This window comes from uncultured Maribacter sp. (assembly GCF_947500405.1).
Taxonomy (GTDB): Bacteria; Bacteroidota; Bacteroidia; order Flavobacteriales; family Flavobacteriaceae; genus Maribacter_B.
In genome coordinates, this window is record NZ_CANMRY010000010.1 from 115,344 (window position 1) to 173,014 (window position 57,671).

Annotated in this window: 54 protein-coding genes and 1 other RNA gene (2 of these 55 cut by a window edge); 40 read left to right on the forward strand and 15 right to left on the reverse strand. The window is 30.3% G+C overall.

What is annotated here, in order from left to right; genetic code table 11:
• From Q0945_RS13675 to Q0945_RS13685, 3 genes are all read right to left on the reverse strand, one after another.
• On the reverse strand, positions 1-318 hold the start of the coding sequence (locus tag Q0945_RS13675) for a molybdopterin cofactor-binding domain-containing protein (protein WP_299435525.1). 1,899 nt of this gene lie to the left of the window's left edge; only the first 318 of its 2,217 coding nucleotides appear in the window; it begins with the start codon at positions 316-318; its stop codon lies beyond the left edge, outside the window.
• A 16-nt stretch (positions 319-334) separates the two neighbouring features.
• Positions 335-796, reverse strand: a complete 462-nt coding sequence (locus Q0945_RS13680) for a (2Fe-2S)-binding protein (protein ID WP_299435527.1) — start codon at positions 794-796, stop codon at positions 335-337.
• 121 nt (positions 797-917) lie between these two features.
• Positions 918-1,724 carry a DUF6503 family protein gene (locus Q0945_RS13685; protein WP_299435529.1) on the reverse strand — a complete coding sequence of 269 codons (807 nt, stop codon included), beginning with the start codon at positions 1,722-1,724 and terminating at the stop codon, positions 918-920.
• Between the two features lie 70 nt (positions 1,725-1,794).
• On the opposite strand from Q0945_RS13685, the gene Q0945_RS13690 reads away from it, so the two are divergent.
• The 30 genes from Q0945_RS13690 to Q0945_RS13835 all read left to right on the forward strand — a co-directional run bounded on the left by Q0945_RS13690 (position 1,795) and on the right by Q0945_RS13835 (position 38,721).
• Positions 1,795-2,595: an RNA methyltransferase gene (locus Q0945_RS13690; RefSeq protein ID WP_299435531.1), complete on the forward strand. Its 801-nt coding sequence runs from the start codon at positions 1,795-1,797 to the stop codon at positions 2,593-2,595.
• Positions 2,596-2,612: 17 nt separating this feature from the next.
• A complete protein-coding gene (locus Q0945_RS13695) occupies positions 2,613-3,845 on the forward strand; it encodes a M48 family metallopeptidase (protein ID WP_299435533.1) in 1,233 nt (410 codons plus the stop codon).
• Positions 3,846-3,889: 44 nt separating this feature from the next.
• Complete coding sequence (locus Q0945_RS13700) at positions 3,890-6,094, forward strand: RelA/SpoT family protein (RefSeq protein ID WP_299435535.1); 2,205 nt, start codon at positions 3,890-3,892, stop codon at positions 6,092-6,094.
• Between the two features lie 53 nt (positions 6,095-6,147).
• A complete protein-coding gene (locus tag Q0945_RS13705; protein ID WP_299435537.1) occupies positions 6,148-6,603 on the forward strand; it encodes a transcriptional repressor in 456 nt (151 codons plus the stop codon).
• A gap of 12 nt (positions 6,604-6,615) precedes the next feature.
• Positions 6,616-7,887 carry an adenylosuccinate synthase gene (locus tag Q0945_RS13710; RefSeq protein WP_299435539.1) on the forward strand — a complete coding sequence of 424 codons (1,272 nt, stop codon included), beginning with the start codon at positions 6,616-6,618 and terminating at the stop codon, positions 7,885-7,887.
• A 136-nt stretch (positions 7,888-8,023) separates the two neighbouring features.
• Entirely contained in the window at positions 8,024-9,679 is a 1,656-nt protein-coding gene (locus Q0945_RS13715) for an OstA-like protein (protein WP_299435633.1), read from the forward strand.
• Between the two features lie 45 nt (positions 9,680-9,724).
• Positions 9,725-10,906 (forward strand): aspartate aminotransferase family protein, encoded by a 1,182-nt coding sequence (locus tag Q0945_RS13720; protein WP_299435541.1) that lies wholly within the window; start codon positions 9,725-9,727, stop codon positions 10,904-10,906.
• A 97-nt stretch (positions 10,907-11,003) separates the two neighbouring features.
• Complete coding sequence (locus Q0945_RS13725; protein WP_299435543.1) at positions 11,004-12,401, forward strand: tetratricopeptide repeat protein; 1,398 nt, start codon at positions 11,004-11,006, stop codon at positions 12,399-12,401.
• Positions 12,402-12,414: 13 nt separating this feature from the next.
• Positions 12,415-13,335: a DUF368 domain-containing protein gene (locus Q0945_RS13730; RefSeq protein ID WP_299435545.1), complete on the forward strand. Its 921-nt coding sequence runs from the start codon at positions 12,415-12,417 to the stop codon at positions 13,333-13,335.
• Between the two features lie 112 nt (positions 13,336-13,447).
• Entirely contained in the window at positions 13,448-14,467 is a 1,020-nt protein-coding gene (locus Q0945_RS13735; protein ID WP_299435547.1) for a DUF368 domain-containing protein, read from the forward strand.
• Positions 14,439-15,191, forward strand: coding sequence for a shikimate dehydrogenase (locus Q0945_RS13740; protein ID WP_299435549.1), 753 nt, complete (start codon positions 14,439-14,441; stop codon positions 15,189-15,191). The genes Q0945_RS13735 and Q0945_RS13740 overlap by 29 nt, the downstream gene beginning before the upstream one ends.
• Before the next feature lie 277 nt (positions 15,192-15,468).
• On the forward strand, positions 15,469-17,463 hold the full coding sequence (locus tag Q0945_RS13745; protein WP_299435551.1) for a DUF349 domain-containing protein: 1,995 nt from the start codon (positions 15,469-15,471) through the stop codon (positions 17,461-17,463).
• Between the two features lie 437 nt (positions 17,464-17,900).
• Positions 17,901-19,256 carry an exopolysaccharide biosynthesis polyprenyl glycosylphosphotransferase gene (locus tag Q0945_RS13750; RefSeq protein ID WP_299435553.1) on the forward strand — a complete coding sequence of 452 codons (1,356 nt, stop codon included), beginning with the start codon at positions 17,901-17,903 and terminating at the stop codon, positions 19,254-19,256.
• 147 nt (positions 19,257-19,403) lie between these two features.
• Entirely contained in the window at positions 19,404-20,198 is a 795-nt protein-coding gene (locus Q0945_RS13755; RefSeq protein ID WP_299435555.1) for a polysaccharide biosynthesis/export family protein, read from the forward strand.
• Positions 20,199-20,207: 9 nt separating this feature from the next.
• A complete protein-coding gene (locus tag Q0945_RS13760) occupies positions 20,208-22,631 on the forward strand; it encodes a polysaccharide biosynthesis tyrosine autokinase (protein WP_299435557.1) in 2,424 nt (807 codons plus the stop codon).
• Positions 22,632-22,639: 8 nt separating this feature from the next.
• On the forward strand, positions 22,640-22,801 hold the full coding sequence (locus tag Q0945_RS13765; RefSeq protein WP_299435559.1) for a hypothetical protein: 162 nt from the start codon (positions 22,640-22,642) through the stop codon (positions 22,799-22,801).
• Entirely contained in the window at positions 22,798-23,475 is a 678-nt protein-coding gene (locus tag Q0945_RS13770) for a hypothetical protein (protein ID WP_299435561.1), read from the forward strand. The genes Q0945_RS13765 and Q0945_RS13770 overlap by 4 nt, the downstream gene beginning before the upstream one ends.
• Before the next feature lie 50 nt (positions 23,476-23,525).
• On the forward strand, positions 23,526-24,920 hold the full coding sequence (locus Q0945_RS13775; protein ID WP_299435563.1) for an MATE family efflux transporter: 1,395 nt from the start codon (positions 23,526-23,528) through the stop codon (positions 24,918-24,920).
• Between the two features lie 24 nt (positions 24,921-24,944).
• On the forward strand, positions 24,945-26,129 hold the full coding sequence (locus Q0945_RS13780; RefSeq protein ID WP_299435565.1) for a glycosyltransferase: 1,185 nt from the start codon (positions 24,945-24,947) through the stop codon (positions 26,127-26,129).
• A gap of 3 nt (positions 26,130-26,132) precedes the next feature.
• Complete coding sequence (locus tag Q0945_RS13785; RefSeq protein ID WP_299435567.1) at positions 26,133-27,353, forward strand: glycosyltransferase; 1,221 nt, start codon at positions 26,133-26,135, stop codon at positions 27,351-27,353.
• Positions 27,354-27,645: 292 nt separating this feature from the next.
• A complete protein-coding gene (locus Q0945_RS13790) occupies positions 27,646-28,629 on the forward strand; it encodes a hypothetical protein (protein ID WP_299435569.1) in 984 nt (327 codons plus the stop codon).
• A 48-nt stretch (positions 28,630-28,677) separates the two neighbouring features.
• Positions 28,678-29,994: a glycosyltransferase gene (locus Q0945_RS13795; protein WP_299435571.1), complete on the forward strand. Its 1,317-nt coding sequence runs from the start codon at positions 28,678-28,680 to the stop codon at positions 29,992-29,994.
• 119 nt (positions 29,995-30,113) lie between these two features.
• Positions 30,114-31,892, forward strand: a complete 1,779-nt coding sequence (locus Q0945_RS13800; RefSeq protein WP_299435573.1) for a hypothetical protein — start codon at positions 30,114-30,116, stop codon at positions 31,890-31,892.
• Positions 31,893-31,900: 8 nt separating this feature from the next.
• Positions 31,901-32,824, forward strand: coding sequence for a glycosyltransferase family 2 protein (locus tag Q0945_RS13805; RefSeq protein ID WP_299435575.1), 924 nt, complete (start codon positions 31,901-31,903; stop codon positions 32,822-32,824).
• A 41-nt stretch (positions 32,825-32,865) separates the two neighbouring features.
• Entirely contained in the window at positions 32,866-33,777 is a 912-nt protein-coding gene (locus Q0945_RS13810; protein WP_299435577.1) for a glycosyltransferase, read from the forward strand.
• Complete coding sequence (locus tag Q0945_RS13815; protein ID WP_299435579.1) at positions 33,774-34,868, forward strand: glycosyltransferase; 1,095 nt, start codon at positions 33,774-33,776, stop codon at positions 34,866-34,868. The genes Q0945_RS13810 and Q0945_RS13815 overlap by 4 nt, the downstream gene beginning before the upstream one ends.
• Before the next feature lie 22 nt (positions 34,869-34,890).
• The gene (locus Q0945_RS13820; RefSeq protein ID WP_299435581.1) at positions 34,891-36,456 is read left to right on the forward strand and encodes a hypothetical protein; all 1,566 of its coding nucleotides are present in this window, start codon (positions 34,891-34,893) and stop codon (positions 36,454-36,456) included.
• 23 nt (positions 36,457-36,479) lie between these two features.
• Positions 36,480-37,397: a glycosyltransferase gene (locus tag Q0945_RS13825; protein WP_299435583.1), complete on the forward strand. Its 918-nt coding sequence runs from the start codon at positions 36,480-36,482 to the stop codon at positions 37,395-37,397.
• The gene (locus Q0945_RS13830) at positions 37,394-37,993 is read left to right on the forward strand and encodes a DapH/DapD/GlmU-related protein (protein WP_299435585.1); all 600 of its coding nucleotides are present in this window, start codon (positions 37,394-37,396) and stop codon (positions 37,991-37,993) included. The genes Q0945_RS13825 and Q0945_RS13830 overlap by 4 nt, the downstream gene beginning before the upstream one ends.
• Positions 37,990-38,721, forward strand: coding sequence for a WecB/TagA/CpsF family glycosyltransferase (locus tag Q0945_RS13835; RefSeq protein WP_299435587.1), 732 nt, complete (start codon positions 37,990-37,992; stop codon positions 38,719-38,721). The genes Q0945_RS13830 and Q0945_RS13835 overlap by 4 nt, the downstream gene beginning before the upstream one ends.
• Before the next feature lie 10 nt (positions 38,722-38,731).
• Here the strand turns inward: Q0945_RS13835 and Q0945_RS13840 are convergent, their stop codons facing one another.
• The 7 genes from Q0945_RS13840 to Q0945_RS13865 all read right to left on the reverse strand — a co-directional run bounded on the left by Q0945_RS13840 (position 38,732) and on the right by Q0945_RS13865 (position 43,228).
• Entirely contained in the window at positions 38,732-39,757 is a 1,026-nt protein-coding gene (locus tag Q0945_RS13840; protein ID WP_299435589.1) for an NAD-dependent epimerase/dehydratase family protein, read from the reverse strand.
• Between the two features lie 248 nt (positions 39,758-40,005).
• Positions 40,006-40,170 carry a CBS domain-containing protein gene (locus tag Q0945_RS16155; RefSeq protein ID WP_366136476.1) on the reverse strand — a complete coding sequence of 55 codons (165 nt, stop codon included), beginning with the start codon at positions 40,168-40,170 and terminating at the stop codon, positions 40,006-40,008.
• Positions 40,171-40,266: 96 nt separating this feature from the next.
• Positions 40,267-40,428 (reverse strand): hypothetical protein, encoded by a 162-nt coding sequence (locus tag Q0945_RS16160; RefSeq protein WP_366136478.1) that lies wholly within the window; start codon positions 40,426-40,428, stop codon positions 40,267-40,269.
• 415 nt (positions 40,429-40,843) lie between these two features.
• Complete coding sequence (gene rny, locus Q0945_RS13850) at positions 40,844-42,412, reverse strand: ribonuclease Y (protein WP_299435591.1); 1,569 nt, start codon at positions 42,410-42,412, stop codon at positions 40,844-40,846.
• Between the two features lie 49 nt (positions 42,413-42,461).
• A non-coding RNA gene (gene ssrS, locus Q0945_RS13855) (6S RNA) lies at positions 42,462-42,571 on the reverse strand.
• A gap of 53 nt (positions 42,572-42,624) precedes the next feature.
• The gene (locus tag Q0945_RS13860) at positions 42,625-42,921 is read right to left on the reverse strand and encodes a cell division protein ZapA (protein WP_298488596.1); all 297 of its coding nucleotides are present in this window, start codon (positions 42,919-42,921) and stop codon (positions 42,625-42,627) included.
• 16 nt (positions 42,922-42,937) lie between these two features.
• The gene (locus Q0945_RS13865) at positions 42,938-43,228 is read right to left on the reverse strand and encodes a hypothetical protein (protein ID WP_299435594.1); all 291 of its coding nucleotides are present in this window, start codon (positions 43,226-43,228) and stop codon (positions 42,938-42,940) included.
• Between the two features lie 196 nt (positions 43,229-43,424).
• On the opposite strand from Q0945_RS13865, the gene Q0945_RS13870 reads away from it, so the two are divergent.
• The 3 genes from Q0945_RS13870 to Q0945_RS13880 are packed head-to-tail and all read left to right on the forward strand — an operon-like array spanning position 43,425 to position 48,238.
• Positions 43,425-45,122 (forward strand): M23 family metallopeptidase, encoded by a 1,698-nt coding sequence (locus Q0945_RS13870; protein WP_299435596.1) that lies wholly within the window; start codon positions 43,425-43,427, stop codon positions 45,120-45,122.
• A gap of 6 nt (positions 45,123-45,128) precedes the next feature.
• Positions 45,129-47,582 (forward strand): TonB-dependent receptor, encoded by a 2,454-nt coding sequence (locus Q0945_RS13875; protein ID WP_299435598.1) that lies wholly within the window; start codon positions 45,129-45,131, stop codon positions 47,580-47,582.
• Between the two features lie 8 nt (positions 47,583-47,590).
• On the forward strand, positions 47,591-48,238 hold the full coding sequence (locus tag Q0945_RS13880) for a hypothetical protein (protein WP_299435600.1): 648 nt from the start codon (positions 47,591-47,593) through the stop codon (positions 48,236-48,238).
• 5 nt (positions 48,239-48,243) lie between these two features.
• Here Q0945_RS13880 and Q0945_RS13885 read toward each other — a convergent pair whose 3' ends face one another.
• Positions 48,244-49,392, reverse strand: coding sequence for a cysteine desulfurase family protein (locus Q0945_RS13885; RefSeq protein WP_299435602.1), 1,149 nt, complete (start codon positions 49,390-49,392; stop codon positions 48,244-48,246).
• A 167-nt stretch (positions 49,393-49,559) separates the two neighbouring features.
• Here Q0945_RS13885 and Q0945_RS13890 point away from each other — a divergent pair, with 167 nt between their 5' ends.
• Positions 49,560-50,075 (forward strand): hypothetical protein, encoded by a 516-nt coding sequence (locus tag Q0945_RS13890; RefSeq protein WP_299435604.1) that lies wholly within the window; start codon positions 49,560-49,562, stop codon positions 50,073-50,075.
• On the opposite strand, the gene Q0945_RS13895 is transcribed toward Q0945_RS13890, so the two are convergent.
• Positions 50,072-50,614: a Smr/MutS family protein gene (locus Q0945_RS13895; RefSeq protein WP_299435606.1), complete on the reverse strand. Its 543-nt coding sequence runs from the start codon at positions 50,612-50,614 to the stop codon at positions 50,072-50,074. The genes Q0945_RS13890 and Q0945_RS13895 overlap by 4 nt on opposite strands.
• Positions 50,615-50,719: 105 nt before the next feature.
• On the opposite strand from Q0945_RS13895, the gene Q0945_RS13900 reads away from it, so the two are divergent.
• Entirely contained in the window at positions 50,720-50,980 is a 261-nt protein-coding gene (locus Q0945_RS13900; protein ID WP_299435635.1) for a DUF2752 domain-containing protein, read from the forward strand.
• 13 nt (positions 50,981-50,993) lie between these two features.
• Positions 50,994-51,329, forward strand: coding sequence for a CCC motif membrane protein (locus Q0945_RS13905; protein WP_299435608.1), 336 nt, complete (start codon positions 50,994-50,996; stop codon positions 51,327-51,329).
• Positions 51,330-51,409: 80 nt separating this feature from the next.
• Here the strand turns inward: Q0945_RS13905 and rocD are convergent, their stop codons facing one another.
• Positions 51,410-52,654 (reverse strand): ornithine--oxo-acid transaminase, encoded by a 1,245-nt coding sequence (gene rocD, locus Q0945_RS13910; protein WP_299435610.1) that lies wholly within the window; start codon positions 52,652-52,654, stop codon positions 51,410-51,412.
• A gap of 222 nt (positions 52,655-52,876) precedes the next feature.
• Between rocD and Q0945_RS13915 the strand changes: the two genes are divergently transcribed.
• From Q0945_RS13915 to Q0945_RS13930, 4 genes are all read left to right on the forward strand, one after another.
• Complete coding sequence (locus Q0945_RS13915) at positions 52,877-54,049, forward strand: mechanosensitive ion channel (protein WP_299435613.1); 1,173 nt, start codon at positions 52,877-52,879, stop codon at positions 54,047-54,049.
• A gap of 258 nt (positions 54,050-54,307) precedes the next feature.
• A complete protein-coding gene (rlmD, locus tag Q0945_RS13920) occupies positions 54,308-55,717 on the forward strand; it encodes a 23S rRNA (uracil(1939)-C(5))-methyltransferase RlmD (protein WP_299435615.1) in 1,410 nt (469 codons plus the stop codon).
• Between the two features lie 4 nt (positions 55,718-55,721).
• Positions 55,722-56,240, forward strand: coding sequence for a DUF6452 family protein (locus tag Q0945_RS13925; RefSeq protein ID WP_299435617.1), 519 nt, complete (start codon positions 55,722-55,724; stop codon positions 56,238-56,240).
• Positions 56,221-57,021 (forward strand): DUF6048 family protein, encoded by an 801-nt coding sequence (locus tag Q0945_RS13930; RefSeq protein WP_299435619.1) that lies wholly within the window; start codon positions 56,221-56,223, stop codon positions 57,019-57,021. The genes Q0945_RS13925 and Q0945_RS13930 overlap by 20 nt, the downstream gene beginning before the upstream one ends.
• Before the next feature lies 1 nt (position 57,022).
• On the opposite strand, the gene Q0945_RS13935 is transcribed toward Q0945_RS13930, so the two are convergent.
• Together Q0945_RS13935 and Q0945_RS13940 are read right to left on the reverse strand one after the other, a co-directional pair.
• Positions 57,023-57,253, reverse strand: a complete 231-nt coding sequence (locus Q0945_RS13935) for a hypothetical protein (protein ID WP_299435621.1) — start codon at positions 57,251-57,253, stop codon at positions 57,023-57,025.
• Positions 57,254-57,256: 3 nt separating this feature from the next.
• Positions 57,257-57,671: the final stretch of a THUMP domain-containing protein gene (locus tag Q0945_RS13940; RefSeq protein ID WP_299435623.1), read on the reverse strand. It continues 752 nt past the right edge of the window; the window shows 415 of its 1,167 coding nt (coding positions 753-1,167); the start codon falls outside the window, past its right edge; the stop codon is at positions 57,257-57,259.

Below are 57,671 nucleotides of genomic sequence, written 5' to 3' on the forward strand. Positions count from 1 at the left end.
TGTATCTAAAATACCTTGCTCTACAACTACATCTTTCCATGCTACATTTAATTCTTCTGCAATAATCATAGGCATAGATGTTTTTACGCCTTGCCCAATTTCAGGATTAGGAGAAAAAATAGTTACCATACCATTTTCCGCAATCTTAATAAATGCATTAAAATCTGTAAAGCTTAATTTTGTTATATCTATTGGCAGCTCTGCTTTTTGTTTACATGCAGTAAAAAGGTTAAAACCAATTAATAATCCGCCACTTGCTAAAGAGGAAGCCTTTAAAAAACCCCTTCTACTAAAATTAGACTTATTTTCTATTACCATTTTTTAGCTATTAAGGTTACCCCATTTTTTCTGAAGCAATTACTACTGCTTTTTGTATACGATTATAAGCAGAACAACGGCATATATTACCATTCATTGCTACTTTAATTTCTTCCTCTGTAGGTTTAGAATTAGTTTCTAAAAAAGCCGAAGCAGTCATAATTTGACCTGCTTGGCAATAGCCACATTGAGGCACATCTACTTCTTTCCAAGCTTGTTGCACTGGATGCGAACCGTTTTCTGAAAGCCCTTCTATTGTTGTTATTTCTTTATCTTTTAAAGCAGAAATGGGCATTAAACAACTCCTTGTTGCCACACCATCTACATGTACGGTACAAGCGCCACACTGCCCTATTCCACAACCAAATTTAGTCCCTACTAAATCTAAATGGTCTCTAAGCGCCCATAATAAAGGGGTATCAAATTCCGCATCTACCAATTGTTTTTTTTTGTTAACTTTTAAATTGTATGTTGGCATAATTAGTAAAGATTGAATTATAAAAAATAACCTTATATAAGGTACTCTAAAATTATTATAAAAAATAATACTTAAATAGTATAAATTCACTTTTAACTTTTAATTATACTAACACATAGTCTTATTTTGCATTTATAAGCTTAGCATTGTTTGGCATCTTAAAATAACCTTCTTTTATTGAATTTGAATTTAGTGCTGCATTTTTAAATTCTAAAACATGATCCGGTTCTATTAAATTTCTACCTTCATATGTATACCATGAAATAGATTTTGGAAGCACTACATTATTAATAGTTTGCCAGTTGTTATAATGAATCCACTTTACGTTTTCAGAAACCTCACCACTTCTATACGTTACCGTATAGCCTAACCACTCCATTTTATACGTTTCTGGATTATAATGTATATAGTAATTGTCTTTAGAAGAGGTTCCTACACCTGAATTAAAGTTTATTTTTATCCCAGGATAAGATACTCCCTTGAATTCTAAATCTTGTGTCTCACTATATACAATTCCATTATCCGCCAAAACAAATGGCATTGCATAAAAATAAAAGTACAAATTATGAAAAAAGACAGGGTCTCCTTTAAAAAGGTGCTTCTCATTTAACATCCATATATTTTTTCCACCAAAACCAATAGAATACTCAGGCGCATCTACCCGATCTTTCCTAGATTTTAAATCAATAGAATGTTTTTCCGTATATCCTTCTTTAGCAATTTCAAAAGTGAGCAAACTATATTCTTTCCAAGCATTTAATCCCCCATGAGCATTAAGAACTTTCTTAAAAACATCTGGATAATCATTTGGATTAGAAGTTTCTATTGTTTCTTTCTCTGGTTTTACTGTTTCTTCTTTTTTAGTATTCTCTTTACATGAAAAAAGCAAAACAGATAAACATATTCCTATAATTGATTTTTTAATCATATTTTCTATAATTTTTTGATTTTTAGCATTGTCACTATATTAAAGTTTGAATTACACTATTTTTGTAATAATGAGCAAAATTAAACATTTAAGTAGCCTTCAAAATTCTTTAATTAAGAAAGTATTGCTACTCAAAGATAAATCTAGAGAACGTAAAAAAGCAGCACTTTTTGTAGTAGAAGGTCAAAGAGAACTAGAACTAGCCTTAAAAGGAGGCTATCTTATTTCTACTTTATTTTTTGAGCCTTCTTTATTTTCAGAAAGTGTATTAGAAAAATACAATGCTGCCAAAGAGGTAATTTCTGTAAGTAAAGAAGTGTATCAAAAAATAGCCTATAGAGGTACAACCGAAGGTATAGTTGCTCTTGTTGAAAGTAAAAATAATACTTTAGAAAATTTAAAATTTAAAAACAAAACTCCTTTAATTCTTATTGCAGAAGCCCCTGAAAAACCAGGAAATATTGGTGCTTTATTACGCACAGCAGATGCTGCAAATTTAGATGCTGTTTTAATTGCAAACCCTAAAACAGATTTGTACAACCCTAACATTATACGCTCTAGCGTAGGTTGTGTTTTTACGGTACCTGTTGTCATGGCTAACACCAGTGAAATTATCTCTTTTTTAAATACCAAAAACATAGCTATTTACTGTGCGGCATTAACTGCATCTACAAACTACACAAGTATAGATTATACAAATGCAACTGCAATTGTAGTAGGCACAGAAGCTACAGGCTTAACAGATAATTGGTTAAATGCTTCTAAAAAAAATATAATTATACCTATGGAAGGTGAAATAGACTCTATGAATGTATCCGTATCTGCTTCTATAATACTTTTTGAAGCAAAAAGACAACGCCAATCTTCTTAATAGCAGAAATTTATACAATGAATAGTACTACTTTATATTATGTAATAATTGGAATTTTAATTTTTCAATTTATTCTTGAAACAATTTTGGATTATTTGAATGCAAAAAAATATAACGATCCTATACCAGAAGAACTGCAAGATGTTTTTGATGCCAAAGCATACAAAAAGTCGCAAGAATATAAAAAAACGAACTATCGTTTTGGGCTACTAACCTCTACATTTTCTTTAGTATTAACATTAGGATTTTTACTATTTGGAGGATTTAACTTTGTAGACCAATTAGTACACACCATTTCCAATAATTCTATTTTACAAGCCCTTTTATTTTTTAGCATTATATTAATAGGTAGTGATATTATTACGACTCCTTTTTCATATTATCAAACCTTTACGATTGAAGAAAAATTTGGGTTTAATAAATCTACACCTGCTCTTTTTTTTATAGATAAAATAAAAAGCTGGGCAATGATGGGTGTTGTTGGCGGCAGCATTCTAGCTTTAATATTATGGTTTTTTCAATGGGCAAGCACTAATTTCTGGATATATGCTTGGGCACTAATTGCTGTATTTACACTATTCATGAATCTTTTTTACAGTAAACTTATAGTTCCTTTATTTAACAAACAAAATCCTTTAGAGGAAGGAACATTAAAAAACAAAATTGAAATGTATGCACAAAAAGTGGGTTTTGCTTTAAACAACATTTATATTATAGATGGCTCCAAACGCTCCACAAAAGCTAATGCTTACTTTTCTGGATTTGGAAAAGAAAAACGAGTAACACTTTATGATACATTAGTAAATGATTTAGAAGAAAATGAAATTGTAGCTGTTCTAGCTCATGAAGTTGGGCATTACAAAAGAAAGCATATAATTTTTAATTTAATTTCTTCTATAGCACTTACTGGTTTTATGCTTTTTATTCTTTCACTATTTGTTAATAATCCAGAAGTTTCCTTGGCAATTGGAGTTTTAAAACCAAGTTTTCATGCTGCATTAATAAGTTTTGGCATACTATATAGTCCTATTTCTGAACTAACAGGATTAGTAATGAATAGTATATCTAGAAAATTTGAATACCAAGCAGATGATTATGCTAAAAACACTTACGCAGCAGCTCCACTAATTAGTAGTTTAAAAAAACTTTCAGAAAATAGCTTAAGCAATCTTACCCCACATCCAGCATATGTTTTTATGCACTACTCCCATCCACCATTAATTAAAAGAATACGTAATTTAAAGGAATAGTTTTTGTTGTATACCAATAAAGAATGTATTAATTTTAATGTAGTATGACGGATGTAGAAATAGAAAAAGAGAATAAACAAATTGCAAAGCAATACAAAGAGTTGCTTCGTATTAGCTACCAAACATTATCTGATGATGACAAAAAGTTAATACGTTCTGCTTTTGAAATTGCTGTAGATGCCCATAAAGACCAACGTAGAAAATCTGGCGAAGCTTATATTTTTCATCCCATCGCGGTTGCAAAAATTGTAGCATCAGAAATTGGTTTAGATGCTGTTTCTATAGCATCTGCCCTATTGCATGATGTGGTTGAAGACACGGAATATACTCTAGATGATATTGACCGCATGTTTGGAGAAACCGTTGCACGTATCGTAGATGGTCTTACAAAAATAGCACATCTAAAAAAAGACATGAATATCTCCCAACAAGCGGAGAACTTCAGAAAAATGTTATTAACCCTTAATGATGATGTAAGAGTCATTATTATTAAAATTGCAGACCGTTACCACAACATGCTTACCATGGATTCCATGCCAGAGCATAAGCAAGTTAAAATAGCATCAGAAACCCTCTATATTTATGCGCCATTAGCACATAGAATTGGCCTGTACAACATTAAAACAGAACTAGAAGACTTAAGTCTTAAATACACAGAGCCTAATGTGTATAGAGATATAAAAAGTGAAATAGAAGACTCTAAAGAAGATAACCTAGCATATATTGATGCTTTCTCTGATGTAATTGACACCTCTTTAAAGAAAGAAGGACTAAACTACATTATAAAAGGGCGAATGAAATCTATCTTTTCTATTCGCAAGAAAATGAAGGTTCAGAATGTTGTCTTTGATGAAATATATGACAAGTTTGCAATTCGAATTATTTATAAATCGGATCGAGCAAATGAAAAGTTTTTAGCATGGAAAATATACTCCATAGTAACAGACCACTTTACTCCTAACCCAGTACGTTTAAGAGACTGGATTTCTTCACCAAAATCTACAGGTTACGAGGCTCTTCACATAACAGTAATGGGGCCAAAAAGACGTTGGGTTGAAGTACAAATTAGAAGTGAGCGTATGCATGAAATTGCAGAAAAAGGATATGCCGCACACTTTAAATATAAACATGGAGACCAAAAAGAACAAGGGATAGAGGTTTGGTTAAATCGTTTACAAGAAGCTTTAGAAAATGCAAACACAAATGCTGTAGATTTTGTTGAAGAATTTAAACTAAACCTATACTCTAAAGAAATATTTGTTTTTACCCCAAAAGGAGAACTAAAATCTTTGCCTAAAGGAGCAACTCCTTTAGATTTTGCATTTAGCATACACACCCAAGTTGGTATGCGAACTCGTGGAGCAAAAGTAAATGGAAAACTTATACCATTAAATACTACTCTCAATAGTGGAGACCAAGTAGAAATTATTACTTCAGAGCAAGCAAAACCTAATCAAAACTGGTTAGATTATGCTACAACGGCAAGAGCAAGAGCCAAAATTAAATCTTCCTTAAGAGAAGAGAAAAAAGCTATGGCTCTGGAAGGCAAGGAAATTTTGCGTAGAAAATTAAAGTCGCAAAAAATTACCCTTAATGAAGATACTATTAACAAAATGGTTACTTTTTTTAAGCTAAAAACTAGTTTGGATTTGTTTTATAGAATTGGTATTGGCGCTATAGACAACCAAATGCTTAAAGACTTTGCTTCTTCTTACAGCAATGCCTTCATAAGTTTCTTTAAAAATAAGATTAGAAGAAATCCTGTTCCAGAAAATGTAGACAAAGAAGAAATTACAAGTAAATATGATGTATTAGTATTTGGAAAGGAAGAAGAAAAATTAGACTACACCTTATCACAATGCTGTAACCCAATTCCTGGAGACCCAGTTTTTGGTTTCGTTAGCGTATCTGATGGGATAAAAGTTCATAAAAAAAACTGTCCAAATGCTATTTCGCTTCAGTCAAATTATGCTTATAGAATTATTACAGCGAAATGGATAGATTCTTCTCAAGAAGAGTTTAAATCCGATATTATGCTTACGGGTATAGATAACCTGGGACTTGTTAGTCAAATCACAGAAATGATATCTAAAAACATGCACGTAAATATTAAACATATAAGTTTTAGTACAGATGGAGGCACATTTAAAGGAAAAATAACGGTAGTTGTAAAAAATATTGCAATCCTTAAAAAATTAATAGGAAACCTAAAACAAATTAACGGCATTCATAAAGTAACAAGACTATAGAAGAATGTATCAAAATTTAGCTGTACATTTGTACATTAATGCTGTAAAAAAGTATGGCCCAGAATAAGAATCAAGACATTGTAAAAAACGTTTTCACCACTTTCTTAGAAGAAAATGGGCATAGAAAAACACCTGAGCGTTACGCTATTCTTCAAGAAATATACGAAAGTGATGATCATTTTGATATAGAATCTCTCTATATTAATATGAAAAACAAAAACTATCGTGTAAGTAGAGCAACACTATACAACACTATAGAGCTTCTTATGGATTGCAAATTGGTTCGTAAACACCAATTTGGAAAAAATCAGGCACAATACGAAAAATCTTATTTTGACAGACAGCATGACCATGTTATTTTAACAGACACTGGTGAGGTTATGGAGTTTTGTGATCCTCGTATTCAATCTATAAAAAAAACAATAGAAGAGGTTTTTGATATTAAAATTAACAACCACTCCTTATACTTTTACGGAACAAAAAATAAAACAAATAATAAAACCAATTAACTAGTTACTTAAATGGCAGTAGATTTATTGTTAGGGCTTCAATGGGGAGACGAAGGAAAAGGAAAAATCGTTGATGTACTAACCAAGGACTATGATATCATAGCAAGATTCCAAGGAGGACCAAACGCAGGACACACTTTAGAATTTGATGGAATTAAACACGTTTTACACACTATCCCCTCTGGAATATTTCACAAAACAGCCATGAATGTTGTTGGTAATGGTGTTGTTATAGACCCTGTTATTTTTAAAAAAGAATTAGATGCTCTAGGGAAGTTTAATATAGATTTTAAATCTAAACTATTAATTTCTAGAAAAGCACACTTAATTTTACCTACACATAGGTTATTAGATGCCGCATCGGAAGCTTCTAAAGGAAAAGCAAAAATTGGTTCTACATTAAAAGGTATTGGTCCAACATATATGGACAAAACCGGTAGAAACGGAATGCGTATTGGAGATTTAGAGTTATCTGACTGGAAAGAAAAATACCGCTCATTAGCAGACAAACACGAAGCTATGATTAGTTTTTACAATGTAGACATACAATATGATTTACCAGAGTTAGAAACTGCATTTTTTGAAGCTGTTGAAGAATTAAAACAACTTACCTTTATTGATAGTGAAGAGTATTTATACCAAGCACAAAAAGAAGGTAAAAAAATACTAGCAGAAGGTGCGCAAGGCTCCTTATTAGATATAGATTTTGGAACCTACCCTTTTGTAACTTCTTCTAATACTACTGCAGCAGGTGCCTGTACTGGCTTAGGTGTTGCTCCAAACCAAATTGGCGGTGTTTTTGGAATTTTTAAAGCATACACTACTCGTGTAGGTAGCGGTCCTTTCCCTACAGAATTATTTGATGCAGATGGCGAAACAATGGGAAGAGTTGGTAATGAATTTGGTGCTACTACAGGAAGACCAAGACGTTGCGGATGGTTAGATTTAGTTGCCTTAAAATATGCAGTACGAGTAAATGGTGTTACCGAATTAATGATGATGAAAGGAGATGTGCTTAGTGGTTTCCCTAAATTAAAAGTATGTACAGCATACCAATATAAAGGAGAAACTATTACGCATTTACCGTACAATATAGAACCAGAAAACGTTACCCCAATTTACACAGAAATGGATGGATGGGATAAAGATTTAACAAAAATGAGAAGCCCAGAAGAGTTTCCAGAAGCGTTAAATAACTATATAAATTATTTAGAAAAAGAATTGGAAGTACCAATTAAAATAGTTTCTGTAGGCCCAGACAGAACACAGACTATTTTAAGATAAATTACAAAGCCACTTTTTAGAGTGGCTTTTTTTATACTTTACTTTATTAAATGTATACTAAAGGTATTAACACTCTTTTAAAAAATCCTATTTTTGAAAAAAAATTGAATTGCAAAAAATATACTACACAATACTACTGCTACTAATTTCTTCTATACTATGGTCCCAAAATACCAATACGGAAGAAAACAACCAAATTAATATTGTTTATGGTGCTAATTTTACTAAAAATGAAGCAAAATATCCTGGAGCTTCTATTTTTAGTAAAGATGAAAAACAAGTGCAATTTGAGCACCAAGGAGCAGATTTATGGTGCGATATTGCTATTTTTTATCAGCATGAAAATAGATTAAAAGCAATAGGCAACATACGTTTACAGCAAGGAGACTCTGTAAAAATGACCAGTGGAAAAATTGAGTACGATGGCAATATAAAACTTGCAAAAGCTTATGAAAGTGTTGTATTAGAAAATACAGATATGACACTAAAAACGGATACGCTACGCTTAGACCGTGAAAAACAAGAAGCTTTTTACCAAGACTTTGGTACCGTTGTAGATTCTGCAAATACACTAACCAGTGAAATTGGAAAGTATTTTATGGAAGCCAAAAAATATCAGTTTTTAGATAGTGTTCATGTACAAAACCCAGAATATACTTTAGATTCTGAGCAATTAGATTACTACACTACCTCTAAAAACGCGTACATGTATGGCCCATCTACCATTATAGGCAAATCGTATAAAATTTACTGCGAGAGAGGTTTTTATGACACCAAGGTAGAAAGTGGTTATGGTATAAAAAATACAAGGATAGATTATAATGACCGTATTATTGAAGGAGATAGTGTTTACTTTAATAAAGCTAAAGAATTTGCATCTGCCACCAATAATATAGTAGTAACAGACACTATAAATGATGGCTTAATAAGAGCACATTATGCCGAAGTTTATAAAGCAAAAGACTCGCTATTTGCAACAAAAAGAGCAGTATCTATTAGTGTCATGGAAAAAGATTCTTTATACATGCATGGAGATACTTTAATGATCACTGGCAAACCCGAAGAACGTATTTTAAGGGCCTTTAGAAACGCTAAATTTTATAAAAAAGATTTAAGTGGCAAGTGCGATTCTATACATTCTGAACAAAAAACCGGAATTACACAATTAATTAGAAATCCTATTTTATGGAATGGTGAAAACCAAATGACAGGAGATAGTATTCACCTAATATCTAATCTAAAAACAGAAAAGCTAGATTCTTTAAAAGTATTAAACAATGCTTTTATTATTTCACAAGATACTATCGGGAAATCTGGATTTAACCAAGCTAAAGGAAAAGATTTATTTGGTCAGTTTGAAGAAAATGAACTAAAAATAATTGATTTAATTAAAAATACCGAAGTCATATATTACATGTATAATGATGACGATGAACTTATTGGAATTAACAAAACAATTTGTAGTGAAATACGAATTACAATGGCCAATAACGATGTAGAAGATTTAGTTTTTAAAACAAACCCAGATGGCACTATTTTCCCGGAAACCGAACTACCCGAAAATAGCAGAAAACTAAAAGGATTTATCTGGAGAGGAGAAGAAAGAATACTAACAAAAGAGGACATCTTTGATGAAGATGACAATAATATAGAACTTGTAACTATCCGTGGTATAAGCAACCCTATAGATATTGATGCCGAAGAAGAAGAACGCAGCAAAAATGAAGGAGACCCAATAAACAATCCAAATAAAGACGCCAGAAAACCAAAGGAAACTAAGGTGAAAAAATAATATTTACCCTATATTCTTTTAACAAAACATGCAATATGTATTTTTATGAAAGATGATTTTTTAAAATACCAAGCACAAACCTCTCCTCACCCACTAGCCTTACAAGTATCTCATGCTAAAGGATCCTATATATACGATTCTAAAAATAATGCACACTTAGATTTTGTTGCTGGTGTTTCGGCTTGTACACTAGGTCATTGCCATCCTGCGGTGGTAGATGCTATACAAAAACAAGCAGAAAGCTATATGCATGTTATGGTGTACGGAGAATACATTCAAGAACCAGCAGTTAAATACACCAAAGAACTAGCTTCTATTTTACCCGATTCTTTAAACGCAACGTATCTGGTAAATTCTGGTACCGAAGCAGTAGAAGGCGCCCTTAAATTAGCCAGAAAATTTACTGGTCGCTCCCAAATAATTGCTGCAAAAAGAGCGTACCATGGCAATACTATGGGAAGTTTAAGTTTAATGGGGTTAGAAGAACGTAAAGCTCCTTTTAGACCTCTTATTCCCGACGTTGCCTATATTTCTTTTAATTCTTTTCCTGAAATAGAAAAAATTACCACCAAAACTGCCGCTGTAATATTAGAAACCATACAAGGTGGCGCAGGATTTATTGTTCCAAAAAAGGAGTACCTAACTAAAGTTAAAAAACGCTGTACAGAAGTTGGAGCACTTTTAATATTAGATGAAATTCAACCAGGTTTTGGAAGAACAGGAAAATGGTTTTCTTTTGAACACTATAATTGCACTCCAGACATCTTAGTTATTGGAAAAGGAATGGCATCTGGAATGCCTGTTGGTGCTTTTATAGCCTCTAAAAAAGTAATGGATTCCTTAAAAGACAAGCCTAAATTAGGCCACATTACTACATTTGGAGGAAACCCCGTTATTGCTGCAGCTAGTTTGGCTACTTTAGTAGAACTTAAAAAAACAAACCTCATACATCAAACCACAGAAAAGGAAATTTTATTTAAAAAATTACTAATACACCCGCTCATAAAAGAAGTAAGAGGAAAAGGCTTAATGCTTGCTATACTCTTAGAATCTGGAGATTTAGCCACAAAAATAATACTAGAAGCAGCTAAAGAAAAACTAATACTTTTTTGGTTATTATTTGAACCAAAAGCAATTAGAATTTCTCCTCCTTTAACTATTTCAACAGCAGAAATAGAAAAAGGATGTACTATAATTCTTACCATTCTAGACAAGCATTTACAATAATTTGTTAACTAATTTGTTAATAATATAGCTGCAACAAGGAAGATAAAGTAACAGCAATAGCGTACTTTTAATTCTATAGACTAACTAAAATGTTCCTATGGCATTAGAATCTAACGAAAGGCCAAACAGGCCTATAGCGAAGTTTGAATCCATGTTAAAGACGGATGATGTATATTTCTTTGACTCAGAAGATTTTGAAGATATTATTCATCATTACCTAAACAATGGAAAAATCTCTTTAGCTAAAAAAGCCATTAAAATAAGTTTAAAACAACACCCAGACTCTATAGAGCTAAAACTCTTAGACGTGGAAGTTATGGTGTTTGAAAATAATTTTGAAGCAGCAGAACAGCTTTTAGATAAACTTCAGCTATTAGATAGTAGTAACGAAGAAATTTATATTCAAAGAGCAAATATTTTCTCTAAAAAAGATAATCATCAAGGTGCAATACAGCTTTTAAATAAAGCACTAGAATTATCTGATAACACTTTTGATATTCACTCCCTTTTAGGAATGGAATACCTTTTTATGGATGATTTCAAAAAAGCTAGGGAAAATTTCATGAAATGCGTCTCTTTTGATGAGCAAGATTATTCTTCGCTTTACAATGTTATTTACTGTTTTGAATTTTTAGAAGATTATGAAGGTGCCATTCTTTACTTAAATGATTATTTAGACAGAAACCCATATTGTGAAGTTGCTTGGCATCAATTAGGAAAACAATATTATGCAGAAAAAATGTATAAAGAAGCTCTTGCTGCTTTTGATTTTGCTATAATATCTGATGACAATTTTATTGGGGCTTATTTTGAAAAAGGAAAAGTTTTAGAAAAACTTGGTAAATACAAAGAAGCTATAGAAAATTACGAAACTACTATAAAAATAGAGGATCCAACATCTCATGCTTTTTTGCGCATTGGAAAATGTTACGAAAAACTAGAAGATTATGACACGGCTAAGTATTATTACTACCAAACCGTTCATGAAGACCCCCTTTTAGATAAAGGCTGGTTAGCAATAACCCGTTTTTATATGAATAGAAAAAATTATAACAAAGCGCTATATTATATTAACAAAGCCCTAAATATAGACGGAGAAAGCCCTATTTATTGGAAAAAATGTGCAAAAATAAATACAGAATTAAAAAATTATGATCAAGCAGATTTTGCATACAAACAAGCTGTAGATTTGGGTAACTATGAATTAGAAACATGGTTAAACTGGTCTACTATTGCTGTTCATAATAACGATATTCCTTCCGCTTTACAAATACTAGCACAAGGAAAACAATTTTATCCAGACAGTCCTGAAATAAATTATAAAATTCCGGGTTTATATTTACTAGAAAAAGATTTAATAAACGCAAGAATTACGCTTATAGATGCTCTAAAGCAAAACTTTAATGCTTTTTCCATTTTTAAAGAACAGTTTCCGCAATACAGCGAAACACAATGGACGCAAGAAATAGTAAATTCTGTGAAGAAAAAAATGTAACTATTACGTACGAATGACAGAAAAAAGAACCCCAATTCAATACCTGTTTATTACACTTAAAGGAATAGCAATGGGAGCTGCAGATGTAGTTCCTGGAGTATCTGGCGGAACAATTGCTTTTATTTCTGGTATTTATGAAGAACTTATAAACTCTATAAACAATATAAGACCATCCCTTTTTACAACTTTAAAAAATGATGGGCTAAAACCCTTTTGGAAGAAAGCAAATGGCAATTTTCTCGCTGCACTATTTTTAGGCATATTTATTAGCCTATTCTCATTAGCAACTATTGTAAGTTGGCTATTAGAAAACGAACCTATTCTATTATGGTCTTTCTTTTTTGGGCTAGTATCAGCAAGTATATTCTTTGTTGGCAAGGAAATAGAAAAGTGGAATGCAACCGCAATTATTGCCCTTATATTTGGTGCCGCCATAGCTTTCTACATTACAACACTCCCTCCAAATGAAAATGTAGAAAGTTTACCATTTCTATTTTTATCAGGAGCTCTTGCAGTTTGCGCTATGATTTTACCAGGAATATCTGGAGCTTTTATACTCGTATTACTAGGGTCTTATAAAACCATACTTGAAGCTGTACATGAACGAAATATAAAAATTGTAATTACAGTAGGGCTAGGTGCTATATTTGGATTACTAAGTTTTGCAAAGCTATTAAAATGGATGTTTGCTAATTACAAAAATATTACGCTAGCACTACTAACAGGATTCATTGTTGGTTCGTTAAATAAAATATGGCCTTGGAAAAAAGTTTTAGAAACCAAAGTTTTTGACGATAAAATAATACCTATAAATGAGCAGAGTATATCTCCTTTTTCTTTTGATGGAGATCCAAAAATTATGTTTGCCATACTACTTGCTATCCTAGGTTTTTCCCTTATTTTTATCATGGAAAAAGTAGCAAACAAAAAATAAACGCTGCTTTAGCAAACTACCTCGGGGCAAGTCCACGAGGCATTAGAAGGAAAATTAGCATTGATTTCGACGCAAGGTCGGAGCATTTAAATCTCGATTATCGAGTAGAAGCATGAGCAGCGTAAGAACTACAAAAGACCAATTACTTTTAATCCTAAAAGGGTTATTTATGGGTGCTGCAAACAAAGTACCTGGAGTATCTGGAGGAATTGTTGCCTTTGTTGGTGGTTTTTATGAAGAATTTATTTATTCTTTACAAAAAATAAATCTAAAAGCTTTTAAATTACTAATTAGTGGTAGATTAAGAAGCTTTGTTCAATACACAAACGGAAGATTTTTAGCGCTTTTAATATTGGGTATGCTAATAAGTTATTTTAGTATTTCTAAAGTATTAGATTACTTTTTAGCTCAAAAAGAACTTTACGTTTGGTCCGCTTTTTTTGGGATGATTCTTGGGTCCATATATTATATAGCCAAAGATTTTAATCATTGGAATAAAAAAACTATTAGCATTGGTTTTATCGGTTTGCTAATTGGCATTTCAATAAGTTTTTTAAACCCAGCCAAAGAAAACGACAACTTAGTATTTATTTTTATTTGTGGAATGATAAGTGTTTCTGGTATGACACTTCCAGGGCTATCTGGCTCCTTTATCTTAATTCTCCTTGGTAATTACGTATTACTCTTAGTAGACTCTGTAAATGCCTTATATGATACTTTTTCAGAAATCGTTACTGGAGATTTAAGTTTTGTAAAAAATCCTAAAAGAATTAATACTTTAAAAATACTAGCTGTTTTTACAACAGGTTCTGCAACCGGTTTGGTTACGTTATCACATGTACTAAGTTATGTTTTAAAAAATTACAAAAACAATACTACAGTGTTAATTATTGGTTTTATAACAGGTTCCTTAGGGGTGGTATGGCCATGGAAAAAAACTATATACAAAACTAGTGCTAGCGGAAACATTCTTCTAGACAGTAATGATAAAAAGATAATTAGTAACTATGAACGGTATTTTCCCAATTTTGAAATTAGCGAAACATGGTGGGCTATACTTTTTATAGTAGTAGGAATATTTATTTTATTAGGAATTGATTGGTATGGAAAAAAAAGAAGAGAAACAATATAAGTTTGGGTTAGTAGGCAAAAATATATCCTACTCCTTCTCAAGAGGATATTTTTCGGGTAAATTCAAGAATATGGGATTACATAATTACTCCTACGGTAATTTTGATATAGAAAACATAGAAGAGTTTTCCAAAATAATACAAAAACCTGAAGCTATACATGGCTTTAACGTAACTATCCCATATAAAGAAGCGGTAATTCCTTTTCTTAATAGCTTAGATGCAGATGCTAAAAAAATTGGGGCCGTAAACACTATAAAAATTACCCCAGAAGGACTAAAAGGCTTTAATACAGACACCTACGGATTTAAACACACCATTCTTCCACATTTAAAAAAACACCATACAAAGGCATTAATATTAGGAACTGGTGGCGCTTCTAAAGCTGTTGCGTTTGTTTTTAAGGAGTTAGGCATTGCATATACTTTTGTCTCCAGAAATTCTGGAGAAAACAAATTATCCTACCAGGAATTAACTAAAACTGTATTGCAAGAGTATACCGTGATTGTAAATTGCACGCCACTTGGCACACATCCTAATATTACAGAAAAACCAGCACTACCCTACAACTATATAACAAAAGAGCACTTACTTTTTGATTTAATATACAATCCAGAAAAAACTGCTTTTTTACTTGCCGGAAAAGCGCAAGGCGCATCTATTTGTAATGGACAAAAAATGTTAGAATTACAGGCTGAAAAGTCGTGGGAAATATGGAATTCTTAGCACCTATTTCCCAAATTAAAAGAATATGAGATTACCTTTTTAATTACAGTTTTTAGTAAACTACCTCGGGGCAAGCCCACGAGGCATTAGTAGAAAAATTAGATTGATTTCGACGCAAGCGTCAGAGCATTTAAATCTCGATTATGGAGTAAACAAGAAAACAGCATCTTTTTATTTAATTCCTTGTAACAAAAAAGAAAGTCTTTTATCTTTTGCTATATGTTTTGTTGTCACTATCTTAACAGTGTACTTTTTTAGAACAAAAAAACACAGTATAATGCAGGAAGAAAAAGACGATAATCTACAAGAAAATGTAGAAGAACAAAATAGCTCAGAAACTACCAACACTACTAGTGAGTTGGAGAAAAGCACTGAAAACTCTACTCCAGAAACAGCTGAAGACGCCAATAGTGAAGAATCTATACATAAAGAAATAGATGAAGAAAACGCTGAAGATGCGGAGGATACAAACAACCAACAAAGGCATGAAATTCCTATTCTAGACTACCATTCTATGAGTATGGAAAATTTAGTTGGGGAACTGCAACGTCTTGTTCGTAATGAAAAAGTACAAGCCATAAAAAAACATGTAGAGGGTATTAAAACAGAATTTGATTTAAAATTTCAAGAATTTTTAGATCACAAAAAAGAAGAATTTATTGCTTCAGGCGGTAATGAAATTGACTTTAGATACAACTCTGTTACTAAAAGACAATTTAATGAAGTTTATGGGGATTACAGAGAAAAGAAAAACACGTATTATAAAAGTCTAGAAAAAAGTTTAAACGAAAACCTTAAGAACAGACTTAACCTTATCGAGAATCTTAAAGGCTTAGTTAATGTAGAAGAAGATATTAATACGACCTACAAAAATTTTAAAGACATTCAAGAACAATGGCGTAACGCAGGACCAATTCCTAGAACAAATTATAATGATGTATGGAAAACATACCAGCATCATATTGAAATCTTTTATGACTTTTTAAATATTAATAGAGAACTTAGAGATTTAGATTTTAAACACAATTTAGAAGAAAAACAAAAAATTGTAGAAAAAGCAGAAGAGTTAGGTAGTGAACCAGATTTAAATAAAGCTTTTAGAGAATTACAAACCTTACACAAAATCTGGAAAGAAGATATTGGACCTGTCGGCAAAGATCATAGAGAAGAAATTTGGGCTCGTTTTAGTGCTGCAACAAAAGTTTTACATAATAGAAGACAAGAATATTATATAGAACAGGACAAAATTTATGAGAAAAACTTAGAGGTAAAAAAAGGAATTATAGAAGAAATTACTGTTTTATCTAAAAATGTATCTCACAATCATAAACAGCTACAACAACAAATTAAAACACTAGAAGCGCTTAGAGAATCTTTTTTTAAAGCTGGTAAAGTTCCCCAAAAAGAAAACGAAAAAACATGGGCTCTTTTTAAAGAAGCAGTAAGGGAATTTAATCGTAACAAAAACAGTTTTTACAAAAACTTAAAGAAAGAACAACAAATAAATCTTGATAAAAAGAGAGCGTTGTTACACTTAGCTATTTCTCTTAAAGATAGTGAAGATTGGGATAGCACTACTCCCAAAATGAAACGCATACAAAGCGATTGGAAAAAAATAGGGCATGTACCAAGAAAATATTCCGACAAAATCTGGAACGAGTTTAAAACCGCTTGCAATTATTATTTTGATAGAGTTCATGCCGTTAAAAACAAGTCTAACAAAGAAGAAGAGGCTAATTATGAATTAAAGAATGCTTTTTTAGAAAAATTAAAAGCATTTACGATTTCTGGAGAAAGAAACGAAGATTTAACTGCTATAAAGGCATTCATTGCTGAATGGAAAAGCTTTGGCAGAGTTCCATTTAACAAGAAGCATATCAACCAAAAATTTAATAAAATACTAGATGCTCTTTTTAATAAATTAGATGTTAGCAGACAGGAATCTGAGCTTTTAAAATATGGCAATAAAATACAACAACTTGCCAACTCTCAAGATAATGAAAGAGCCATTTACAATGAACGCGCTTTTATTCGCAAAAAAATTAAGGAGAGTAAAGATGAAATTAGGCAGCTAGAAAATAATTTACAGTTTTTCTCCAATGCATCCGAAGATAACCCTTTAGTAAAAGAGGTGATTAAGAGTGTGCAAAAACATAAAGATGATTTAGCCACGTGGAGAGAAAAATTGAAAAAATTAAATATTCTAGAAAACAATCTAAATAAAGAAGATTCCAGTGAAACAATAGAACCGGAAGCATCGGAAGAGGAATAGCATATTTTTAATTAGAAAAAGGTTATTAAAAGCTAACCTTTTTCTAATTTCTAAATTACAACTTAAAAACACCAAAACAATTCAACGAAAATAATTACCTCTTATCGTTACCTTACAATACACTTTATCGAAAAATTCTAGAAAACCAAAACTGCATTATTTTATCAAAAAAACCTACAGCTCTGTAATTTACTATAGGTTTGCAATAAATTATAAAGTTTTCATTTTATTAAATTAAACGTCTCTATTTCTTTTTTTTTAAAAATATCAAGAAGAGTATTTATCTTTGACCAAAGAATAAAAAGTTCCCATCTTTTTTATGATTCCTACTACAATAAAATTCTGTTAAGACCATTATATTTCTTAAAAGATAAAACTATGCTTAGGTATAAACGTTTCGTTTATGTAACTAATAAAATAAAGCATTAAATTAAGGAATGAAAAAAATTAAAAGATCACATCTTATAATTCCTATTTCAATTATTATCCATTTATGCATTATAAATGGAACATTACTCCTACTTACTCCTGAAACCTATTTACATGTAAATAACATTCTTTATTACAATTTCTCTTGGCTTATAATTACCTACGGGATAAATTATTACCCAACTGGTCGTAAGGATACTTTTATGACTAACGTCACTAAAATGTTTCAACTTTATTTTATATATGGCTTAGCGTATCTAGCTTTATTTACCATAACAAGAACACCCGTACATTCATTACAACATCAATTATTAGTATTCCTACTTATTTGCTCCTCTTTAACATGGTATAGGATCATATTCTTTTGGGCAAGAAGAAATTACAGAATGATAGGTGGTAACTCTGCCAATGTAGTGGTTTTAGGAAGAGACCCTAATTTAAAGAAAATAAGGCGCATTTTTGACGACCCATATTTAGGGTATCGATATAAAGGATATTTTGATAATGAAAAATCAAAAAGCCCTACGTATTTAGGGAACATTGTAGATAGCTTTGGTTATATCTTAGAAAATGATATTGATGAGATTTATTGTGTAGCTTCTAACTTTAATACAGAAGAATTAAAAAATTTAGTAAATTTTGCGGATAACAACCTTATTAAATTTAAAATTATATTAGACAATAAAGAAGTCTTCTCTAAGGCCATGTCTATAGAAGCGTATCAAAATATTCCGGTACTAAATCTTAGAAAAGTTCCATTAGATACCGAGTACGCACGTATTGCAAAACGAACCTTTGATATTCTTTTTTCTCTTTTAGTAATTATTGGTGTGTTATCTTGGTTAACCCCTATACTTTATGTTTTAATAAAATTAGAATCTAAAGGTCCTTTATATTTTAAACAAAAAAGACACGGTTTTAAACGTAGAATATTTTGGTGTTACAAATACCGATCTATGACTGTTAATAAAGATTCCGATGCTAAAATGGCCACTAAGAATGATGCGAGAGTTACCAAAATAGGAAAATTTATGCGTAAAACCAGTATCGATGAACTACCACAATTTTTTAATGTGCTCAAAGGAGAAATGAGTGTGGTTGGGCCAAGACCACATATGGAAGCACATACAGAAGATTACCAAGGTTCCGTAGACAAATACTTAGTACGGCACTTTGTAAAACCTGGTATTACAGGCTTAGCGCAAACCAAAGGATATCGTGGAGAAATTGGCATGAAATCTGATATATTAAACAGAACAAGGCTAGATATTTTTTATGTAGAAAGATGGTCCCTTATGCTAGACATAAGAATCATTTATGCAACTGTAGCTAATGTATTTATAGGAGAAGAAAAAGCGTATTAAACTTTATAAAACACCTCATAATATGAGCTATAGAAAAAGAAGTTAATCGAGTTTTCTTGTTTAGCTTTGCTTCTTAAACTAATTTTGTTCTAAATATTTTTTTTTAAAATCTTAATTATAAAAAAAACACTAATCCTTATTACAATCATGGAGTATCTTAAAAATAAATTAAAGTTTCAAAAATTATTATGTTACACTTATATTATTGGATTAATGATATCTTGTGGCAATGCAAAAAACGCAATTTATTTTAATAAATCTACTGCACATATAAAATCTAATTCTTATGAAAGTCTAGAGCCTATTCTACAGAAGAATGATTTATTAAGTATTACTGTTAGCAGTATAAACCCGCAAGCTGCTGAAATGTTTAACCTTTCTAATAACTTTAGCACGCAATCGTCTACTACTGCTGGTAATACAACAAGAGTTTCTGGTTACTTAGTAGATCAAGATGGTGCCATACGTTTTCCCGTTTTAGGAAAAATAGAAGCCGCTGGTAAAACAAAAAAAGAATTGAGAGAAGAAATAACATCAATTTTAGTTGACAGAAAACTATTAATAGAACCAATAGTAGACATTAGATATTTAAATTATAAAATATCTATCCTTGGTGAAGTTAAAAATCCTTCTGTTATAAATATCCCTAACGAAAAAATCTCTTTATTAGAAGCTTTAGGACTAGCTGGTGACATTACTATCTATGGACGAAGAGATAATATTTCTTTAATTAGAGAGCAGAATGGCATAAAAAGAGTTATAAAAATAGATTTAACTACTAATGAAATTTTTAACTCTCCTTATTACTACCTAAAATCTAATGATATTATATACGTAGAACCTAATTCTGCAAAAATTGCAAGTTCTAGTGAAGTAAAAGGTTGGATCCCTGTAATTCTTAGTGGTATTTCTTTAGCCATAATAGCTATTGTAAGTCTTTAATATTAAAACATGTACGACCAAAATCAACATACTAATTCCGAAGAAAATATTTTTAGAATACTAGCGTCTAAGCTCCTACCTTATTGGCCATTATTTGTCTTTTTAACTATCTTTCTTTTATCAATTTCATGGGTATATTTAAAATTCAAAACCCCAATATACCAAGCCTCTGCTACCTTAATAATAAAAGATAAAAATAAGGGCGTAGATGATGCTAAGTTAGTAGAATCTATAAACCCATTTGAATCTAAAAAGATTGTAGAAAATGAAATAGAAGTAATTAACTCTAGAGCAGTTTTAACTAATGTAGTTAAAGACTTACATCTATATGCACCAGTATACAAAAAAAAATTATTAAAAGATGTTCCTGTTTATGCCCCACCCGTTCAAATACAATTAAAAAATCCAGACATCTTAAACTCAATATCGCAAAAATTAATTAAAAAGTACCCCATAACCTATGACTCTTCAATTAAAAAAGTAATTATTAATGAAAATTCTTACCCCGTAAACCAATGGGTTACATCTTCTTTATTTGGAGAAATAAAGTATGTTTTAAAAGACGACAATACTGCCTCTATAAATGACGAATATTACTACACTTTCATAAACCCTAACCAGCTTGCAATAGATCTTTCTGGAGGTATAGAAGTTAATGCTATTAATCAAGTTTCAACTGTTGTAAGATTAACATACAAAGACCCTAATCCAAAAAAAGCCGAAGAAATTCTAAACCAGGTAATAAAAGCCTACAACCAAAAAGGAGTAGATGACCGTAATCAATTAGCTGCTAATACATTAGAATTCATTGAAGAAAGAATGAATAATGTAGAAAAAGAACTAAATAATTTAGAAATTGAAATACAAGAATTTAGATCGTCAGAAGGGTTGGTTAACATTAGTGAACAAGGTAAATTATATTTAGAAAATGTAGGAGACTATGATAGACAAATAGCCGATATTAATAGACAAATATCAGTCCTGCAAAAAGTGGAAAGATATGTAATCTCTAAAAAAAACAAAGGCGGTTTAGTACCCTCTACGATAGGTATTAATGACCCCGTATTATCGCAATTATTAGAAAAACTATACAATTCGGAATTAGAATATGAAAAATTAAAAAATACAACTGGAGCCAACAACCCAATACTACTATCTATTACAAAAGAAATTAACAAAATTAGACCTAGTATATTAGAAAATATTAGAAGCCACAAAAACAATTTGAACGCCAGTTTAGGAAATTTAAATTTAAATTCAGACAAGTCTAATTCCGAGTTAAAAACACTCCCGGAAAAAGAAAGAGCATTATTAGCAATTACTCGAAAGAAAACTATTAAAAATGAATTATTCGTTTTTTTACAGCAAAAAAGAGAAGAAACGGCTTTATCCTACGCCCCTAATGATGGCGAAACTAAAATTGTAGATTTAGCGCAGTCTAGCCCTTCTCCTGTTAGCCCAAGAAAAACAATAATATACTTCTTAACTCTAGTTGCTTCTTTTAGCATTGGCTTAACCTATATTATTGGTAAAGAAATGCTTAATAGCAATGTTCTTTTTAGATCAGAAATAGAAAATAATACAAATATTCCTGTAATTTCTGAATTGCCCTTTGTAAATTTTGAAAATGGTACAAATACTAAAAAATCTATTGATCAAATTTTTCTCCAAAAAATAATTTTTGTATGCAACAAGTTAGGTTTTGGAAAATTTTTAAACCTAAAAAATCAAAAACAAGTTTTAATACAGCAAGGAGAAGCCGTTCTTCCTGATTATTTTAGACAACTCGGAGTAGAATTAGGACTTTACAGCAAAGAATTTACAAAACAAAAAATTTTAGTAACCTCTAGTATTCCAGGAGAAGGTAAAAGTTTTGTTTGTACAAATTTATCCTATTGTCTTGCGCAATCTGGAAAAAAGGTAATCTTAATAGATATGGATTTTATTAGAGCAGAAACTACAAAATCTTTTAACCTAGAAAATGAACATGGTTTAACAGATTATTTAAATGACCTTCACAATTTAAATAAAATAATAGCCAAATCTCCAATAAATAAAAATTTGTCTATTATTCCTGTAGGAACAATAATCGAAGATTATACTCACTTACTATTAAACGGTAAGATTAATAAATTGTTTAATGAATTATCAGGGCTATATGATTATATAATTATTGATTCTGCTCCTGTTAATTTAGTTGCAGATGTTAATTTACTAACCCATTTTAGCGACAAAACGCTTTATATTGTAAGGCATGACCATACTCCTTTAAATGCAATAAAACATTTAAAACACAATCTTAATCCTAATATAAAAGACATAGGCATAGTATTTAATGGTGTAAAAAGAAGAGGTTTTATTAATGAAGAATTTAGTAGTGGTTATGGCTACTCTTTAAACAAAGAATATACCTATTCTTATAAAAAACAATAGAAACGAAAATGACTAGTAGCTCTGAAATAATATTTCAAACAGACTCTGAAATAGTGAAACAGCAATACAAAACTGCTAAAAACTATTTAATAGAATATACTACTGATGATACTAGTCCAAAAGGGATTAAAAAAATAATATTTAAAAAAAATAAAGAACAAATTACATGAAAAAATTCCTAATTAAAACCTATAAAAATATTAGGGATGGTTATTTTTTCAAAAAATCAATCTCTAAAAAAATATCAGGAAAAGAAAATCAATTAAAAATTGATACTTCCTGTAGATTTATAAATTGTAAACTTATAATTTCAGGAAAATTCAACACCATAAACATACAAAAAAATTGTATTTTCAAAAATGTTACCTTCTATATTAAAGGTAGTAACAACACTATTCATATTGCTGAAAGTGTGCAATTTAATAGAGCAGGTGAAATATGGGTGGAAGATGACCATTGCAAGTTATTTATAGACCACAGCACTACTTTTGAAGATACGCACCTAGCAATAACAGAGCCTAATTCTAAAATGAATATAGGAGCTAATTGTATGTTTTCCAATGGCATAGATGTACGTACAGGAGACTCTCATTCTATTATAGATAATACAACACGAGAAAGGATAAATTACGCAAAAAACGTTACCATTGGAAATCATGTTTGGGTCGGAGCACACACCTCTATTTTAAAAGGAGCATCTATCGCTAATGACTCTATTATTGCAACACGGTCGGTGGTTACCAATTCTCATGAAAATCCCAATACTATATTAGCTGGTTTACCTGCAAAAGAAATTAAACGAAACATTAATTGGGATAGAAAAAGATTCTATAAAAAAGAGTAACACTATTGTAACCACTCTTTATATTTAAACAAAATAATTCCACCAAGACATTGGCAAAAAATAAAAAACATTTACTAATAGAACCCATACTAGCTCTTTTCCAAAAATATATTGGGGGAGGTCACGAGAGGAGTGCAAAAGCAAAAAAAAATATACTCTCCTCTATATTTATAAAAGGCGCTAGTATAACGGTAAGCCTTTTAGTTGTGCCACTAACGTTAAACTATGTTAATACTGCGCAATATGGTATTTGGTTAACCCTTAGTTCTGTTGTGGCGTGGTTTAGCTTTTTTGATATTGGTATAACCCATGGTTTACGCAATAGGTTTGCAGAAGCTAAAGCAAAGGGAGATGATAATGCTGCGCAAATATATATTAGTACTACCTATGGTATATTAAGTGTTGTTTTCATATCTATTTGGTTGCTTTTCTTATTAGTAAACCCTTTTTTAAACTGGGCCTCTTTATTAAATTTAGACCCACAATATAGTACAGATGTATCTAAACTTGCACTAATTGTTTTTTCTTATTTCTGTTTGCAATTTGTGTTAAGAACTATAACCACCTTATTATCGGCAGATCAAGAACCTGCAAAAGCCTCTTTAATAGATGTTATTGGCCAAATAATATCCTTACTAATAATTCTAATTTTAGTAAAAACAACCGAAGGTTCTTTAGTTAACCTAGGCCTAGCACTATGTGTGTCTCCGCTATTGGCACTAATTGGGGCAAATGTTTTCTTTTTTAAAGGAAAATATAAAAAATACAAACCTTCTGTTTCTAAAATAAAATTTTCGCACGCGAAAAGCCTTTTTAATTTAGGTATTGTATTTTTTGTAATTCAAATTGCAGGTTTGGTGCAATTTCAATCTGCAAACTTTATTATATCAAGAAATTTTGGTCCGGAAGACGTCACGAACTATAATATTGTATTTAAATATTTTGGAATATTAAATATGGGTTTCATGATATTTTTAACCCCTTTTTGGTCTGCAGCTACAGAAGCGTATGTTAAAAAAGATTTAATCTGGATTAAAAATAGTATAAAAAAATACAACCTATTGAACATCGTATTTGTACTATGTGGTATTATAATGCTCCTTTTTGCAGATTTCATCTATGACTTCTGGTTAGGAGAAGGCAAAGTAAAAATTGATTACTGGTTATCCTTTTGGGGCTTAGTTTTTTTTATATTTTCAATTTTTGGTTCTAAATATGTAAGCTTTTTAAACGGTATTAGTGCTTTACGATTGCAGTTTATTTCTAGCATCATAAGTCCTATACTATATGTTACGCTGACTTTAATTTTTATAAATTTTTATAAAATGGGAGTTTATGCCCTTTTTATAGCATCTGTTTTGGCTAACTTCAATGCTATTATTTTAGCTCCTATACAATATTATATGATTATTCATAAGAATAAAAAAGGAATCTGGATTAAATAAAATAGAACTAAACTAAACCCATATATGGCCTTCAATAATTTTAAAAGTAGACTTAAGCAAAAAATATGGCGTAACATAAAAGATTTCTTCTATGAAGAGCGAATAAAAGATACTACCATAATTCAAAACATAAATTATAGCGCAGCCCTTATTGATCAAAAAAAAGCTGTAATTTGTTATATAACCGATAGTTATTTATTAGATTGGGAACAAATAAATGTAGGTAGAACACAACCCAAAGAAATTTTATCCATAACTAAAGTTATAGGAGAATTAGGCTATAGTATAGATATTATTGGCTGTAATGACACCAAAGCTGTTGACCTAATAAAAACCAAAAAATACGATTTAATCTTTGGTTTTGGAGAAGCATTTTATCAACTCACAAAAATAAATCCTAAAGCGATAACCGTTTGGTACTTAACAGAACATCATCCCGATTTTGCTGAAAAAGAAGAGCGCAAAAGACTAGATTATTTTGAAGAGCGTAAAAACAAAACAGCTAGAGTAGTAAGAACAGGTAATTTTTACAAAAAACACCACTTAGAAAAAAAATATTCACAGGTAATTACCATGAGTGAAATAGAGCCTTTCCAAACTATGTATCCTAATATTAAATCTATTTTTCCAACCGGGTTTTATAATAAAAATTTCTCTTCCAATCAAAAGAATCATGAAGAAGGAAGAAAACACTTTTTATGGTTTGGTTCCTTTGGTGCTATCCATAAAGGGTTAGATATATTATTAGATATTTTTGAAAAAAGAGACGATATTTTTTTACATGTAGGAGGGTTATCTGAAGAGGATAGAATCTTACTATACCCTAAGAAAAAAGAGAACATCATAGATTACGGTCATATTAATATAAATTCTGACGTATTTTTAGATATTATTAACAAATGTACTTTCACTATATTGCCTTCTTGTTCTGAAGGCTTTTCTACATCTATTACAACATGTATGCGCCATGGATTAATACCAATTGTAAATAAAGACACTGGTTTTAATAGGGTAAAAGAAAATGCTTTTTTCTTGGACGACTTTAAGGTAGACTATATAAACAATAAGCTAACAGAATATTCTAATTACAAAACAGAAAAATTAGAAGAAATTAGTAATAATGTACTAAAATTTGCTCAAGAAAATTATACCATTGAAGCTTTTCAAGAAAATTTCAATACTATCATTAATTCTATATTAAAAGAATAAAACATGACTAAAGTAGTTCACTTACAAACCCACTTACCCTCTTCTGGAAATGCTGCCTTTAGACTACATAAAGCCATGTTAAAACAAAACATAGAATCTTCTATGTTATCTTTAAGTACAGATGTGTCTATAAATTCAAAAATACAAAGTTTACAATTAAGAGCTTACCTAAATTCTATACTTCATGAAAAGCTTCATCAAAGAAGAATAAAAGGGTTAAACTCTAAATACGGAATGTTCTCTTACCCTATTCTAGGAAATAATATTATAGAACACCCCTTAGTAAAAACTGCCGATATAATTTACTTACACTGGATTCTTGCAGGTTTCTTAAATTTAAAAAATGTTGAGGATTTAGCAAAAACAGGAAAACCAATCATATTCTTTATGCACGATATGTGGACTATGACAGGTGGTTGTCACCATAGCTTTAATTGCGAAAATTATCTATCAAATTGCCACTCCTGCCAAATGTTCCCTGAAAACAAAAATAAATTACCAAATAAACTATATAATAAAAAACAAAACATATTTAACAAGTACTCCAATTTATCTTTTATATCCCCAAGTAGTTGGTTAGATCAATTAGCTAAAAAATCTAGTTTATTAAAAAATAAACCTACTTATCATATTCCAAATATTATAGGAAAACACCCCTTTAAACCATTAGATAAAAAAATGGCCAGAAAAATGTTTAACCTAGAGGAGAATGAGACTATAATCGTTTTTGGAGCTGCTTCTCCAAAAAGTCCTTATAAAGGATGGAGTTATTTAAAAGACGCTTTAGACCTATTAAAGAACCAAGCTAACACAGAAAATTATTCTATTGCCATTTTTGGAAGTGAATATGACGCCGAAATCGCTGAGGCAATACCCTTTAAAACCTATTTTTTAGGAAGGCTAAAAGATGAATATTCTACTGCCTTGGTTTATAATGCTGCAGATATTTTTGTAGCCCCTTCAATAGCTGAATCTTTTGGAATGGTAATATTAGAAGCACAAAGATGCGGCACTCCTGTTGTTGCATTTAAAACAGGGGGTATTCCTGATTTAATTGACCATACTAAAAACGGATATCTTGCAGAATATAAAAATTCTGGAGATTTAGCAAGTGGAATTTCTTATTGTTTAAATAATAATGTAAAAGGATATGCACTTCCTTGTTTTGACCCTATTGCTATTGTAGAACAACATAAGAAACTGTTTCAAAAAATAAATGTATAAAATAAAAATTGTTACAAATAATATGTTACAAAAACTAGATTATAGTTTTAACAAACCAAATACATTAAAAATATTCTGGTTCGGTATTTTTATATACATGTTGGGCTATTCTCTTTCTATAACCGGTAATCCCATTTTTATAATTTGTGATTCGTTAGAATTACTCGGAATTGCCTGTTTTTCATATTCTCTTAGCTTATTATTAAATTATAAATTTGAAAATTATTATTTTAAAATATTATACTTTTTTTTATTAATTTGGTCTCTTCTTGTGATAGCAAAAGGTATGAAAATGGATTACATTTTCATTAAAAAATTTTTATTTAGCCCATTTTTAGGTGGTTTTGTATACTTTACTCCTCTAGTTGTACTATCAAAAAAACCTCCAGCATTTTACAAGATACTATTCAAATTAATTGTTGCCTTAGGTTTCTTACATTTGCTTTTAAGTATAATTTCTATAGATATTTTATTAGATGCTAATAATATTAAAGCCAGAGATACTTTTGAGATATATGTGAAGGTTTTAGCTATTCCATCAGGATATATACTTATGACAGCCAATTATCATAAAATAACAAAAAAAACTATTGCTTTTTTAACACTCGGCACAACTTTATTATTATCTATCTATTTAGCCAGAAGGGGATTAATGTTTATTAGTGGTTGTACTTTTATATTTTCTTATTACTTATACATTCTGCGTAAAAAAAAGCAAATACTAACTATTATCTTTACAGGATTAATGTCTTTTACTTTTTTAGGATTAGGTCTTATTTCTTTTGGAAACATTAATAATTCCAAATTCTTTGAAAAAGCAAAAGAAAGAATAGGTGAAGACACTAGGACTGGTGTTGAAGAATACTATTATGCCGATATGGAATTTAAAGACTATGTTATAGGCAGGGGTATGAGTGGTTTAATAGCAGCACCTGGAGAAATTGATGGAGAAACTGACCATCCAGGCTATAGAGAAGGAATTGAAACCGATTATTTAAATATTATTTTAAAAGGAGGTGTAATTAGTTTAGGCCTTTTATTGTTAATTGCTATACCTGCAATGATAAACTGTTTCTTTTTCTCCAATAATTCCTTATCAAAAGCAGCAGGGTTTTGGATTTTATTATGGCTTATTTCCCTATACCCATCAACTGTAACTAACTTTACATTACATTATATTTTAGTATGGATTAGCATTGGCATTGGTTACTCTAAAGCTACTAGGGAAATTCCAGACAAAATTCTTCAAGAATATTTTATAAAATATTCTTTATAACCTAAAAAAATATTTTAAGCACTATTATTCAAATTATTTATCTATTTTATGGAATTACCCAACGTACTCATTTTAAACCAACCATTTGTTTCTAATACAGGAGGAGGTATAACGCTTTCTAATCTTTTTAAAGGATGGGATAAAGAGAAACTTGCTGTTGCCTGTTCAGGTTATATAATGACTCCAGATATTGACCCAACTATTTGTGACAATTATTACCAGTTAGGGTCTGTAGAAAGGTCTTGGGTATTCCCTTTTAATCTATTTGGCAGAAAATATCCGAGTGGACCTATCAATTTTAAAAACAAATCAATTAAAAAAGTGGTAACAGATGAATCCAAATCTAAAACAAGAGTTGGGTTTGTTATGAAATATTTAAATCCATTTTTAAACTATACAGGCTTAACACACTCTATATCTAAAACAAGCCTTTCTCCTAAATTTATCCAGTGGGTAGAAAACTTTAACCCCGATATTATATACATACAATGTTCCTCAAGAGAAAGTATACTATTTTGTAATGAAGTTCAAAATTATTTTAAAAAACCCACGGCTTTTCATATGATGGACGATTGGCCGTCGGTAATAAGCAATAAAGGAATTTTTAAAAACTATTGGACAAAAAAAATAGATGCCGAATTTAAAATTTTATTAAAAGGTGTAAACACCCCTATGGCTATATGTGATTATATGGGAGAAGAATACAAAAAGAGATATGGTAAAGATTTTATTACATTCCATAACCCCATAAATATAAATTTTTGGGCTACTGGGCAAAAAAAAGAGTATACACTGCAAGAAAACCCTACTATTATGTATGCTGGCAGAATTGGTCTTGGTATAGATAAATCTTTACAATCTATTGCTAAAGCTGTTGAGATTGTAAATTCTAAATTAAACATTTCATTAAATTTTATAATACAAGCGCAAAAAAGCCCAGAATGGGTTTCTAATTATGACTGTGTTAATTATCAAAGTTTTGTACCATATGATGAATTACCAAAAGTATTTGGCAGAACAGATTTTTTAATTTTACCCTATGATTTTAGCCCAAAATCTATCGCATATATAAAATATTCTATGCCTACTAAAGCTTCGGAATATATGACTAGTGGTGCTCCTATACTAATTTTTGCGCCAGATGAAACAGCATTAGTACAATATGCTAAGAATAAAAAATGGGCATCGGTGATAACAGAAAACAACAAGAACCTTTTAGCCGAAACTTTAGTTGATCTAATAACTAATAAAGAAAAAAGAGAAAAAATTGCTAACAATGCTAAAGAATTAGCTAATATAAGACATGACGATCAAGTTGTTACAGCTGAATTTAGAGACGCATTGATTTCTACTTCAAAAATGTAATTTAAGTCTACTAAACGAATGATCCATTCTTGTTGTCGAAAATTAAACCCTTAAGATCCTAAAATTATTACCTTGCACGTTAATCTTTTGTATTTAGATTAAACAGCAACACTATTTCTATGAAAATAAATAACAAAATCTTGTATATTAAAAAATACTTTTTAGCTATTATTCTTTTTTTTGGACTCCAACTTTTATCTGCTCAAATAAAAATTGGCGACAATCCAAATGTTATTGACACCAATTCTGTATTAGAATTAGAGAGCACTTCAAGGGCTTTTGTGATTACAAGAGTTACTACCGCTCAAATGTTAGCTATTACACCTTTACAAGGAGGTCTCGTATATAACACTGATGAGCAATGTGTATTCTATTTTAATGGAGCGCAATGGAGTAATTTATGCCAAAACACTTCTGGAAACTCATTAAGTATTACCGATAATTCAGATGGCACCTATTCCGTAGATGACGGTATAAACCCACCATTTACTTTTAACGGTGCAGATGAAACAACTTCTACTTTAGAAAATGATGGTAATGACAATTTTACCTATACCGATGAAACTGGACAACAAACAACTTTTTCTACTTCAGGAGGTTCTTCTAACTTAACTATAACAGATAATTTAGATGGTACTTATACAGTAGATGATGGCACTAACCCTCCATTTACATTTAATGGTTCAGATGAAACTACCTCTACTTTAGAGAATGATGGTAATGATAATTTTACCTATACTGATGAAACAGGACAAACTACTACTTTTTCTACAACAGGAGGTTCTTCTAACATACCAGGAACAGCAGGTTCTGTCTTTTTTTCTGATGGTACTACGGCTTCAGAAAATAATACAGAACTTTTTTGGGATAATACCAATAACAAACTAAATATTGGAAGCAATACACCAAACCTAAATCATAAAGTAAACATTACGGGAGACATTGGAACTACAGACGGTTCTGCCGCAACACCAAGTTATTCTTTCTCCAACGATACTGACACAGGTATTTATAGAGTTACAGATGATGAATTAGGTTTTAGTGCGAATGGGGCAGAGACAATGAAAATTGATGAAACAGCTTTATTAATAAATAATGCTATTCCCTTCCATGATAGCCCATTTATTATAAGAGGAAAAGGAGAACATAATAGATTTATGGCATTTCAATCCAATGGTAATACCAATACCACAGAACTACACATAAACATGGTAGGCTATGGGTTTAACATGACAGACCAACAATTCTCGAGACTTTTTATTCAGTTTGGTAACAATAAATTTATAGGTATTAAAACTGGTTCTCCTACTGCAGAATTAGATGTAAATGGTAAATTAAGAGTTAGGGATTTACCTAACTCCCCAGGTAATTTACCAGCTGTAGTTGTAGATGCAAACGGCAACTTTTACAAAACAACATCCACTACACTGACAGGAAAAACATCTATATCTTCTACAACTAATAATGGAGGGCGCTGGACTAATAGTAATACCACTATTACAAATTTAGATAAGGACTTTATAGTACCTATATTTGACTTAGAAGATTATAAAGACGGTGGTTCTAGCACATATAATGTAATAAAAAAAAGTTTACAAATAGTAGAAACTGGTAGGTATACTATTACCACAAATGTATCTTTAGTTCTTAAAAACACAAGTTTTATTACGCAAAATGTTAATGTAAGGTTATTAGTAAACGGGACGCCAAAAGGCAGCCTTAACAGTATTACTAATGACAATAACACCGAAATTACGCAAAGTATTGCTATAAATGATGTATTGCAGTTAAATACTAATGACATTTTATCTATACAAATAACAACAAACGGAAAAACAGAAGACATACTAGTAAATACCCAAGGTACTTCTTCTTTTACTATTACTAGAATAAAATAATTTCAAACATGAACCATGTAGTTGTAGGAATTCCTACATATAAACGTCCTAAAATGCTAGCTAAATTAGTTCTAAGCATTTACAAATGTTCCTTAAATCCAGAATACATTAGTAAAGTAGATATTGTTGTAGTAGATAATGATGGTGAAAAAAGCGGCAAAAAAACGTGTTTAGAACTAAAAAAAGAATGCCCTGAGCTTTTTAACATCCATTATTATTGTTATCCAAAAAAAGGACTCTCTAACGTAAGAAATGAAATTCTAAATAAGGCTCTAAAACTTAATCCCAAATATATTGCCTCTATTGATGATGATGAATATGTTACTTCTGCATGGTTAAATGAACTTACTAAAACCATGGTAAATAACAATGCAGACATTATACTGGCTCCTGTTATTCCTGATTTTGAAGCTAATATACCAGAATCCATATCTAGCTGTTTTTTGCAAAAAGAAATAAAAAACCAACTACAACTAAAGACAATGGAGAGATCTGGTAATTATATGATACGCTCAGAATTTATAACACAAAATAATTTATCATTTGATACAAGGTTTAATACTACAGGAGCGGAAGACACCTTCTTTGGTATACAAGCGGTTAAAAAAAATGCCCAAATATTTTGGGCAGCGAAAGCCATTGCTTTTGAGACCATTCCAAAAAGTAGAAGTACTTTTTCTTGGTTATTTAAAAGAAGATATCGTACTGCGAATACATATACATTTATAATTTTAATTGAAAAAAAATATAACCTAATATTTAAAAAACTTATTATGATTTTTTTTCACTTCATTGTTGGTATTTTAGGCTCATTAATTTTACCTTTTAATACAAAAAATAGATACTATGGCCCCTTAAAATTAGCCGAAAGCTTTGGAGCTTTTTCTAGCTTAATCAATATTAAATATCACGAATATTCTAAAGTTAGATAAATAAATTTTATATAATTTACTAGTAATTTAAAAAAAATATCTTGTTTAATAATGCCACATTAAGTCCTATCGTTGTTTTTACATACAATCGCTTAGGTTCATTTAAAAAAACAATAGAAGCTTTACAAAAATGTTATCTTTCTAAAGAAAGTGAACTTATTATTTTTTCAGATGGTGCTAAAAATCAAGAAGATTTACCTAAAGTAAAAAAAATTAGAAATTATATTAAAAATATAAAAGGCTTCAAAAAAATATCTTGGCATTTTTATAATAATAATAAAGGACTAGCAAACTCCATTATTAAAGGAATCAATATAACATTTCAATCTTACAACAAAGTTATCGTTCTAGAGGATGATTTGTTACCAAGCTCCAATTTTTTAGTGTATATGAATCAAGCTTTACAAACGTATAGAAATGTAAATAATGTAATGTCTATATCTGGATACACTTCTCCTATATCTTGTCCTAAAGGTTATAACTTCGATAGCTATTTTACACAAAGAGCCTCTTCATGGGGTTGGGCAACATGGAAAGAAAAATGGATAAATATTGATTGGCATGTTAGAGACTATAAAGAATTTTCTAAAAGTAGAACCAAAAAAAAGAAATTCAATCAAATGGGCTCTGATTTATCAAATTTATTAGACAAACAAATGTCTGGAAGAATAAACTCTTGGGCTATAAGATGGTGTTACCACCAATTTAAGAATGACCTTTATACCGTTTTTCCTATGTCCTCAAAAATAGATAATATTGGTTTTACAGATGAAGCAACGCATACTAAAGACAATTCCAATAGATTTAAAACTAATTTAGATAAATCAGGAAAGACAAAATTTAATTTCCTTCTGACTCCGCAAATAAATAAAAATATTTTAAAGCAATTTACAAAAGTCTATGGTTTAAAAACTAGAATATTTAGTAAACTTAATAAATATTTAGCAAGATGAAGCCTAAAATACTTTTTATACTAACGCTCCCCCCGCCTATTCATGGTGCTTCTTTAATGGGGCATTATATAAAAAATAGTAACCATATTAATAGTAATTTCAATTGTACTTTTATTAACTCACAAACTTCTAAAAAACTTAAGGATATTGGGAAAGGTATTTTTTCAAAAATATTTACTATTATTAAAACTAACCTAAGTATCTCCAAACATCTATTATTTAATAATTATGATTTTTGTTATTTTACATTAACATCAAATGGCCCAGGTTTTTATAAAGACTTACTTACAATAATAATTCTTAAAAGTTTTAGAAAAAAAATTATCTATCATTTTCATAACAAGGGAGTTCGTGACCATAATTCTAATCTAATAAATAATATCTTATATAAATTTGCACTATCTAATAGTAAAATTATATTACTTTCTCCTTATCTACTTGTAGATATAAAAAAATATGTTCGTGATGTAAATGTTTATTATTGTCCAAATGGCATTCCTATAATTAACCATAACTATAAAAAAATTAGTCGAAGAAAAAATAAACTGTTATTCTTTTCTAATATGATAAATTTAAAAGGAATTGATATTTTATTAAATGCTTGTAAAATCCTTAAAAACAGAAAAATTGAGTTTTATTGCGATTTTGTTGGTGAATTTTTAGATTTTGATGAAAACTCATTTAATAAAAAAATAGAAGCATATTCATTAAAAAATAATGTTACCGCACATGGTGGAAAATATAAGGATGAGAAATACTCATTCTACATAAATGCAGATATATTTGTTTTCCCAACATTAAATGACTGCTTTCCACTAGTCATACTAGAAGCCATGCATTTTTCACTTCCGGTAATATCAACGAATGAAGGTGGTATTCCAGACATTGTAGACCATGATAAAACTGGCTTAATTGTAGAAAAAAACGATGCAGAAATATTGGCAAATAATATAGAATATTTAATTAACAACCCTGTTGTAAGTAATAAAATGGGAACATCTGGAAGAAAAAAATATTTAGACAATTATACTTTAGATATTTTTGAAAAAAAATTAACCCATATTTTAAATACAGAATCCTTAAATAAGTAAATTAAGATTTCAACAATACAAAATGAAAATAGGGTTACTAATAAATAATTTAAGACATATTCCTTCATGGAAATTAAGAGTAATGGAATTTGTTATAAATAATCCTAAATTAGAATTAATCCTCGTAATTAGCACTTATAAAAAAAACAATACAAACTTTATTTTAAAGTTACTTATAGCTATACAAACTAAAATAGAAAGACTTCTTTTTTTTAAAAAGCCATTTTTTAAAAATAAATTAAAAATTGAAAAAGAATTAAATTCTTTAACTACTATTAATTTTAAAAAAAATATTACAAACAAAGAATTATCCTTTTTAAACAATTTGGATTTAATTATTAATCTAAATAAACTTCCTATTGAAATAAAACTAAAAAAATTTCCTCAATATGGAATATGGAATTTAAAGTTTGGGAAAGGCAATGAAATTTTTAATAATGCAATAGGCGCTTGGGATGTAATAAACAAAAGCAAGAATATAAAAGTTGATATTATTAAAAGTAATATAAATGGTAGCAAAATAATTAATTCAGCTTGGTTTAACAGGCACTGGTCTATTGTTAAAACAAATGACAATATCACTGAAAGCTCTGTTGCTCTTCTAATAAAAAATATTAATAATATTGAACAAAACGCAACTATATTAGATTCTTGTTTTTCAAAAAAAAATAATGACATTCATTTTGTGAAATTAATTATTTACATAATGAAATTTTATTTAATCATAGCCTATAAATTTTTATCTAGAATTAAATGGTTTTTCTTTAAAAAAAGGCAGTACTGTTTTACTTTAGCTGTTGGCAAAGGAAATGCTTTAACATATAATCAACTATCCGAAAAATCTATCCTCCCAGACGATAATGAATATTGGGCTGATCCCTTTTTATTTCCATATAAAAATAAAACTTATGTTTTTTTTGAAAATTTCTCATACAAATCTAAAATAGGTAAAATATCTTGCGGAGTTTTGGAAAACAATTGTATTCTTCACAAAGAAGATGCTTTAGTACTTAATACCCATCTTTCTTATCCCTACATATTCAAAGAAAAAAATAATATTTTTTTAATGCCTGAGAACTCGGAAAAAGGAGGGTTACATATATACAAATGCATTACTTTTCCTAATAAATGGACATTATATAGCTCATGCTTTATAGGTGAAAAAATAGTAGACGCTTCTTTTTACACGGATAATGAAAATCAAAAATGGTTATTTTTAAACAAAGGAGACAATGAAAATGTTCCAATGGAAAATGAATTATATATATTTAAAATAGACTCCTTAAAATTTAATACTATCATACCGCATAAACAAAACCCAGTATTAATAGATTCTAGAATTGCAAGAAATGCAGGCTCAGTCTTTAATTACAAAGAAAATGCATATAGACCTTCTCAGGCAAATATTGATGGTGTTTATGGAAAAAATATAAATATTAACAAGATTGAAATCTTAAACATTGAAGTCTATAAAGAAAAAACTGTAAAAGTATTCAAACCTAATACCAAAAAAGGATTTATTGCTATGCATCATATACATCAAATTAAAAATCAATTTATTTATGACTCGGCTTTAAATAGTTTATAAATTAATATTACACATTTAAAAACATGAATTTATCTCCAATACTACTTTTTACATATAAAAGATTAGACTCATTAAAAGAAACTGTAGATGCCTTAAAAAAAAATTTTTTAGCAAAAGAATCTGATTTATTTATCTTTTCTGATGGTGCAAAAAATGATAAAGATGCTCAGAAAATTAATCATGTTAGATCCTATTTAAAAACCATAAATGGCTTTAAATCTATAAACATACACGAATCTCCCAAAAATAAGGGATTAGCTAATTCTATTATTGCAGGAGTGTCGCAAATAATAGAGCATAGTGAAACCGTTATAGTTTTAGAAGACGATTTATTAACCACTCCAAATTTTTTAAATTACATGAATGATGCCTTAAATAAATATTCTGAAGTAGAAAAAGTGTTTTCCATTTCTGGTTATTCTTTTAACCTAGGCATAAATGGGAATAAAAACCAAAGTGAAACCTATTTCTTATATAGGGGTTGGTCTTGGGGCTGGGCAACTTGGAAAAGCAAATGGTCTAAAGTGGACTGGGAAGTTAAAGATTATAATACATTCAAGGAAAATAAAAAATTACAAAAAGAATTTTCCAAAGGAGGATCCGACTTAAATGCAATGCTTAGTAAACAAATGGAAGGTTCTCTAGACTCTTGGGCTATTAGATGGTTTTACCATCAATTTAAAGTTGGCGGTCTAACTTTATATCCAGAATATTCTAAAATTTACAATAATGGTTTCGATGACTTAGCAACTCATACAACAGGTTCTAGTAGTAGATACTTACCTTTAATAGATGAAAATTATAATAAAGAAATTATTTATCCTAAATCTATAGAAGTAAAAAATAGACACTTAAAATTATTCTTAAATAAAATGGGAATTTGGGCTAGAATTTACTCTAAATTTCAGACAATTTTTTCTAAAATATTAAAAACGAAATGAAACAATTAATTAAACGATTACGCTTTTTGTTTTTAAAAAATTATAAATGGCGAAATTATACTATTGGAAAAAATTTATATGTAGGCAGAAGAGTTTACTTATGGGCTAAAGAAAAAATAATTATTGGAGATAATTTTTATATTGGCAGAGACTCCCAAATTGAAACGAATTGTATTATAGGCCATAATGTAATCTTTGCTAATAAAGTAGCTATTGTCGGTAAATATGACCATCACTATCAAACTATAGGAGTTCCTACACGTTTAGCATCAAGAATTAGAGATGAAAATTACTCTTGGAGAGGAAAAGGTCAAATAACGAATATTGAAGATGATGTTTGGATTGGCTATGGTTCTATAATTATGAGCGGAGTTACTATAAAAAAAGGTTCAATTATTGCTGCAGGGTCTGTTGTTACAAAAGATGTTGAATCTTACTCTATATATGGAGGAAATCCTGCAAAGAAAATATGTTCGCGCTTTGAAACAGATGTCGATTTAGAAAAACATATACAAATAGAAAAAAAAATTCTAAGAAATTTAAAGAATTATACAGGTATAAAAAGTATAAATCTTAACAATAAATTAAACGTATGAATAAAATAAACCACATAAATGTTTTAGAATATCCTGTATTTTCAAAATCTTTAAGCGAACTACCTAAGAATAAAAAACTTTTAATTAATACGATTAATCAATATTCCTATTGTATAACAAAAAGAGATTCTTCTTTTAAAGAGTCTCTTTTACAGTCTGATATTCTTTTACCAGACGGTATTGGCATTGTTACTGCTGCGAAATTTATAAACAAACAAAAAATAAGTAAAATTGCAGGTGCAGATTTGCATAATTTTTTATTAAAAAAATTAGAGAAAGAAAAAGGCTCATGCTTTTATATGGGTTCTTCACAAGCTACACTAACTAAAATAAAAGAACGTCTAAATAAAGAATACCCTAGCATAAAAGTTGACACCTATTCTCCACCTTTTAAGCCCCAATTTACCAAAGAAGATAATACTGCCATTTTAAACGCTGTAAATTCTTTTGCTCCTAACGTGCTTTTCGTAGGGATGACCGCTCCTAAACAAGAAAAATGGGCGTATAAATTTAAAGAAGCATTAAATACCCAATACATATGTTCCATAGGAGCTGTTTTTGATTTTTATTCAGGCACAACAACAAGGCCAAGTAAATTTTGGCAAAACTTAGGGTTAGAATGGTTAGGCAGATTACTTAAAGAGCCAAAACGCATGTGGAAACGTTATATTTATTATGGTTTTATTTTTGCAGGTCATTTACTAAAACACAAGTTTAAAAAAAAATAACTACCCTCCTTTAATTTTCATAATACCCTTTAAACCACTTCACAAAACTTTGCAAACCATCTTGTAAACTCGTGGTAGGTTTGTACCCAACTGCTTTCTGTAATTTACTAGAATCTGCATAGGTAATTTTTACATCACCGTCTTGCATTGGCATAAAGTTTTTGTCCGCTTTTTTACCCATTGCATCTTCTAAACCACCAATAAAATCTAGCAATGCTACTGGTTTTGCATTGCCAATATTAAATATTTCTGCTTTTTTAATTTTTGTCTTTGGAGCTTCTAAAGCTAATTTTACTACACCTTCTACCACATCGTCTATATAGGTGAAATCTCGTTGCATTTCTCCATTATTAAAAACATTAATGGTCTCTCCTTTGTTTATAGCTGTTGCAAAAAGCATTGGAGCCATATCTGGCCTTCCCCAAGGACCATAAACGGTAAAAAACCGAAGTCCTGTTGTACGTAAATCATACAAATGGCTATAGGAGTGCGCCATTAACTCATTGCTCTTTTTAGTAGCAGCATATAAACTTACAGGGCTATCTACTTTTTCTTTTTCTGAAAAAGGAACTATACTCCTATTCCCATATACAGAGGAACTAGATGCATAGATTAAATGATCAATTTTATTATTTCTACAACATTCTAGAATATTTAAAAAACAAACTACATTAGATTGTATGTAAGCATGCGGATTTTTAATAGAATGCCTTACTCCTGCCTGTGCTGCTAGATGAATTACACATGTAAAATCTTGTACCTTAAACAAAGTCTCTAATGCTTCTAGATTGGTTATATCTACTTTTAAAAAAGAAAAATGGTCATAGGTAGTACTTGTTACAAGACCTAATTCTTGGTTCTCTTTTATTTGGCTTTTAATATCTACACCCAATTGTAAAAGACGATTGTATTTTAAATTGGGATCATAATAACTATTAATATTATCTATACCCACAACCGTAACCCCTATTTTTACTAAGGTTCGAGATACATGAAATCCTATAAACCCTGCTGCTCCTGTAACCAGTATTTTCATTAAAATATTGTACTTATTCGTTTATTTTCTATCTAACTTATACCTATACGGAGCGAGGTCACAATACAGTAAAAGCAATTAACATATTAGTTTATACTTAGGTACAAAACCATATATAATCAAATATAAAGCAAATATATTTTCTCCCTTAATTTTTACAGAAAACAAAGTCACGAATACCCCCTTTATAAACCTAAAAACAAAAAATCATAGGGAATTAGAGCTCAAATACAACTTTACAATCCTTTTTAAAACTGCTCTAACATATAATTAAGTAAATCCGTAGTTGTAGCAATTCCTCTTAATCTACCTGTATCAATCACAGGAATAGCATGAAATTCTTTTTTAGATAACAACTGTGCTAATTCTCTAATAGTAGTCTTAGAAGTTACACTAACTAAATTTTTAGCCATAACTTATTCTAAGGTAAACATATTATACACTACCGTTTCTACAAAATCATCATCTTCATCTACGGCATAGATAAAACTTATACTATACGTAATAAATCAGTATAACTTAACATACCTTTTACTTCTTCCCATTAACAACAGGCATATATCTATACAATGCTTTTTAAATAAATGTTCTGCTTTATCTAAGGTATTTCCAGTATTCAAAGTAATACCCTCTTTTGTCATTATTTCAGAAATTGGTGTTCTCTTTTTCATAGGAATATTTTTTAAATCCTCCCTTAAAGTTATACACTACAATTACTATAGCACATGATAAATATCAGTCACAAAAAAAGCTATTATAAATTAGTTACAAACTTTTTCAACTCTTTTGCAAGGGTAAAAATTTTACTTCTAGAGGTAAGTAGATAAATAAGCAACAGTAAATACCTTCAACAAATTTAAATTATGTCTTTTAAAAAGGTTACCATTGTCAGTTCGAGCGGAGTCTAGAACTATTCGTTAGTTTTAAAATAGACTACGACTCCGCTCAGCCTGACATTTGCACAAAAAATGAGATTTAATCTAGGCAAATATCTACTTACCTCTATTACAATTATTTATAATAGTAGTGTACAAAAAAGCCCTTTAAAAAATGCTTTAAAGGGCTTTTGTATTGGCATACCGTAAATTACTTAGCTACATTTACCGCTCTTGTTTCTCTAATTACCGTAACTTTTACTTGACCAGGATAGGTCATATCGGTTTGTATTTTTTGCGAAATTTCAAAAGACAATTCAGCAGCTTTATCATCATTCACCTTTTCGCTTTCTACAATTACACGTAATTCTCTACCGGCTTGTATTGCATACGCTTTTTGCACACCACTAAATCCAAAGGCAATCTCTTCTAAATCTTTTAAACGTTGTATATAAGAATCTAAAACTTGTCTTCTTGCACCTGGTCTTGCGCCACTAATAGCATCACAAACTTGTACTATAGGAGAAATTAACGTTTTCATTTCTATCTCATCATGGTGCGCCCCAATAGCATTACAAACGTCTGGTTTTTCACCAAATTTTTCTGCCCATTGCATACCTAAAATAGCATGTGGTGTTTCTACCTCTGCCTCAGTATTTGGCACCTTACCAATATCATGCAACAAACCTGCTCTTTTAGCTAGCTTTGGGTTTAATCCTAATTCTGCTGCCATAACACCACAAAGTTTTGCAACTTCTCTAGAGTGCTGTAATAAGTTTTGTCCGTAGGAAGAACGATACTTCATCCTACCAATCGCTTTTATTAATTCTGGATGTAATCCATGAATTCCTAAATCTATAACGGTACGCTTTCCTATTTCTACAATTTCTTGCTCTATTTGCTTTTCGGTTTTTCTAACTACTTCTTCTATACGTGCTGGGTGTATTCTACCATCCGTAACTAATTTATGTAAAGATAAACGAGCTACCTCTCTACGAACAGAATCAAAACAAGAAAGTATAATAGCTTCTGGGGTATCATCCACAATAATTTCTACACCAGTAGCAGCTTCTATAGCTCTAATGTTTCTCCCTTCTCTACCTATTATACGTCCTTTTACATCATCCGATTCTAAATTAAAAACAGAGACACAATTCTCCACAGCTTCTTCTGTTCCTATACGTTGTATACTATTTATTACAATCTTTTTAGCTTCTTGCTGTGCTGTTAATTTAGCTTCCTCAATCGTAGATTGTATGTAAGACATAGCGTCTGACTTTGCAGTTTCTTTTAATGACGCTAATAATTGACTTTTTGCTTCCTCTGCAGATAAGCCAGAAATAACCTCTAATTGCTGTACTTGATTTTTGTGCAATTTTTCTAATTCAGATTGTTTTTTTTCTAAAAAATCTGATTTATGTTCAACGTCTTTTAGTTTACTTTCTAACTGACTGTTTATTTTTTTATTCTTAGCCAACTCTCCACTTACTTGAGATTCTTTATCCCTTGTTCGTTTTTCTGCTTCACCAATTTTTTTATCCTTATTAATTATAACTTTTTCATGCTCCGCTTTTAGTTCTAAAAACTTTTCTTTAGCCTGAAAAATTTTATCTTTTTTAATATTCTCTCCTTCAATTTTAGCTTCCTTTAATATGCTTTGTGCATCTTTCTTTGCCGAGGCAATGGTTTTAGAAGCCTTACCCTTTTCCATAAATTTTGCTATTACAAAACCTATTGCAAGACCTACTATTCCTGCTATAATCAATATACTGTTATCCATAGTGTTAAATATTTAATATAAAAAAGCCCACATTAGCGAAGTTTTGTACAAACTCCAAAATACAAGTTTAGGGCTAACAAATAGATCAAGGATCCTTATACAAGTAAGGCTTGCTTTTACCATTTAAACTCACCCTTTTTAAACAATTTAATGTTGAGTTTGTCAAAAGATATTACCAATGTGGGCAGTAACTTTAGTTTATTTATAAGAACTTATTTTATTCCAAGTTTAGAACTCACCAATAAATCTAACGCTTTTAAACGTTCAGTAGCTTCATCAGTTCCTTCTGCTTTTTCAATGCCTTTTTGCTCTATTTTCGAAGCAAATTGCAAGGCACACATTGCCAATACATCTTGCTTGTCTCTTACTGCATAGTTTTGCTCAAACTTCTTTGCTAGCTGCTCTATATTTTTAGCGGCTTTACGCAGTCCTTCCTCTTGACTAGGGTCTATGGTTAAAGGATATACCCTATCTGCAATAGAAAGCTTTATTTTGAGCTTTTCTGACATATTTATTAGTAAAACATTATTCTGCTAGTTGTGCTATACAATAGTCCAACTCTCTAATTAATGTATTTATTTTAAGCTTAGCTTCGGTTTTATTTGTATCACTGCCCAGCATTGAATTTGCCAATTTAAGGGAATTGTATTTCTCCTGCCACTCTGTAATACTCTTACGAGTAACATCATGATCCATTTTAATGGTCACTAATTCTTTTTCTAACTTTTCATTAGCTTGCTGTTGCACTTCTAATTTATGCAATAACTTGCTAATTTTGTTTTCTAAGGAATCAACAATTTTAACCAATTCACTCATACACAAAAATCAATGCGTTTTACACAAAGTTAACATACATCTTAAGACTTAGCAATATTTTTTTAATTATTATTTATAGAATACTTTAAATCATTTAAAAACGTTGCTTATTAAACAGGGATTTTAATTAAAACACCAAGAGTTTGTTTAAGGTTTAATTCCTATTAATTACTTTCGTAGTAACTTATCTATATTTATGAAACGCGCTTTTTTATTTTTTACTTTTATTTTATTTTTTACTTTCCAAACAAACGCTCAGACTGCATACCCACAAGATACTTTTAGATCCCCAATGGACATTCCTTTAATTTTAGCAGGTACATTTGGAGAGTTACGATCCAACCACTTTCATTCTGGAATAGATATAAAAACAAAACAAAGAGAAGGACTTCCTATTTATGGCATAGGAGATGGTACTATTACCAGAATAAAAGTTTCGCTCTGGGGATACGGAAAAGTAATTTACATTGCGCACCCTAATGGTTATACATCAGTATATGGACATCTTCAAAAATTTTCCCCAAAAATTGAAAGCTATATAAAGAAATTACAATACCAGAAAAAGTCTTATGAAGTAGAAGTTTTTCCTGATTATGGGGATTTAAAGATTGAAAAGGGAGAACTTATTGCGTATAGTGGCAATACAGGTAGTTCTGGAGGACCGCACTTACATTTTGAAATACGTAGTAGTGCTACAGAAAAACCAACCAACCCATTACTTTACGGATATAAGGTTGATGATGCTACGAACCCTACGCTATTAAAATTATTTGGATATCCTCTAAGTACAAATGCTATAGTTAACAAAAGCAACGAAAGAATACAGTTAAATTTTAAAAAACAAAAAGACGGTTCTTTTTTAGCAGACAAAGTAACGGCTATAGGTACTATAGGTTTTGGTTTTGTTGGCTTTGACCGACAAGATATGGCTGCTAATAAAAACGGAATTTTTTCTCTAGAACAAATAGTAAATGGAAAGGTATATACAGAATTTGATTTTGAAAAATTTTCATTTTCAGAATCTAGATATATAAACACCCTAATTGATTATGAGTTTTATAGCAAATACGGACAACGCATTCAAAAATGTTTTAAAACACCTAGTAACAGACTTAGTATTTATAATAAAATTAAAAACAACGGTAAAATTTCTGTGGTAGAAGGACTGTCCTATACAATAGAAATTAGATTAAAAGATCTAGAAGGAAATACAACTAAATTAATAATACCCGTAGAAGGAAAAAAAGAGGAATTACAAAAAGTAAAAAAGACGCTAAAAACGGACTACTATGTTGTTGCTAAAAAACCAAATAATTTTAGCGCAGGCCCTGCCAAAATTTATTTTCCTTCTAATACTTTCTATGAGGATTTTTATATGAATTTAGAACACAAAAATGACACAATTACATTTCACAATAGTAGTGTTCCTGCGCATAAAAATTTCACCATTACTTTTGATGCTTCTAAATATTCTAAAGAAGAACAAAAAAAATTATTTATTGCCCGCTTAGATAGTAAACTAAAACCTAGACATGTAACCACATACAAAAGAGGTAATACCTTTACAACAAGAACTAAATATTTAGGCACATACACCATTGCAAAAGATACTGTTGCTCCAAAGATTTCCCCTAAAAATTTTAAAGCCAAACAATGGTTAAACAATTATAAATATTTAAGTCTTAAAATAACAGATGATTTTAGCGGCATAAACACCTACTCTGCTACCATAAATGAAGAATGGGTTTTAATGGAATATGAGAGTAAAAAAAACACCTTAACCTATAATTTTGAAGATAAAGTACTAAAAGAACAAAAGTGCAATCTTAAAGTTGTAGTTACAGATAACGTTGGTAATACTAAAGAATACACAACTACTTTTTACAGAAAATAATTTTGTTTGAAAAACTTTAAGTCTATACTCCTATTAATTTTCTTGTGTTCCTCTTTTATTGGGTATACACAAACAGCTACCATTACAGGAGTTATCTTAGATGAACAAAACCAACCTATTGCCAACGCTAATATTAACACAAAAAATTACGGCACTTACACAGATACTAATGGTTATTATATACTCCAAATAACAGCCGACCAAAAAGCAGATATTACCTTCTCCCATATAGGTCATAAAAATGTAGTCATAACTTCATTAATCTTGACTACTAATGAAACCTATGAATTTAATCCTGTTTTAAAAACAAACGCCATACAAGTAGATGAAGTTACTGTAACAGCAAATGGAGAAAAGAAAGTGGATGGTATTATAAATTTATCTACCAAACAAATAAGAAAAATTCCTGGAGCAAATGCTGGTGTAGAGAATATTTTAAAGTTATTACCAGGAGTAAACTCTAATAATGAACTTAGTACCCAGTATGCTGTTAGAGGCGGAAATTACGATGAAAACCTTATTTATATTAATGAGATTGAAGTGTATAAACCATTCCTTATACGTTCTGCACAACAAGAGGGCTTAAGTAGTATAAATACTAACATGGTACAAAGTATTAAATTTTCATCAGGAGGTTTTCAGGCAAAATATGGCGACAAACTTTCTTCCTCCCTAAATATAACCTACAAAACGCCAGTAAAATTACAAACACAAATAGACCTTAGCTTGCTAGGAGCTAGCGCCACCTTAGAAACTGCATCCAAAAACAAAAAATTCACTAGTATTACAGGAGTTAGATATAGAAATAATAACATATTAGTAAATAGTACCAACACCAATGCAAACTTTAATCCCACCTTTGCAGATATACAAAGTTATTTTACGTATCAATTTTCAGAAAAATTTAGACTAAACCTTCTAGGAAATATATCTATTAACGATTACAAAAATGAGCCTCTAAATAGAGAAACCAATTTCGGAACTATTAACAATCCGCAAACCTTACTAGTACACTATCAAGGACAAGAAAATAATAGATATACTACTGCATTAGGCGCCTTAAAAGGCAACTATTATGTTAATGAAAATCTTACTTTTAAAGCTATTTCATCTATTTACCATACCACAGAAGAAGAATATTCTGATGTTATTGCCGCGTATAGATTAGGAGCATCTGGCACAGATTTAAACGACACTAATATTTCTAAAGGAATTGGCTCACAATACAATAGAGCAAGAAATGATTTAGATGCACTACTATTTAATTTTGAAGTAAAAGGGGTGCATCGTAAAAATAATAGTGTTTTAGAAATGGGGATAAAATATACCCATGAAGACATAAGAGACCAAATAAGAGAATCTGAATTTATAGATTCTGTTGGATTTTCTATACGACCTCCCCAGTCGCAATTTATAAATGACCAGCCTAATACCCCTTTTACAGCTCCGCTAGTACCGTTTACAGGGATAAATGCTACTAATTTTGTTAAAACAAATAGGTTTTCTGGTTATCTTCAATACAGTAACACAAAAAATTGGAACCAACATAACCTATATTATAACTTAGGAATTAGAAGCCAATATTGGACCGTAAGTGGCACAGGTATTAAAAAAAAATCGCATACCATACTTAGCCCTAGATTCCAATTTGCATGGAAACCAAACTGGGAAAAAGATATGCTTTTTAGGCTAGCAACAGGAGTATATCACCAACCTCCTTTTTATAGAGAACTCAGAAATCAAAACGGTATAATAAATTCCAATGTTAAAGCTCAAAAAGCAATACATATTGTGGCTGGCAATGAATACAGTTTTCTTTTATGGGAAAGGCCATTTTCACTAATAAGTGAAGTATATTATAAAAAAATAACGAATGTAAACCCATATACATTAGAAGATGTTCGCATTAGATATACTGCATTAAATAATGCAAAAGCCTATGCCTATGGCGCAGAAGTTAGATTAAATGGTGCATTTGTACCTGGAACAGAGTCTTGGGTATCTCTTGGATACTTAAAAACTGAAGAAAATAGTAACAATAGAGGCTATATTTTTAGACCTACAGACCAGCGTTTAAAGCTTGGAATACTTTTTCAAGATTACGTACCCAATATGCCACAATTAAAAATGTATCTAAACTTAGTTTATAATACTGGAGTACCAGGTGGTTCTCCTAGTTATGCTGACCCATATATTTTTCAGAAAAGATTAAGAGATTATAAAAGGGCAGATTTAGGAATTTCTCATATTTTTGTCGACGCTGACAAGAAGTATCCAAAAAATCATTGGTTGCATGGTTTTAAAGATCTTAGTGTAGGGATTGAAATTTTTAACCTTTTCAACAATCAAAACTCCATAACCAATACATGGGTAAGAGATGTAGACAGCAAACAACAATATGCAATTCCAAATTTCATGACCAGTCGTGTTCTTAATTTAAAATTAAGTATGCGCTTATAAGCTAAAAAATGTCTAAATTAATTTTTACCGCCATAGTATTCGTAACCTTCTCTTTAAATGCACAGAAAAACATTTATGAGAGTTCTAAATTTAACTCCTTAAGCAAAACTCATAAAACACTTGCTATATTACCTTTCTTAACTAATTTAGATTTAAAGGAAAAACTACATAAACAAGATTTAAAAAGTTTGGAAGAAAAAGAAGGGTATGCTGTGCAAAACGCATTGGAAACCTATTTTTCTAAACGTAAAAAAAAGAAGAAATTTTCAGTAGAATTTCAAAACACACAAGACACAAAAGCAATCTTAGCTAAAAATAATATTGATTATCAAAATATTGATATATATACGATAAAAGAACTAAGTTCTATACTTAATGTAGATGGCGTAATTAGCGGAAACCTAGATCTTACTATCTTATTATCTAAAGGGATACCTTCAGAATTTAATTTTGCAGATTACTTTTTAGGAAATTCTAATTATGGTAGAATTGGAATGAAAATAAGTGATGGCGCCACTGGTAAGCTCCTATGGAAATACGAAAAAAGAATTACTAAAAAGACAGGTAAAAACACCAACGACCTTATTGACCGTATGATGAAGCTAGCAATTAGAAAATTCCCCTATGACAAAGAGAGAAAGAAAAATAAAAAATAATTTTTTTATTTTTCTATAAACTCTTTTAAAACACTAATTGTATAATCTATTTCCTCTTTAGTATTATATTTTGAAAACGAAAATCTGACCGAGGGTTTAGCTAAATCTTCTTTAGACAAAACTTGAGTTAATACATGGGAACCCATATCGCTACCAGATTGGCATGCACTACCTTTAGAACAAGCAATACCTTTTATATCTAAATGAAATAACAGCATTAATGCTTTTTCCTGAGGAACAGGTAAACAAACATTAACAATAGTATATATGCTCTTTTCTAAATCTCCAGAATGTCCATTAAATTTTACCCCAGATATTTCTCTTGTTATAGTAGCTATAAAATATTTTTTTAACTCTTTTACATAAAGAGTCTCTTCTTCCAAATTTTCATAAGCTTTTACAAAAGCTTCTTCTAACCCTACAATATTATGAAAAGCCTCTGTCCCTGCTCTAAAACCTCTTTCTTGTGAGCCTCCAGAAATAAAAGGTTTTAAGCTAGAGTTTTTTCTAATAAACACAAAACCAACTCCTTTTGGACCATGAAATTTATGCGCCGCAGCAGTTAAGAAATCTATTTGAGTTTTTTTAACATCCCAAGAATAATGCCCTATAGATTGCACAGTATCTGAATGTATAAGTGCATCATTTTCTTTACATATAGCACAAAAAGCATCTATATCAATTTTATTTCCTATTTCATTATTAATATGCATTAAACTAACAAGCTTTTTAGAGTCATTTTCTTTTAAAAGAAATTCTAAATGCGATAATTCCGGACTTCCATTTTCATCTAAATCTACATACTTTACAATAATGTTACTCTCTTTTTCTAAATCCTCTACAGTATGTAACACAGCATGGTGCTCAATTCTTGAAGTTATAATTGTTTCCACACTCATATCTCTAACAGCACATCTTAAAACCATGTTATCTGCCTCTGTGCCCCCAGATGTAAATATTATTTCTGAAGCCTGCGCATTTAAAGATTTAGCAATGATTTTTCTAGCACTCTCTACTGCTGTTTTTGCAGAACGCCCAAAACTATGTGTAGAGGAAGGATTGCCATAAAAATTTAATAAAGCACCTTGCATTTTCTCAATAACACTTTGTCTTACTTGTGTAGTTGCCGCATTGTCTAAATATACCTTTTCCATAAAAAATTATAACATTAAATCTCTTATTTTAACAAGAGATAAGACAAAAGTAGGCATTTAAAACCAAAATTAGTTAACAACATTAACTAATTTTTAGATAGTTAATTTAGACTTAAATATGTTACAGCTTATGCCATAGTTTTACTTTTTTAAATTAAATTTGAAATATGAGAAACTTGTTACTTTCTATTACTGCCGTCTTCCTTTTTTCTTGTGATGATGGTGATTTGCAAATTGAAACCATAGATTTTGATAGTATAACTACTATAAGCACCTGTAATACTGTAGAAGTATCTACTGCTAGTTTATTATTTAAGATTAATACCGTTGAAGCTTTAATTTTAGAGCTCCCTGCAAATGCTTTAAAAAATGAAGTTATCACAGAAGCAGCTGTAAATGCAATTACAGAAAGTGGGCCATATAAACTTACTTACAGAACATTTTCTGATAATGTTGCTAAAGATTATTTTTGTTCCTCTGTACCTTTAACATCCCCAACGGTTGTTGAAGAAATTATTGCAAAGAGTGGAAATGTACTCATTACAACAAGTGAGGAAGATAGTACTACGTACAATCATACTATTACATTAGAGAATATCACTTTTGAAACATCTGAAAATAATCGTATTACAAACTTGAGTATTAATGATTTTGGGAAAGTAGTAACAACAAAAGCTAATTAAGCATTCTGATAAATATATACTTCTGTAGCTCCCATTCCATATTTTTGATAATCAGCATCATAATATTTTAAATTCTCATAGCGCCTAAAAAGATAACCCAACTCTTCTTTTAGCACTCCCTCTCCTACTCCGTGGATAAATACTACCTTTTGTATTCTTTTTCGCATAGCAAACTCCAATTGTCGTTTTGCTGTTTCTAGTTGTAAATTTAGTTTTTCATAACTACTCATATTACCTGAGTTTTTAACCAACTTATGCACGTGCAAATCTACCTCCATTTTAGGAGCGCTACGTTCTTTTGCTTTTAAAACAACATTTTTACGTTTCTTAGGGGTTTCCTTTTCCGACTTTATTTTTGAAACCTCATAATTGGTTACCCTAATATCTCCTCCAACTTTCATTAACTCTTTCTCTAAGTAAGATAGTATAAAGCCGTCTGTATCTTCTATAGTAATTTTAGAACCATCTATTTTAAGAATGGTTCCAGAAATAATATCATCTATAGTTTCTACTTTATCTCCAATATTAAAAACACCCATTGTTTTATTTTAAATACCCAAAAATAATAGTAATTTTCAGCATCTTTCTTTAAAAAAGCCATGAAATTAGCAATTACCCTATTTTTAGTGACTCTTGAAGAGTTTATGTTACCATGTATAACCAAAAAAATCATAGGTATAGATTGCCCCGGTTGTGGACTTCAGCGATCTTTTATCTCTATATTAAATGGTGATTTTGCTACGGCTTTTACTACCTATCCTCCCATATATACTATTTTACTGTTAATAAGTTTTTTTATTTTTCAAAACTTCATTAAGATTAAATACGCTAATAAAATTATACTAACTTTGACTTTAACCACTGTAGTAATCATTGTAACTAACTATATTTTAAAATTCATCTAACTCAAATAATATTATGGAACAAAAACTACCAAACACAGGAGCAATAATTGGATTAAGTATAGCATCAATTTTATTATGTTGGTGCTACGGCGTGTTAGGACTTTTATTAGCAATTGTAGCTTTAGTTTTAGCTAGTAAGACTACTAAAGTATATAATGCCAACCCAGAAAATTATTCAGATATTGGGTCCGTAAAAACGGGAAAAATATTAGCTATTATTGGGCTTGTTTTAAATATTCTTTTTATGGCTTTTATTGCATGGTTTATTATTACCATTGTAGGCTTAGACGCTTTACAAGATGAAGAACTAATGCGAGAAAGAGTTGAGGAATACATGAGTAATCGCTAAAGAAGATTACAAAAAATAAATCAAAAAAAATCCTCGATTTATAAATCGAGGATTTTTTACTCACTTAGTATATTTTAAAACTATTTTTCAAATTGTTTTAACGTCTTTATAATAATAGAAATACAATCTAATAATTGTTCTTTATTCATTACCAAAGGAGGCGCAAAACGTATGATATTACCATGCGTTGGTTTCGCCAACAAACCATTTTCTTTCATAACCATACAAATATCCCAAGCAGTAGAACTATCTTCTGTATCATTAATAAGAATCGCATTTAAAAGTCCTTTTCCGCGAACAGCAGTAACAATGTTACATTGTGGTATAAACTGGTTTAATTTATCTCTAAAAAGCTGCCCAAGCGTCTCTGCGTTTTCGGCAAGTTTTTCTTCTTCAACAACTTCTAACGCTGCAATACCTACAGCTGCCGCAACAGGGTTACCACCATAAGTGCTACCGTGATTTCCAGGACGTATAACTCCCATAATTGGGTCATTGGCTAAAATTCCAGAAACAGGATAGGCTCCTCCAGATAAAGCCTTTCCTAGCACTAAAATATCTGGTTTAACATTTTCATGATCTACTGCTAACATTTTACCTGTTCTAGCAACTCCCGTTTGCACTTCATCTGCAATAAACAATACATTATGCTTTTTACATAACTCTTTTGCCTTAGCTAAATAATTTTCTGATGGAACATACACACCTGCTTCTCCTTGTATAGGTTCTACTAAAAATCCTGCAATATTTTTTGTACTAGCCAAAGCAGCTTCTAAAGCCTGTAAATTATTATATTCAATTTTTAAAAATCCATTGGTATATGGACCAAAATTAGCTCTGGCAACTGGATCGTTTGAAAAAGAAATTATTGTTGTTGTTCTTCCATGAAAATTATTTTCACAAACTATTATTTGCGCTTCATTCTCTGGAATACCTTTTACTTCATAAGCCCATTTTCTACACACTTTCAAAGCGGTTTCTACAGCCTCCGCCCCAGTATTCATTGGCAAAAACTTATCAAAACCAAAAACACTAGTTACTTTTTTTTCAAACTTACCAAGCATATCATTATAAAATGCTCTAGAAGTTAGTGTTAAAGTTTGAGATTGTTTTGTCATTGCATCCACAATTTTTGGATGGCAATGTCCTTGATTTACAGCAGAATAAGCTGACAAAAAATCATAATACTTTTTTCCTTCTACGTCCCACACATATACTCCTTCTCCTCTATGCAGCACTACTGGTAAAGGGTGGTAATTATGCGCTCCGTACTTGTTTTCTAAATCTATCGCTTGTTGCGATGTTAATTGGTCTAAAACAGCCATTTTAATTTTGTTTAAATTAATAAAATAACCATTCCTTATCTACCTTTATCCTTTCGAAGATCCCGAAAACTATCGAGACGAAAATTCAGCGTGGGAAAGAAATCATCCCTAAAGAGGTTGCAAATTACAATATTTTTTAAAATTTAAACTGCTCAAAAGTGACCATTTAAACAAAACAGTGTCATAAGGATAGATACACTAACCTTTTAAACATTATACAAAATGGAATTTTTAGAAAAAACCTTAAATAGTCTTGCTTCATCTACCGGAGATTTTTTACCTAGTACAATTGGCGCTTTACTTATTTTAATTATCGGCTGGTTTGTTGCCGGTTTCCTTAAAAGAATCACAACCAAATTAGTTAAAAAGACTAATATTGACTCAAAATTGAACTCTAATAAAATTACAATTTCTAAGCTTATTGGTAAGTTAGTATACTTATTTGTTATGATTTTTGTTTTTATGCTTACGCTAGAAAAGTTAGGCATGAGAAGTGTTTTAGACCCAGTTAAAAACTTACTTAATGGCTTTGCAGACTTTATTCCTAATATTGTTGGTGCTGGCTTGGTTGGTTATATTGGCTACATGCTTGCAACTATTGTTGCGGAACTTGTTGGGCTTTCTGGTGATACTATTAGAAGTTTTGTACCAAAACTTAAATTACCAGAAAACATTGATATTGTAAACATTCTTAAAAAAATAGTTTTCATATTTATATTTATTCCACTATTAATTACGGCTTTAAATATTTTAAATATGGATGCAATATCTGTTCCTGCAACAAATATGCTAGAACAATTTTTTACTGCAATTCCAAAAATATTAGTAGCGGTACTAATTCTTATTCTTTTTGTAGTAGGTGGTAAATTTGTTGCTGGTTTACTTACCGATTTATTAGAGAGCCTTAAACTAGATGGTATAGTAAGTAAAATGAATTTAGGAGAGGTTTCTTCTAATACCAACCTCCCAAAAATGATTGGAAATATTGCATATTTCTTTATTATTCTTTTTGGACTTACAACTGCAATAGAAAAGCTAGAGTTTACTAAACTTACAGAGGTTCTTGATACTATTGTAGGTTTATCCGGAAGTATTTTATTTGGATTAGTAATTTTAATCATTGGAAATTGGATAGCATCTATTGCATATAAAGCAATGTCTAAAAGCAATAACAATTTATTTGTTGCCTCAATTGTTAGAATGTCTATTTTGGCAATTTTCTTAGCCATGGGACTTAAAACAATGGGAATTGGTGATGACATCATTAATATGGCATTTGGTATTACCCTAGGAACAATTGCAATTACTATAGCGCTTTCCTTTGGTTTAGGAGGTAGACCAGCAGCAGGAAAGCAAATGGAAAAAATATTAGATAAATTCAATAAATCTAAATAAATTAAAATTAATATTTATAAAAATGGGATGTATAGTTATACATCCCATTTCTTTTTTTCAGAACATTTTTATCCATCTGCATCCAAACATATAGCTTTAAGATTACTACATTAAATACCTTATTTACTGCTATTAAACTGTGTTTCTATAACTAAGACTTTTTATAATCTAAAAAGTTCACTTTTATTTAACTTAATTTAATGAGATTCCTTCTTAAAGTTACTATTTTAAATGAAGTGCTATTCTTATTTTTGCACTATGCGAAAAAAGAATAAAAGAGTAATTCTTGAAAATATTGAGATCATTGATGCTGGTGCAAAAGGAAAAACTATTGGTAAAGCTCCAGATGGTAGAGTAGTTTTTACTACCAATGCTGTTCCTGGAGATGTTGTAGATATACAAACAACAAAAAAGAGAAAAGCATATTTTGAAGGCACTGCAATAAATTTTCATAAACTTTCTGACAAACGTTCTGAACCTGTTTGTGAACATTTTGGCATTTGCGGCGGATGTAAATGGCAAAATATGAGTTATGAAAACCAACTCTTTTATAAAGAAAAAGAAGTCTACAATAATCTTCTACGCATTGGCCATTTAAATGTGCCCGAAATTACTCCAATCTTAGGTTCTAAAGAACAGTATTTTTATCGCAATAAAATGGAGTTTTCTTTCTCTGATAGTAAATGGCTAACATTAGAACAAATACAATCGGGAATTCAAATTGAAGACAAAAATGCTCTTGGTTTTCACATTCCCGGTATGTGGGATAAAATTTTGGATTTAAAAAAATGTCATTTACAAGCAGATCCTTCTAATGCTATTAGAACAGCTACTAAAGAGTTCGCAAAAAAAACCGAAATGTCTTTCTTTAATCCAAGACACCATACAGGTATGCTACGTACACTTATGGTTAGGACAACATCCACAGGAGAAATAATGGTTTTAATACAATTCTTTGAAGACCATAAAGAAAAAAGAGAAAACTTACTAGAATTTCTAAAAGAGAAATTTCCAGAAATTACTTCGCTACAATATGTAATAAATCAAAAGCATAATGATACAATATATGACCAAGAGATAATATGTTTTTCTGGTCGTGATCATATTATAGAAGAGATGGAAGGCTTACATTTTAAAATAAATGCCAAATCTTTTTACCAAACCAATTCTAAACAAGCATATGAGTTATATAAAATAACTAGAGACTTTGCCGGTTTAACCGGAGAAGAGCTGGTATACGATCTATATACAGGAACAGGAACCATAGCACAGTTTGTATCTAAAAAAGCAAAAAAAGTTATAGGAATAGAATCTGTTCCAGAAGCAATAATAGATGCAAAAGAAAATGCAAAGAATAACAATTTAACTAACGCAGAGTTTTATGTAGGGGATATGAAAAATGTGTTTAATGAAACATTTATTGCCGAACATGGAAAACCAGATACTATTATTACAGACCCTCCAAGAGTAGGTATGCATAAAGATGTAGTAGAGCAAATTTTAAAAATTGCTCCTAATAAAATTGTATATGTAAGTTGCAATAGTGCTACACAAGCAAGAGACCTTGCCTTAATGAAAGATTTTTACAAAGTTACTAAAGTGCAACCTGTTGATATGTTTCCGCAAACGCATCATGTAGAAAATGTTGTACTTTTAGAAAAGATATAATAGTATGGTTAAATTAAAAGGCATAGGAATAATACTTGTAGGCTTAATTTTGTTTTTAGCATGTGAGAAAGATGACATTTGTGTAGATGGAGACACTCCTCTATTAGTTATAAGATTTTATGACATTAATGATACTACCGTTTTAAAAAAAGTTCCTAAACTTAGGGTATTTGGTGTAGGTAAAGACATTACTGTAAATACTTTTACAGATAGAACAGATTTAGACTCTATAAATATTCCTTTAAGAATTACAGAAAATAGCACTTCATTTAATTTTGTATTAAATTCTGCAGATACTTCTAGTACAGATACCACAGACACCGGTAATTTAGATGAAATAACTTTTAATTATGGGCTATCTGATGAATATGTATCTAGAGCTTGTGGTTTTATAGCCACTTATAATGGAGTTTCAGAAACCCTAACTCCAGACACTGATAACTGGATTAAAAGAATAGAATTTATTACTACAGATATAAATCTTGAAACTATAAATACTGCGCATGTTAAAATTTATCATTAGTCTATTACTCCTAATTAGCAGTATTGGTTTTTATGGGCAAAGTAGTCCTATAGATACTAAACCTAAAGATACTGTAGTATATAAACAAGCTTATGGCTTAAGAGTTGGAGTAGATTTAAGCAAACCTATATTAAATTTTACTAATAACAATTACGAAGGATTTGAAATTGTTGGAGATTACAGACTAACACAAAAACTTTTTTTAGCAGCAGAAATAGGAAATGAAACTAAAACAAGGCAAGAAGAAATAGGATCTAATTTTACCGAAACAACCACGAACCCATTATATAATTTCACAACTAAAGGCAGCTATATTAAACTTGGAATAGACTATAACACTTACGCAAATTGGTACGGAGAACAAAACTCTATTTTTATTGGTGCAAGATATGCTTATGCAACTTTTTCTCAAACACTAAACAACTATCAAATATATAACAGTAATAATTACTGGAGAGAGGATAATGCATTTACTAATGGGTCTACGACACCACAAGAATTTGGGAGTCTTTCTGCTCATTGGCTAGAGGCCGTTCTTGGTGCCAAAGTAGAAATCCTTTCAAATCTATATCTTGGAGCTAGCGTTAGAATAGGTATCTTAGTTGCGGATAAAGACCCTGACCCGTCTAGATTTAATAATCTTTGGATACCTGGATTCAATAATGTCACGGACAATAGCGCTTTTGGAGTAGGATATAATTACAGTATCTCCTATTTTATCCCTCTATACAAAAAAGAAAAAAAGAAAAAAACAGAAGTAGAAAAAGAAATAACAGAGTAATTTAAAATTCTTTTATTTCTTTTTTTAAAACCCATTTCATAACCATTTTTTCTTTCCCTTTAATTCTTGCTAATGCAAATTTTGGAGCAAAAACAGTTGCTGTAACAGCTGAAATTCCTGCCAATAAAAAACGATGCATTGGAACAAAATAACCTAACAAAAGTCTAACAATTATAAATATAACAGTAAAACCAATAAAGTTATATAAGAGCGCTTTATGTTTAAGTTTCATATTTTATTCTTCTTTATTTTGATATTTGGCTTTTTTACTACCAGAATACATTACATATTTTACCAATTTAGATTCCAAATGGCTATTAAAAACTTTAATCTTTCTAGAAGGTCTAAGTCCTACATATTTTAAAGCCTGTAAGTTTGATGTAATAAACCAAGCATCAGTACCAGGATATTTTTGTTTTAAAGTATCTCCAATAGACGCATAAAAATCTTGCATATCTATATCTAAACGTTCACCATAAGGAGGATTAAAAACCATATGCAATTGGCTCTCTGTAAACTTTTCGGTATCAAAAAAATTTTTTCTTTCAACTGTTATATATTCAGACAAATTTGCATTTTCTATGTTATCTTGTGCCTTACGAACAGCAGATGGTGCTTTATCATAACCAACAATTTTATAATTAAAATCT

Coding starts and splice junctions, on each gene's coding strand:
- Q0945_RS13680 (WP_299435527.1), bottom strand. CDS start 796: ATGCCAACATACAATTTAAAAGTTAACAAAAAAAAACAATTGGTAGAT.
- Q0945_RS13685 (WP_299435529.1), bottom strand. CDS start 1,724: ATGATTAAAAAATCAATTATAGGAATATGTTTATCTGTTTTGCTTTTT.
- Q0945_RS13690 (WP_299435531.1), top strand. CDS start 1,795: ATGAGCAAAATTAAACATTTAAGTAGCCTTCAAAATTCTTTAATTAAG.
- Q0945_RS13695 (WP_299435533.1), top strand. CDS start 2,613: ATGAATAGTACTACTTTATATTATGTAATAATTGGAATTTTAATTTTT.
- Q0945_RS13700 (WP_299435535.1), top strand. CDS start 3,890: ATGACGGATGTAGAAATAGAAAAAGAGAATAAACAAATTGCAAAGCAA.
- Q0945_RS13705 (WP_299435537.1), top strand. CDS start 6,148: ATGGCCCAGAATAAGAATCAAGACATTGTAAAAAACGTTTTCACCACT.
- Q0945_RS13710 (WP_299435539.1), top strand. CDS start 6,616: ATGGCAGTAGATTTATTGTTAGGGCTTCAATGGGGAGACGAAGGAAAA.
- Q0945_RS13720 (WP_299435541.1), top strand. CDS start 9,725: ATGAAAGATGATTTTTTAAAATACCAAGCACAAACCTCTCCTCACCCA.
- Q0945_RS13725 (WP_299435543.1), top strand. CDS start 11,004: ATGGCATTAGAATCTAACGAAAGGCCAAACAGGCCTATAGCGAAGTTT.
- Q0945_RS13730 (WP_299435545.1), top strand. CDS start 12,415: ATGACAGAAAAAAGAACCCCAATTCAATACCTGTTTATTACACTTAAA.
- Q0945_RS13735 (WP_299435547.1), top strand. CDS start 13,448: ATGAGCAGCGTAAGAACTACAAAAGACCAATTACTTTTAATCCTAAAA.
- Q0945_RS13740 (WP_299435549.1), top strand. CDS start 14,439: ATGGAAAAAAAAGAAGAGAAACAATATAAGTTTGGGTTAGTAGGCAAA.
- Q0945_RS13745 (WP_299435551.1), top strand. CDS start 15,469: ATGCAGGAAGAAAAAGACGATAATCTACAAGAAAATGTAGAAGAACAA.
- Q0945_RS13750 (WP_299435553.1), top strand. CDS start 17,901: ATGAAAAAAATTAAAAGATCACATCTTATAATTCCTATTTCAATTATT.
- Q0945_RS13755 (WP_299435555.1), top strand. CDS start 19,404: ATGGAGTATCTTAAAAATAAATTAAAGTTTCAAAAATTATTATGTTAC.
- Q0945_RS13760 (WP_299435557.1), top strand. CDS start 20,208: ATGTACGACCAAAATCAACATACTAATTCCGAAGAAAATATTTTTAGA.
- Q0945_RS13765 (WP_299435559.1), top strand. CDS start 22,640: ATGACTAGTAGCTCTGAAATAATATTTCAAACAGACTCTGAAATAGTG.
- Q0945_RS13770 (WP_299435561.1), top strand. CDS start 22,798: ATGAAAAAATTCCTAATTAAAACCTATAAAAATATTAGGGATGGTTAT.
- Q0945_RS13780 (WP_299435565.1), top strand. CDS start 24,945: ATGGCCTTCAATAATTTTAAAAGTAGACTTAAGCAAAAAATATGGCGT.
- Q0945_RS13785 (WP_299435567.1), top strand. CDS start 26,133: ATGACTAAAGTAGTTCACTTACAAACCCACTTACCCTCTTCTGGAAAT.
- Q0945_RS13790 (WP_299435569.1), top strand. CDS start 27,646: ATGGATTACATTTTCATTAAAAAATTTTTATTTAGCCCATTTTTAGGT.
- Q0945_RS13795 (WP_299435571.1), top strand. CDS start 28,678: ATGGAATTACCCAACGTACTCATTTTAAACCAACCATTTGTTTCTAAT.
- Q0945_RS13800 (WP_299435573.1), top strand. CDS start 30,114: ATGAAAATAAATAACAAAATCTTGTATATTAAAAAATACTTTTTAGCT.
- Q0945_RS13805 (WP_299435575.1), top strand. CDS start 31,901: ATGAACCATGTAGTTGTAGGAATTCCTACATATAAACGTCCTAAAATG.
- Q0945_RS13815 (WP_299435579.1), top strand. CDS start 33,774: ATGAAGCCTAAAATACTTTTTATACTAACGCTCCCCCCGCCTATTCAT.
- Q0945_RS13820 (WP_299435581.1), top strand. CDS start 34,891: ATGAAAATAGGGTTACTAATAAATAATTTAAGACATATTCCTTCATGG.
- Q0945_RS13825 (WP_299435583.1), top strand. CDS start 36,480: ATGAATTTATCTCCAATACTACTTTTTACATATAAAAGATTAGACTCA.
- Q0945_RS13830 (WP_299435585.1), top strand. CDS start 37,394: ATGAAACAATTAATTAAACGATTACGCTTTTTGTTTTTAAAAAATTAT.
- Q0945_RS13835 (WP_299435587.1), top strand. CDS start 37,990: ATGAATAAAATAAACCACATAAATGTTTTAGAATATCCTGTATTTTCA.
- Q0945_RS13840 (WP_299435589.1), bottom strand. CDS start 39,757: ATGAAAATACTGGTTACAGGAGCAGCAGGGTTTATAGGATTTCATGTA.
- Q0945_RS16155 (WP_366136476.1), bottom strand. CDS start 40,170: ATGGCTAAAAATTTAGTTAGTGTAACTTCTAAGACTACTATTAGAGAA.
- Q0945_RS16160 (WP_366136478.1), bottom strand. CDS start 40,428: ATGAAAAAGAGAACACCAATTTCTGAAATAATGACAAAAGAGGGTATT.
- rny (WP_299435591.1), bottom strand. CDS start 42,412: ATGGATAACAGTATATTGATTATAGCAGGAATAGTAGGTCTTGCAATA.
- Q0945_RS13860 (WP_298488596.1), bottom strand. CDS start 42,921: ATGTCAGAAAAGCTCAAAATAAAGCTTTCTATTGCAGATAGGGTATAT.
- Q0945_RS13865 (WP_299435594.1), bottom strand. CDS start 43,228: ATGAGTGAATTGGTTAAAATTGTTGATTCCTTAGAAAACAAAATTAGC.
- Q0945_RS13870 (WP_299435596.1), top strand. CDS start 43,425: ATGAAACGCGCTTTTTTATTTTTTACTTTTATTTTATTTTTTACTTTC.
- Q0945_RS13880 (WP_299435600.1), top strand. CDS start 47,591: ATGTCTAAATTAATTTTTACCGCCATAGTATTCGTAACCTTCTCTTTA.
- Q0945_RS13885 (WP_299435602.1), bottom strand. CDS start 49,392: ATGGAAAAGGTATATTTAGACAATGCGGCAACTACACAAGTAAGACAA.
- Q0945_RS13890 (WP_299435604.1), top strand. CDS start 49,560: ATGAGAAACTTGTTACTTTCTATTACTGCCGTCTTCCTTTTTTCTTGT.
- Q0945_RS13895 (WP_299435606.1), bottom strand. CDS start 50,614: ATGGGTGTTTTTAATATTGGAGATAAAGTAGAAACTATAGATGATATT.
- Q0945_RS13900 (WP_299435635.1), top strand. CDS start 50,720: ATGTTACCATGTATAACCAAAAAAATCATAGGTATAGATTGCCCCGGT.
- Q0945_RS13905 (WP_299435608.1), top strand. CDS start 50,994: ATGGAACAAAAACTACCAAACACAGGAGCAATAATTGGATTAAGTATA.
- rocD (WP_299435610.1), bottom strand. CDS start 52,654: ATGGCTGTTTTAGACCAATTAACATCGCAACAAGCGATAGATTTAGAA.
- Q0945_RS13915 (WP_299435613.1), top strand. CDS start 52,877: ATGGAATTTTTAGAAAAAACCTTAAATAGTCTTGCTTCATCTACCGGA.
- rlmD (WP_299435615.1), top strand. CDS start 54,308: ATGCGAAAAAAGAATAAAAGAGTAATTCTTGAAAATATTGAGATCATT.
- Q0945_RS13925 (WP_299435617.1), top strand. CDS start 55,722: ATGGTTAAATTAAAAGGCATAGGAATAATACTTGTAGGCTTAATTTTG.
- Q0945_RS13930 (WP_299435619.1), top strand. CDS start 56,221: ATGTTAAAATTTATCATTAGTCTATTACTCCTAATTAGCAGTATTGGT.
- Q0945_RS13935 (WP_299435621.1), bottom strand. CDS start 57,253: ATGAAACTTAAACATAAAGCGCTCTTATATAACTTTATTGGTTTTACT.